Raw genomic sequence first — 51,269 nt, forward strand, 5'->3', positions numbered from 1 at the left:
CGGTGAGCATCGGCGGGCTCGCGAGCCCGGTCCTCGGCGCACTGGCGGACGCCACCTCGCTGCGGACCGCGCTCGCGCCGCTGATCGCGCTGCCCGCGCTCGGCCTGCTCCTGCTGTCCACTGTGGACGAGCCGGTCAGAGGCTGAAGCGCACCGAGATGCGGCCGGAGTGCCGCCGCGGCCAAGCCTGCAGCATTTCGTAGTGCTGCAGCGGCCACCGGCACACCACGACGTTCAGCGGGCGCCCCAGCTGGTGCATCAGCCGGTGCAGGAAGTCCTCCGCGTGCGGGGTGTCGAACGGGCCCAGCCCGGCCCGGAAGTGCACCACGCCCCGGTTGGACATCGCGATCAGCACGTTCACGTCGCCGAAGTAGTCGCGGAACCCGGACATCAGGTTCTGCCGCGATGCGGCGCGGCGGTCGGCGGGCGCGTGCGGCCGCGTCCACGCCACCCACAGCACCTCCGCCTCCGGGATCCACTCCTCGGCGGCCGCCGGGACGCCGCGCGGCCTCGGCACCGTCGCGGTCACGCGGCTGCGCATCATCTCCTGCAGGTACGGCTCGTCGATCAGGCTCCACCGCACCAGGTAGTGCCCGACGGTCGCCGGGCTCAGCAGGATCCGGAACTCGCGGTTGACCAGCTCCACCACGGCCGGGCGGCTCCACAGCCGGTGCCGCAGACCGTACTGGTCGGGCGTCCCGCTGATGATCGTCTTGATGGTCCACGCCTGCTGCGCCGGCGAGAGCGCGAGCTGCTCCCCGGGGCGGCGGCCGCGGGTCTTGGGGCGGAACGCGTCCTCGCCCTGGCGCCGGTAGGCGAGCACCCAGGCGCCGACGGTCTTGCGGGACACGCCGAACAGGCGCGCCACCTCCGACCGGGACACACCCGCTTCGACAGCGGCGACCGCCCGTCGGCGGAGGGCTTCCAGTGCATCGGGGGACAGGCTGCGGGCGTCACGTGTCGTCATGATCCGGCCCCGGCGAGCTGCGCGGCAAATGCGGTGCGCGCATCGTCTTCCTTTCGGCGATTGGCGGGCACAACGGACATTACGACCCCTCATGTATCCGCCTCGTGCCCGCATTGTTAAGTGCCGATCACAAGAGCTGCCGGAGATTTTTCCGGGAAAGTGATCGCGTCCGGCGGGTGAGGCATAAATGTGTCACGCCCGCCCCGGGGAGGCCCGCCGCCGGCGCACCGGGCCTGGCACATATTTGCCTCACGCCGGCCGGAGTCGCTGTCGCTGGGCGGGGTTCGGGTCGCCTCGTCCGGCCGGTCCCCGGCGCCGGGCGCGTGCCGCGGCCTGCGGAAATGCGCTTCCCGGAAATGTTTCCCGGACGTGAACGCGTATTTCCGGAAATGCTTCCCGGTCCGATCGGCGAGGCTGGTCAGGCCGCCGATCCGCGTGCCAGGATGACGCTCTCCCCAGGTTTCCACATCCGCCCGCACGGAACCTGAGAAGCGTCCAAGAAAGCGAGCACGATGAGCGACACGGCCACGCGGATCGCCCGGCGGACGTGGTGGCTGCCGTGGCTGATCGGCGCCGCCGTCGTGCCCGTCGGCGCGGCCACCGCGCTGCAGGCGCTGAGCACCGGCCAGCCGCTCAGCCGCACGTCCTTCGAGCTGCCGCGCAGCGCGCACCGGGTCGTCTACGAGGTCACCGGTTCCGGTTCCGCGCCGGAGATCCGGTACGTCATCGACGGCGTCAACCGCACCGAGACGCTGCGCGACGTGCCCCTGCCGTGGCGTCTGGAGCTCGACCTCGAAGTCGGTCCCGCGCTCGGCGTGGTCCAGGTGATGGCGGCCAGTCCGGGCGGCTGCGCCGTCTCCGTGGACGGCGTGGTCGTGCACAGCGCGAACGCCCTGGACGACTGGACCTCCGTCTCCTGCTCCTCGGTGATCCGGCCATGAGGGCCCGCGCCGCGATCGTGGCCGCTGCGCTGGCGTTCGGCCTGCTGGCCGCACCCGCCGCGCGGGCCGAGACGCGGGTGCTGGACAGCTGCGTCGCCACCGTCACCGAAGGCGACGAGCTCGCGCTGAGCCCGCTCGCCGTGCTCGACCCGGTGGTGTCCGTGCTGGCGCCGCTGGACCCGCTGAACGTCCTGGTGCCCGCGTTCGAGACCGCGTGGCGCGCGACCCCGCCGATCGAGCTGCCCGCGGCAGGCCCGGCCGGGATCGCCGGGGACGTCATCGCCGACGCCGTGCTCGCGCGGCTCACCGGCATCTCGGTGGTCGGCCCGGTGCTCGACGTGCTCGTCGGCCCGGTGCACGGCCTGCTGGCCGGAACCTGCCGCATCACCGTTGTCCGGGCCGAGGCGCCGCCCGCGGACCCGGTGGCCGCGCCGCCACCACCGCCGCCCACGCTCGCCCCGCCGGAGCCCTCGCTGCCCGCGGGCGGACCGGCCGGGGGAGGGGCGCCGCCCGAGCCGTCGCCGTACCAGGGCGACGGCCCGGCCGGCGCGCTCCCCGCGCCCGGATCGCACTACGAGGTGCAGAGCACCGTCCCGCAGGCGCAGTTCGACTCGGTGGCGCTGGGACGATCCCGCGTGGCGGCGACCGCCGAGGCGCTGCCCGCGGACGACCCGCGGCCGTGGGAGAGCCCGGCGATCCTCGCCGCGCTGCTCATCGCACTCGTCGGAATCCAGCTCGGCCGGACCTGGATTTTGCGCCGAACGGACGAATAGACTCCTCCCGGTGCGGGAGGCGAAGGGGATCCAGCGGGCGTTCCGCCCGCCCGCTGGATCCCAGGGGCCCTGTCCGCATTACAGGGCGACCTCCATGCTAATCCGGGGTACCCAAGAATTGCCTGAGAAAACCCCGCTGCCTGAGAAGACGCCGCGCCGTCCGGTGCCCGTCCACATCGGACAGCGCAGGTCACGCGCCGAGCGCTTCGCGCACCTCACGCACGACGGTGTCCACGTCGGCCTCGGAGAGCGCGGGGTGCACCGGCAGCGACAGGACCTCGTCGGTGACCTTCAACGCGACCGGGAAGTCCTGCCGGGACACCGCCGGGATCTGCGGGTGCTCGCGGAAGCGGTCGTCGTCGAACACCAGCTTCGGGTGGTGCACCTCGGTTTCGACGCCGCGCTGGGCCAGTTCGGCGACCAGCTCGTCGCGGGCGAGCATCGCGTGCGGGCCGATCAGCACGCTGTACCGGTGCCACGCGTGCTCGCGGCCGGGCAGCTCGGCGGGCACCGTGAGCCCGGGCGTGCCGGCCAGGCCGACGGACAGCTGTCGCGCGTTGCGCCGCCGCGCCGCGAGCAGCTCGTCCAGCCGGTCCAGCTGCGGGATGCCGACGGCGGCGTGCAGTTCGGACATGCGGTGGTCGCGCAGCAGGCGCAGGCGATCGGCCAGCCCGGCGTCGTCGGTGGTGACCACGCCGCCCTCGCCGGTGGTCACGATCTTGTTGGCGGACAACGAAAAGCAGCCGACATCGAACCCCCCGGCCGCCCGCCCGGCGAAGGTCGCGCCGACCGCCTGGGCCGCGTCCTCGACCAGGTGCAGCCCGTGTTCCTCCGCCAGCGGGGCGAGCTTGCCCATGTCCGCGGTCTGGCCGTAGAGGTGGACCGGGAGGATCACGCGGGTCTCCGGCGTGATCTCGGCCGCGACCGCGTCCGGGTCGACCGCGAAGTCGTCGCGAGTGATGTCGGCGAAGCGGACGGTCGCGCCGGTCGCCAGGACCGCGCGGAGCGTCGCGGCGGAGGTGAGCGGCGAGGTGATCACCTCGTCGCCGGGGCCGAGCCCGAGCGCATCGAGCGCGCTGCGGAGCGCGGCGGTGCCGCTGCTCACGGCGACCGCGTGCGCGGTGCCCGCGGCGCGGGCGAAGGCGTCCTCGAAGCGGGCGACCACCGGGCCCCGCGTGAGCGTTCCCGACCGCAGCACCTCCACCACGAGGGATTCGGCATCGCGGGCGTCGACCGCGGTGACGGGGATCATCGGCTCGGCGTTTCCTTTACTGTGTTCGGCTCAGGCGTCCGTAAGACTGTACGAATGGAACCCGCGTGGTAAACCGCATCCACCCGACTGGTGCAGGTCCGGCCCGACCGGAAGGCGCGCTCCGGTGACCCTGCTGGCTCCCGGCGCCCGGATCGTCGACGCCGAAACCGGCGCCGTCCTGGACGGTCCGGCGCTGATCACCGAGGTCGAACGGCGGGCCGACGAACTCGCGGCCCTGCCGGACGGCGTGTTGTTCGCCCGCACCGGCGTCGACCTGAGCGGGGTGCTCACCTACGTCGCGGCGGTGCAGGCCGGGCGCGCGGTGGCGCTGGTCGACCCGGCGCTCGACGTCCCGGTGCTGGCCGGCCTGATCGAGCGGTTCCGCCCGTCGGCCGTGCTGGACGCGCCCGCCGCCGAGCCGCCAGCCGGGTACCGGGCCGGGGAGGGGAAGTGGCTGCGCCTCGACCGGGACGGGATCCGCCCGCACGGTGATCTCGCGGTGTTGCTGCCGACCAGCGGTTCGACCGGCAACCCGAAGCTGGTGCGGTTGTCCCGCAAGGCGATCCTGACCAACGCGCACGCGATCGCCGACGTGCTGGGCATCGACGAGCGCGAGGTGGCGCCCACCACGCTGCCGCTGCACTACGCGTACGGCCTGTCCGTGCTCAACTCGCACCTGGTCAGCGGCGCGACGGTGGTGGTCGAGCGGGAGGGCATCCTCGGCCGCGGGTTCTGGGACACGGTCGCCGCGCACGAGTGCACGTCGGTCGCCGGGGTGCCCTACCACTACGAGATGTTGCGGCGGTTGCGGTTCGACCCGGCCGCGAACCCGGGCGTGCACACGCTCACCCAGGCCGGCGGCCGGATGCGGCCCGAGCTGATCGCCGAGTTCGACACGTTGATGCGGTCGGCGGGCGGGCGGTTGTTCGTGATGTACGGCCAGACCGAGGCGGCGCCGCGCATGGCGATCATGCCGTCGGAGCGGCTGGCGGAGAAGATCGGCTCGGTGGGGCCCGCGCTGCCCGGCGGGCAGTTCGCGATCCGCCGCCCGGACGGCGGCGACACCACGCACCCCAAGATCACCGGCGAGATCGTCTACCGCGGGCCGAACGTGATGATGGGCTACGCGTCGACCGCGGAGGAGCTCGCGCTGGGCGACGAGTGCGGTGGCGTGCTCCCCACCGGCGACCTCGGGTACCTCGACGAGGAGGGATTCCTGTTCGTCACGGGGCGGCTCAAGCGGATCGGCAAGGTCTTCGGCAACCGGATCAGCCTGGACGACCTGGAGGCCGCGACGCGCGCGACGGGCCTGGGGATCGACATCGTGGCCGCCGTCCCGGCGGATGACAAGGTGGTGCTGTTCGCGGAGGGCGCCGCGGCCGACACCTGCAAGGCGGCGTCACACGCGCTCTCCGACCGGCTGCACCTGCACGCCTCGGGCTTCGACGTCCGCCCGATCGACACGATCCCCCTGCTGGCCAGCGGCAAGATCGACTACCAGGCGCTGGAGGAGCAGATCTGACCCGCGCGGGGCGGGCAGCCGGCCGCCGCCCCGCACCGGCGCGCTCACTTGCCCCGCCTCCCGGCGGTCACCCCGCCGCCGCGGCGGCTCACCCGCCTCGGCCCACGCGCCGACGCGGCTTCGGCCGGCCAGGCCCGACCCGCAGGGCGGGCCGCGCCCTGCACCGGCGCGCCCACTTGCCCCGCCTCTCGGCCCCGCCGCCGCGGCGGCTTACCCGCCACGGGGCCCCGCCACAGCGGCCACCCACTCCCGCCACCGCGGCGGCCAGCCATCCCTGCCACCGCAGCGACTCACTCCCGCCACCGCGTCCACCCACCGCGGCGACCCACCACCGCCACCGCGGCGGCCACCCACTCCCGCCACCGCAGCGAATCACTCCCGCCACCGCGGCCCCCACCCCACCCACCAACCCCCGAAATGTCTCGGCGACGAAACAATCCGGGCGCGGGAGCGATACCTACGGCAAGGGTGGAGCGGCGTCACGGAGGGTGAGAGGTGCCTGGTGCCCTGGTCGCCGCGTGGCTGGCGCTGGCGGGGGTGGTGACCGCGGCGTGGCCGCGCGTCGCGACGTTGCGCGCGAACCGGGGCTGGGTCCTGTTCCTCGCGCTCGTGTTCGCCCTGGTCCTGCAGCTCGTCGTGGCCACGGTGCCGGACGACGCGTTCGTCACGTTCCGCTACGCCCGCAACATGGCCGAGGGCTACGGCGCCGTCTACACGATCGGCGAGCGCACCCAGGGCCTGCCGAACTTCCTGTGGCTGGTGCTGGTCACGCTGCCCGGAGCGTTGTTCGGCGCGGACGTCGTCACCGGCGCGGTCGTGCTGGGCATCGCGTGCGCGCTCGGCTGCGTCGTCGTGGCGTACCTGCTGGCGAAGCGCTTCACGACCGCCGCCGGGGTCCTCGCCGCGCTGCTCACCGCGGGGGCGAGCCTGTTCGCCTCGCACGGGCTGGCCGGCACCGAGACGCCGCTGTTCGTGCTGCTCGTGCTGGCCGGGTGCCTGGCCCTGGTCACCGGCCACCCGCTGGTCGCCGGAGTGCTCGCCGCGCTGGCCGTGATGACCCGCTCCGACGGCGTCGTGTTCGCGCTGCTCGGCGAGATCTGGCTGCTGACGGCCGCGGTGCGGCGCCGGTCGAGCTGGTGGGGCCCCGCCGGCTACCTGCTGGGCGCGCTGGTGTTCCTCGTGCCGTGGTGGGCCTGGGAGGCGACCTACTACGGGCACGCCCGGAGCGGCTGGCCCGCGTCGTCCCACCTGCCGTACGGCTTCCTGCTGAGCGCACTGGCCGCGGTGGGCGCGGCCGTGGCGTCGGGCAGGACGAGCAACCGCCCGTCGCCACGGCCCCGGCGGCGGCTGGCCGAGCGGCGTGTCGCGCCGGCGGTCGCGCTCGTACTGTGCGCGGTCAGCGTGCCGGCCGCGTTCGCCGCCCAGCAGGTCGTGCACGTCGACCGCCAGCGGATGGCGCAGACCACCGAGATCGGTCACTGGCTGCGCGGCCGCCTGCCGTCCGGGTCGAACATCGACACGTTCGGCAACGCCGCGCTGGCCTACCGCGCCGGCTCCCGCATGATGATCACCGGCGTCACCGGGTCCGCCCCCGACGACGAGTACGCGCCGGTCGCGCTGTTCGGCCTGCCGGTGCTCGCCGCGCCGCTGGCCTGGTACTCACCGGCGCAGGACTGCGGGATCGCGGAGAAGTACGCGCAGCGCTACGAGGTCGCCACCTTCCAGCGCACCGGGCTGGGCTGGCTGACGCTGTACCTGCGCGCGGACAGCGAGTCCCGCCTGCTGTCCCAGCTCTCCGGCGATGAGCGGCTGACGTACGTGCCCTGCCCTTAGAACCAGCGCTCGAGCACCTGCGCGACGCCGTCCTCGCTGTTCGGGCTCGTCACCTCGTCCGCGATCGCCAGCACCTCGGGGTGCGCGTTGGCCATCGCCACGCCGTGCCCGGCCCACTTGAGCATCTCCAGGTCGTTGGGCATGTCGCCGAACGCGATGATCCGCTCGACCGGCACGCCGAACCGCTCGGCCACCTCGGCCAGCCCGGTCGCCTTCGTGATGCCGTGCGCCGCGATCTCGATCAGCCCGCCGCTGGCGGAGAACGTGATGTCCACCGACTCGTCGAGCACCGCGCGCGCCGCCCGCGCCATCTCGTCCGACGTCATGTCCGGGTGGCTGACCAGCAGTTTCACCGCAGGCCGCCCGACGATCTCGGCCCGGGACACCGGCACGCCCTCGCCGTCGCCCCACGGGTTGTGGTAGCCGTGCTCGACCACCAGGTGCTCGACGTCGGGGTCGAGCGCGCGGCGGCCGACCCGTTCGGCGGCGAACCCGGCGCCCGGCAGCGCCTTCGTCAGTTCGTGCACGGCGTCGTTGAGCATCATCGGCTCCAGCGCGCCGTGCACCCCGACCACCTCGTCCTTGCCGATGTCGTACAGCACGGCGCCGTTCGCGCACACTGCGTAACCGGTCAGGCCGCCGGCCTGCGCCACCGACGGGATCCAGCGCGGCGGGCGGCCGGTGGCGAGCACGATCGGGATCCCCGCTTCCGTGGCGCGGCGCAGCACGGCGGCGGTGCGGGGGGACATCCGTTCCATCGGGTCGAGCAGGGTGCCGTCCACATCCGACGCGATCAGCAGGGGTTTCTCCACACCCCCATTGTCCCCCGGGGTCCGGGCCGACGGATTGTCGGTGCTGACCGATAGCGTGGGCCGGTGCGCGTTGGCATCGTGATTCTTCCCGAGGACCGGTGGTGGGCGGCCGAGCCGAAGTGGCGGGCCGCCGAGGAGTACGGCTTCGACCACGCCTGGACCTACGACCACCTTGGCTGGAGAACGCTGGTCGACGGCCCGTGGTTCGCCGCGGTCCCCACCCTGACCGCCGCGGCCATGGTGACCTCCACGATCCGGCTCGGCACGTTCGTCGCCTCGCCCAACTTCCGCCACCCAGTGCCGTTCACCCGCGAGCTGATCACCCTCGACGACGTGGCCGACGGCCGTCTCATCCTGGGCATCGGCGCGGGCGGCCTGGGCTATGACGCGGGCGTGCTGGGCGGCGAGGAGCTCACCCCGCGCCAGCGGTCCGACCGGTTCGCCGAGTTCGTCGAGGCGCTGGACGGCCTGCTCATCACTGATGGGTTCGACTACGAGGGCACCTATTACACGGCCCGCGGCGCCCGCAATCTGCCCGGTTGCGTGCAGCGGCCGCGAATTCCGTTCCTGATCGCCGCCAACGGGCCACGCGCGATGAAAGTTGCCGCAACTTATGGTGGCGGCTGGGTGACCACCGGTCCCCGCGTCGAAACGCTCGACGAGTGGTGGCAGGGCGTCGCCGAGCTGTCCCGGCGCTTCGACCAGGTGCTGGCCGAGAACGACCGGGCGGGCGAGGACGTCCACCGGTACCTCAGCCTCGACTCGTCCCCGGTGTTTTCCCTGGTCAGCGCCCAGGCGTTCACCGACGCGGCCGGTCGCGCCGCCGAGCTCGGCTTCACCGACGTGGTCGTGCACTGGCCGCGTTCGTCCGGCCCGTACGCCGGCCGCGAGGCCGTGCTCGAAGAAGTGGTGGCCGACGTGCTCCCGGGCCTGCGCGAAGCGCAATAGTGAATGTGGGTGCGATTGCCCTCAGTAGCGTCGGTACCCTCGCTTCCCGTGAGCGAGCACACGAGCAACACTGACGTCACCGACGCCGAATTCGCCGGGTACGACCTGGTCGTCGTCGGCTCCGGCTTCTTCGGGCTGACGGTCGCCGAGCGTGCGGCCAGCCAGCTCGGCAAGCGCGTGCTCGTGCTGGAACGGCGTTCCCACCTGGGGGGCAACGCCTACTCCGAGGCCGAGCCGGAGACCGGCATCGAGGTGCACCGCTACGGCGCGCACCTGTTCCACACGTCGAACAAGCGGGTCTGGGACTACGTCAACCAGTTCACCGAGTTCACGAACTACCAGCACCGCGTGTTCGGCAAGTACAAGGGGCAGGTCTACCCGCTGCCGATGAACCTGGCGCTGATCAACCAGTTCTTCGGCAAGTCGCACACGCCGGACGAGGCCCGCGCGCTGATCGCCGAGCAGGCCAGCGAGATCAACACGGCGGACGCGCAGAACTTCGAAGAGAAGGCCATCTCGCTCATCGGCCGCCCGCTGTACGAGGCGTTCTTCCGCGGCTACACCGCCAAGCAGTGGCAGACCGACCCGAAGGAGCTGCCCGCGGGCAACATCACCCGCCTGCCGGTGCGCTACACCTTCGACAACCGGTACTTCAACGACACCTACGAGGGCCTGCCGGTCGACGGCTACACCGCCTGGCTGGAGCGGATGGCCGACCACGAGCTCATCGAGGTCCGCCTGAACACCGACTACTTCGACGTCCGCGACCGCATCCCGGCAGGCACGCCGACCGTCTACACCGGCCCGCTGGACCTCTACTTCGGCTACTCCGAGGGCCGCCTCGGCTGGCGCACGCTCGACTTCGAGCAGGAGGTCGTCCCCACGGGTGATTACCAGGGCACGTCCGTCATGAACTACAACGACGAGGACGTCCCCTTCACGCGGATCCACGAGTTCCGCCACTTCCACCCGGAGCGCGACTACCCGAAGGACAAGACGGTCATCGTCCGCGAGTACTCGCGCTTCGCGAACGACGACGACGAGCCGTACTACCCGATCAACACCCCGGACGACCGGGCGAAGCTGGAGCGGTACCGGGAGCTGGCGAAGGCCGAGGCGCGCGAGCGCAACGTGCTCTTCGGCGGTCGCCTCGGCACCTACAAGTACCTGGACATGCACATGGCCATCGGTTCGGCGCTGTCGGTCTTCGACAACAAGATCGCCCCGCACCTGACCGAGGGCGCCCCCCTGGACGGGAGCATCGATGCTTGAGAAGAAGCCGGAGCGCGCCGCTGAGATCGAGGTGCTCTCCAAGGTCCAGGGCGCCCTGAAGCGCCCGGCCACCGTGAAGGCCGCCCGCGGCCTGTCCCACTTCGGTGAGCACGCGATCGGGTGGTTCGCCGCCGGTCTCGTCGGCGCCGCGGTGGACCGCAAGCGCCGCAAGGACTGGCTGGTCGCGGCCGCCGGCGTGGTGGGCGCGCACGGCGCGTCGATCGCCGTGAAACGCGTGGTCCGGCGGCCCCGCCCGCAGGACCCGAGCGTCGAGGTCCTGGTGGGCACGCCGAGCCGGCTGAGCTTCCCGTCCTCGCACGCCACGTCCACTACGGCGGCGGCGGTGCTCTACTCGGGATTGACCGGGCGTAACCTGGTTCCCGCGCTCGTCCCGCCGATGTTGGCGTCCCGGCTCGTGTTGGGGGTGCACTACCCGACCGATGTGCTCGCCGGCGCCGCGCTCGGCGGTGTGGTCGGAGGTCTGCTGCGCAGGAAAATCCGCAAAAAGGGGTAGGGAACCACCCGTGACCAAATCAGTGAACAACGCCGCGGAAGCCGAGATCGTGGACGAAACCAGCGAAACGGCCGAGGCGAAGACCGCGCAGTCGGCGGAGACGGCCGAGCCGGCCGAGACGACGACCGAACCGGCTCCGGCGGCCAAGCGCGGCCCGGTGGGCATGGTCCTCGGCGTCGCCAAGACCGCACGGCCGAAGCAGTGGGCGAAGAACGTCCTGGTCTTCGTCGCGCCGTTCACCGCGGCCCAGATCACCAACGGTTCGGTGCTGCTCGACGCGGTCATCGCGTTCGTGGCGTTCAGCCTGGTCGCGTCGTCGGTGTACCTGATCAACGACGCGGTCGACGTGGAGGCCGACAAGGCGCACCCGACCAAGCGGAACCGGCCGATCGCGGCCGGGATCGTGCCGGTGCCGGTCGCGTACGCGGCCGCGGTGCTGTTCTTCGGCGTCGGCCTGGGGCTGTCGTTCCTCGCGAGCCCGGAACTGGCCATCGTGCTGGGGGTCTACGAGGCGGTCCAGCTGGGCTACTGCTTCGGCCTCAAGCACCAGCCGGTGATCGACCTGGCGATCGTCGGGTCCGGCTTCCTGATGCGCTCGATCGCCGGTGGTGTCGCCGCCGGCATCGCGCTGTCGCAGTGGTTCCTGCTGGTCACGGCGTTCGGTTCGCTGTTCATGGTCGCGGGCAAGCGCTACGCCGAGATCATGCTCTTCGAGCGCACCGGGGCGAAGATCCGCTCGTCGCTGAAGAAGTACTCGGCCAGCTACCTGCGCTTCGTGTGGGCGACCGCGGCGGCGATCCTGATCATGTCGTACTCGCTGTGGGCGTTCGAGCTGCGTGAGGGCGCCGACCAGTCCGTGTGGCCGGTCATCTCGATGGTGCCGTTCGTGATCGCCGTGCTGCGCTACGCGGTCGACGTCGACGGCGGCACCGCGGGCGCGCCCGACGAGATCGTGCTCAAGGACCGGATCCTGCAGGTCCTCGGCGTGCTGTGGGTCGCCACCCTCGGGATCACCTTCTACCTGTGACGACCACCTTGGCCCGGCCCGGCGGCGGCACGTCGACCGAACCCGCACCGCGCCCCGCGCTGACCCGCCTCGGACCCGGCCGCACGCTGGCCGAGCTCGTGCTGGGCACGGTCGCGGCGGTCGTGTTCAGCCTGGTCCTGCAGTTCGGCTCGAACAAGCTGGGCGTCGACCCGGGCACTTACGTGCCGGACGCGCTGGTCAACCTGGCCGTCGCGGTGATCGTCGTCGTGTTGTTCGGGTCGCTGGTCTACAGCGGCGCGGCCCGCTGGCCGCTGTGGGTGCGCCTCGGCGGCAGCTGGGCTGCGCTGACCGCGCTGTCCACCCTGCTGCTGGCGATCCCGCTGCAGGGCACCCGGTTCTTCCTCGGCGGCTCCAGCGTGGACAACACGTTCCGCCTGCAGTACCTGGAGCGCTTGACCGAGACGGCCGGGCTGGCTGATGTGAACTACCACGGGCTGGCCGCCTACTACCCGGGCGGCTGGTTCTGGCTGGGCGGCCGGTTCGCGAACCTACTGGGCCTGGAGGGCTGGGCCGCCTACAAGCCGTACTCGATCACCTGGGCCGCGGTGTCCGGGGTGGTCGCGTTCGTGCTGTGGAGCCTGGTCGTGCGGCGCCGGATGGCGCTGCTGGCCTCGGTCGCCACGATCCTGGCCGGGTTCGTCGCCCTCGGGCCGGAGGAGCCGTACGCCTGGCCGACCACCGCGTGGCTGCCGCCGGTCATGCTGCTGGCCTGGCACGCGCTGCGCTCGCGTGAGCGGGTGCCGGCCTGGACGCTGCTGCTGATCGGCGTCTACCTGGGCTTCTCCGCGGTCACCTACACGCTGCACGTCGCGTACGGCGTGGCGGCCGTGGTGGTGCTGTCGCTGGTCGTGCTCGCGCTGGACGTCCGCGCGGGGCAGCAGCCGTGGCCCGTGGTGCGGCGGTTGCTGCTGCGCCTGGTGGTCATCGGCGTGGTCACGGCGGTGCTGGCCCTGATCACGTGGGGCCCGTTCATCCTGGCGGGCGGGCTGGGCAAGCCGAACGTCGCCGCGCACTTCCTGCCCGAGATCAGCGCCTACTTCCCGATGCCGTTCACCTCCGCGAGCGCGTTCGGCGTGCTGTGCCTGGCCGGTCTGGTGTGGCTGGTGCTGCGCGCCCGCCGCGACCCGGTCGCGCTGGTGATGCTGGTGCTGACCGCGCTGGTCTACGCCTGGTTCGCGGTGTCGAACCTCGCGCTGCTGGTCCGCACCACGCTGCTGTCGTTCCGGTTCATCGTGACCGTCGACGTGGTGCTCGCGGTGGCCGGCGTGTTCGCGCTCGTCGAGCTGGTGCGGGTGCTGCCGCGGCTGATCGGCCGGGTCCGCCCGGTGCGGACGGTCGCGTTTGCGCTGGCCGTGCTCGGCGCGGTGTCGGTGTCCCAGACGATCGTGGGCACGACCATGAAGGACTCGGTGGACACCGCCGAGTCCGACTACTACCCGGACGGCTGGACCGCGAGCTTCGGGCACGACCCGGAGCAGGACGGGTACTGGACGCCGCAGCTGATCAGCACGATCGCCGAGCTGACCGGTCGGCCGCCGACCGGCAACATCGTGTTCTCGGCGCACGACCGGCTGCTGTCGTTCGAGCCGTACTGGGGTTTCCAGCAGACCACGCCGCACTACGCGAACCCGCTGGCCGGCTACACGCAGCGCAACGACGAGATCCGGTCCTGGGCGACCGCCCGGGACTCGGCCGACCTCCTCGCGCGGCTGCGGTCGAACCCGCACGAGGCGCCCAACGTCTTCGTGCTGCGCCGCGGCGACGACGGGAAACTGCTGGCGCCGGTCGTGTCCGACACGTTCCCGCGTGCCGTGCCGATCCGCGTCGACGAGGTCGAATTCGCGCCGGAACTGTTCTCGGCGCCCGAGTTCGAGCGGCGCGACGTCGGGCCGTTCACGGTGATCGTGGACTCTTCGGCACCACCGATTAGCTGAATGTGTGAGTTTCTCGTAAACTGCTCCGCACACACCCGTTGATCGGAAACGCAGAGGGGGCTCCGGCGTGACCTACCCCCTGTACCGCACCGGCACGATCGCCGTCGTGGACGGCGTCGCGCACCCGGTTTCGTATGCGGCGGGCGACAACTACGTGCACTTCCCGCAGGTGCGGGACGCGAGACCGGCGCCGTTCCCGCGCCAGGAACTCGCCGGCCCGGTTCCGGTGGAGATGTGTGAACGCGTTTTCTCGGTGCAGGTCTACGCCACCTACCGGGACCACCGCGTGATGGTCGACGCGGCGTACGAGAACGGCACCGCACGCGTTCTGGATGCCGAATGGGACCACGAGTGGGCCACCATCAACGGTTTCGTCCAGGAGAACTCCTACGAGTACTACAAGACCGTCGACATGCGGGATCTGCGTGACTACGCGGAACGGCAGAACGACTTGTTGTTCACGCGGTGGCGGGCGGCGCGGTTCGCGCGGCCGGTCGAGGGCATCACGCCGCACGGCGGCTGGCCCAACGGCCAGGCCGCGGTCGTCAGCGGCCGCCCGCGGTCCGGTGTGCTGGAGACCGAAGGCGGCCGGGTCGCCGAGGTGAGCACGCGCGCGGAGTACCTCGGTTCGTCGTGTGAGGTAGCGGGGATCACTTTGGACGGTTCGGTCGGAGTGCACTACCTGGGCAGCGATTTCGAGCGCGCCGAGGCCGACGGGTTCCGCCCTGGTCCGGACGGCCGCTGGTCCAAGACGGTGCACATCTTCGACCTGGCGCGCTACCACGAGGTCCACCGGGACCTGCTGTTCGACCAGTGGCGTGAGTCGAGGGATAGCCTGGCCCGATGAGGCAACCACGGAACCAGGCCCGGGCGTGTGCGTGAAGTGACACAGGTTCTGGACGTTTCAGACGAGGTCGACCGCACCGCTCGCCGGCCGCGCCGGGCGCTGCCCGGGAATCCGGAGTTCTGGCTCACCGGGGCGCTGGCCGCGCTGGTCGGCGTGGTGTTCGTGGCCAGTGGCATGGCGTGGAACCAGGGCAAGCTGATCGCGCCGCTCGACGACGTCTACATCCACCTGCAGTACGGGCGGCAGCTGGGACTGGGACACTTCTTCCAGTTCAACACGGGCGACGACATCAGCGCCGGGGCGAGCAGCCTGTTGTACGCGCTGGTGCTGGGTGCGGCGTACCTGGTGGGGTTCCACGGCACGTTCTTCCTGGCCTTCGCGATGGGGTTCGGCATCCTGTGCTTCGCGCTGGCGACCGGGCTGGTCACGGTGCTGGGCACGAAGCTGGTGTCGCGTTCGGTCGGCGTGTGGTCGGGTGTCCTGGTCGCGTTGAGCGGGCCGCTGGCGTGGGGTTCGGCCAGTGGCATGGAGGTCGGCCTGGTCATGCTGCTGGTGGTCGCGACGCTGCTGGCGTTCGTGACCGAGCAGCCGTGGGCGCGGTTCCGCTGGACGCCGATCCTGGGCGGCCTGCTGGCGCTGGTGCGGACCGAGGGCCTGATCCTGGCGGTGACGCTCGCGTTCGCGGCGTTGTGGACGGTGTGGGCGCACCGGCACATGACGCGTCCACGGCGGACGGTGCTGCGGGCACTGTGGACACTGCTGCCGATCGCGGTCGGCGTGGCGCAACTGCTGTTCTACAAGATCGCGACGGGGACGGCGTCGGCGAACGGTATCCAGTCGAAGTCGTTCCTGCACGACCGGCCGGTGTTCTGGCTGAGCGAGTTCGCGGACCGCACGATGGCGAACGCGCGGGCGTTCGTGAGCATCTTCCTGGGTTTCGACGGGCAGGACTACGCGTTCCCGGGTGCGTTGCTGGTGTTCGCGGCGGGGATGGTCTACGTGTTCCTGACGCGGCCGACGTGGCGGCCGATGCTGTACGCGCTGGCGGCCGGGTTGCTGCTGATCCTGGTGTCGGTGTCCACTTTGAACACCGCGCTGGTGCACGAGCTGCGGTACGTGCAGCCGTTCATGCCGGTGTTCGTGCTGTTCGTGGTGATCGGCGTGTACGGGCTGAGCCGGATCGCGGCGCGGGAGCGGGCGCGGCGGATCTCGCTGCACGGCGCGCTGGTGGTGGTGCTGGTGTTGTCGCTGGCGACGCTGCCGAGCTGGTCGGTGCGGTTCGGCCGGGCGACGGCGGCCATTCGCGACACGGACGTGTCGGTGGCGCAGTGGGTGCGGGGGAACCTGCCGCCGGGTTCGGTGGTGGCGGTGAAGGACGTCGGCGCGGTCGCGTACTTCGGCGGGCACCGGGTGCTGGACCTGATCGGCCTGGGCACGAACGGTTTCGCGGCGCCGGCGAACAACGGCACGGGTTCGTTGTACGAGGCGTTGAAGCACCTGCCCGCGGCGGAGCGGCCGGAGTACTTCGCGGTGTACGACCCGTGGCCGGGGCCGTCGATGGAGCCGTTGAAGGACGTCGGGGTGTTGCGGACGCCGTCGGAGATGAGCTTCGAGGTGCAGGCGCAGCCGGATCTGGGTGGGCGGTTGATCGTCCCGTTCCGGTGGCTGAACGTGTACGAGGCGGACTGGTCGCTGGCGGGCAGCGGCGACTCGCAGGCGGTGCCCGGTGAGCTGCGGGACTACGTGAACGTGGGTGACCTGCGCAGCGAGGGGGAGCACGGGTACGAGCCGGTGCTGGCCCAGGTGGGCACGCAGCCGTGGACGTCGCTGGGCCGGGTGGGCGACGTGATCGACAGCGCAAGGCCCATCGTCGGCGGGGAGAGGTTCACGGCGCACAACCTGGTGCCCGGCCGCCCCCTGACGCTGACGTCCCGCACGGCGATGCACGGCACGGTGTTCGACATGCGGGTGCTGGTCAACGGCGTGGAGGCGGGCGTCTGGACGCGTGATTCCCAGCAGGGCACGTGGTCGACGTACAGCTTCACGGTGCCGGCCGAGCTCGTGACGGCGCCATCGGTGGAGGTCGAGATCCAGCAGCCGCGCCCGCTGCTGAACCCCTACCCGGACTACACCTCGTACGGCTACTGGCTGAGCCAGTAGACCGGGGTTCGCGCCTCTGCTGTGCGCGAACTTTGTTGCCGAACAAGATCGGCGGCTGGTGTGCTGGACGCATGAGTGACGAGAAGCCCGCACTGGTCCTGCACCTGGCCACCGGCGGTGAGCCGCTGCTGTTCGCGCTGCCGCCGGAGGACGTCGAAGAGCTCGAAAAGGAGCTGCACCTGCTGCTCGAGCACGGCTCGGTGCAGACGGTGACGACCAAGGAGGGGGCAAAGGTGAGCGTGAACTTCAGCCAAGTGGCCGTCGCGTACATCGACGACCTGCAGCGGAAGAACAAGGTCTTCGGCCTGCGCTGACCCGCCCACCGGCCCGGTGCGGCAGGGGAGTCCGCCACGGCCGCGCGAGCCGCCCAACGGCGGCGCCACGTGGGTGCCGGTCATGTGTGCGCGAGCGACCCAGCGGTGGCGGCGCGAGTGGCCCAGTGGTGGCGGCGCGAGCGGCCCAGTGGTGGCGGCACGGTTGGCCCAGTGGTGGCGGCACGAGTGGCGCAGGGGCGATGGCACGTGGAGACCGGTCGCGCCCGCATGAGTGGCCCAGCGGTGGCGACCCGGACGGCTCAGCGGCAGTGCCACGTGAGAACGGTTCGTGCCCGCGCGAGCGGCCCAGTGGTGGCGGCACGGTTGGCCCAGCGGTGGCGGCACGAGTGGCCCAGTGGTGGCGGCACGAGTGGCCCAGTGGTGGCGGCACGAGTGGCGCAGGGGCGATGGCACGTGGAGACCGGTCGCGCCCGCATGAGTGGCCCAGCGGTGGCGACCCGGACGGCTCAGCGGCAGTGCCACGTGAGAACGGTTCGTGCCCACGCGAGCGGCCCAGTGGTGGCGGCACGGTTGGCCCAGGGGCGATGGCACGTGGGAGCCCGTCGCGGTCACACGAGTGGCCCATTGGCGGTGCCCCAGGAGGCCTTTCGCGCCCGCATGAGTGGCCCAGCCGTCGTTTACGAGGGGGCCGGCCGGGCACCCACGAGCGGCCCAGCGAAGGCGCGACGAACGGGCCAGCCTCGTCCCCCGCGAGGAGCTCAACCGCGCGCTCATGAAAAGCCCAGGCACGTGCCGCGAGAGGTCCAGCCGCGCGCTCGCGACAAGCCCAACTGCGCGCCAGCGACAAGCCCAACCGCGCGCCGGCGACAACCCCCCAAACCCCCACCAGCCAACCCCGCCGCCGCCACCACCCCCACCCACCTCACAAACACCCCCCAAAACAAAACCGGCCCTGCCGCAGAAGCAGCAGGGCCGGCCAAAAGCCGAAAAACCTCAGAGCCGGTACAACCGCTTCCAGTTCTCGCGGCTCGTGAGCTGTGGCAGGGCGCGCTTGTACTGCGCCTGCACCGCGTGCCCCTCCTTGCGGAGCCGGTTCAGGGTCTTCATCGCGCGCTTGCCCAGTTCGAACATGCGTTCCCGGTCGTACTTGCGCACCCGCACGCCCTCCTGGGACGCGTCGGTCACCACGGCCGTGTCGAAGAGCGCCACGTGCCACCAGTGAGCCTCATCATTGGGCACGGCGCCAAGCGCGAACCGGGACCGGCCGCGCAGCCGGTCGAAGACCCGCTTCACCAGGATCAGCCGCTGCAGCGCGGGACGCGGCGCGGCGTTGATGATCCCGATGTCGTTGGACGCGATCCCGGGCACCTCGGTGGCGTCGTGACGCTTCGTCTCCGGGTACTGGGCCCGGATGGCTCGAATTTCCTGCATCGCGGCGACACCGCCGTCCTCCAGGATCGACGGGCCCTCCAGGAAGTCCTCGACCGCCTTGATCAGCGTGTGCGTCAACCCGTACTGCATGCCCAGCAGGTACCGCACGACCTGGGCCATCAGCGTCCGGCACACCACGTTCAGGTTGAAGTCACTGTGCAGCGCCGCGGTGATGATCGAGTTGCGCAGGTTGAAGTACCGGTGCCACTCGTCCCAGTCCTTCCAGTGGAAGTCCGCGTGCCAGACACCCGCGCCGGGCAGCGTGACCGTCGGGAAGCCGTGCGCCCGCGCCCGGTAGCTGTACTCGGCGTCGTCCCACTGGAAGAAGAACGGCATCGGGTACCCGATGGCCTTGACCACCTCGTAGGGGATCAGGCACGACCACCAGCCGTTGTAGCCGGCGTCGAGCCGCTTCTCCTGGCGGTTCGGCTCGCCGGTCTCCTCGTCGACACCCAGCAGGTCGGCCGTGTGCAGGCTGTGCTCGACCGGCACCCCCGGCTCCAGCTTCTCCAGCCGCGCGTACTCGGCACCCACGTGCAGCTGGTGCGGGTGCAGCAGGTTCAGCATCTGCCCGCCGACGATGACCGGGTTCGCGGCCATGTTCGAGAACGCCGTCATCCGCACGACCAGGTCCGGCTCGAGCAGCACGTCGTCGTCCATGAACAGCACGTTCGCGTGCTCGGTCTCGGTGTGCCCGGCCACCTCGTACAGGCCGCGGGTGAAACCGCCGGCGCCACCGAGGTTCGGCTGGGTGATGTACTTCAGCTTGTCGCCGAGGTCGGCCGCCACCTGCGCGAACCCCTCGCGCGAGTCGACCCGGTCGGTGCCCTGGTCGGCGACGTAGATGGCGTCCAGGGTGTCCAGCGACTGGAGGTCACCGGCCAGCGCCTGCAGGTTCTTCAGGCAGTCGTCGGCGCGGTTCATCGTGCAGATGGTCACCGCGGTCGGCCGGATCTTCTCCGGCGGCTCGACGGTCCACCGCACCCGCTCCACGGTCAGTCGCTGCCCGGCCTGGGTCTCCAGGTCCAGCCACAGCGCGCCGCCGTCGTAGAACTTGTCGATCTTGACGTCGACCGCCACGACCGCCCCGTCGGCGCCCTCGACCTCGCGCGCCTCGATCGTGCGCGGCTCGCCCTCGACGTCGGACGCGCGCACCGCGAGCTGGCCCGCCCCGCTCACGACCGCCTCGACCCGGACCTGGCGCACCTTCGTCCAGCGCTGCCAGTAGCTGGCCGGGAACCGGCCGAAGTAGGTGTTGCCGGACACGCGCGCCGACGGCTCCAGCGTCACGCCGTCGCGCCCGCGGTTCACGACACCCTCGAGCACCTCGGAGTAGAGGTCCTTGGAAACGATGGGCGACGGCCCGGCGTACAGCCCGCGCTGCGCGGTCAGGCGGCCCTGCGGAACGTGTTCGGCGAACGTGGTCTGGTCCTGCATCGCCTGGGCTCCGTTGGTCTTCGCCTTCGCGGGGGCAGGCTGTCCCGCGGCAGTCTTGCCGGCCATCAGTTCTCAGTCCTCCAGGGGAATCCGACTAGCGCCAGCCAAGTTACACGGGTCACCTGTGAAGGAATCACGAGCCGGACTCCGGCGAAACATCGGTCACACCTTGTTCGCGGAAGACAACCCACTTGAGCATCACGAAGTTGATGGCGGTCGCGGTGCCCTGCGAGATCACCCAAGCGACGGTCGGCTTGAACGCGAACTCGCCGAGCACGTGCAACATCAGCGCGTTCATGCCGACGGCCACGAAGAAAGTGACGCCGTACAGCAGGACGAAGCCGCCGATCTGACCCTTGCCGTCTTTGCGGCCGCCGGAGAACGTGAACTTCCGGTTAAGAAAAAAGGCGGTCGTGGTGCCGACGATGAAACTGATCGCGCGCGCGACCGTGTCCCACGGAGCGTAATCAAGTCCGATCGCTCGTAACACCGTGTAGGTACCGAGATCGAGCAACGCGCAAAATCCGCCGATCAGCGCGAATCGCACCAACTGGCCGAGCAGGCCCGGGCTCGCCTTCGCCGTCACTGCCTGCTCCTGCGGTTCCGTAGACACCACTGCACTACCTCGCCAGCGTGCGATTTCCAGGACCGGAAAAGTGTAGAAGCGCCTCGGTCAAAGCCGCCCCCCGGGGATGGTTACCCTGGTCCGGGTGAACACGACACCGCATACCGAGCGGCGGACACTCACCGGGTGGGGTCGCACCGCCCCGACCGTCGCAGACGTGCTGACCACGCCGGACGTGGAGACGATCGCCCGCGCGGTGGCGCAGGCCGGCGAGCGCGGCGTCATCGCCCGCGGGCTCGGCCGCTCCTACGGGGACCCGGCGCAGAACGCCGGTGGTCTCGTCATCGACATGACCGCCCTGAACACGATCCACTCGATCAACCCGGACACCGGAGAGGTCGACCTGGACGCCGGGGTGAGCCTCGACCAGCTGATGAAGGCCGCGCTGCCGTACGGTCTGTGGGTCCCGGTGCTGCCCGGAACGCGCCAGGTGACCATCGGTGGCGCGATCGCCAACGACATCCACGGCAAGAACCACCACAGCGCGGGCAGCTTCGGCAACCACGTGCTGTCGATGGACCTGGTGACCGCGGACGGCCAGATCCGCACGCTGACCCCGGAGGGCCCCGAGTCGGAGCTGTTCTGGGCGACGGTCGCGGGCATCGGCCTCACCGGCATCATCGTGCGCGCGAAGATCCGCATGAAGAAGACCGAGAGCGCCTACTTCATCGTGGACGCGGACCGCACGTCGAGCCTGGACGAGACCCTGGAGCTGTTCAGCAACGGGTCCGACCTGAACTACGACTACTCGATGTCGGTGCCGGACCTCATCAACTCCGACAGCCGCCTCGGCCGGGCCACGTTCTCCCGCGGCTCGCTGGCCAAGCTGGACCAGCTGCCGCCGAAGCTGCAGGCCGATCCGCTGAAGTTCGACGCGCCGCAGCTGATGACGCTGCCCGACGTGTTCCCCAACGGTCTCGGCAACAAGCTGACGTTCGGGATGCTGAACAACATCTGGCAGCGCACGGTGCCGAAGAAGGGCGCGCGCGGCAAGATCCAGAACCTGACGCAGTTCTACCACCCGCTGGACATGCTCAGCGAGTGGAACCGCGCCTACGGTTCCAAGGGTTTCCTGCAGTACCAGTTCTCCGTGCCGTTCGGCCGGGAGGACGCGCTGAAGGACCTGTGCCGCAAGATCGCGACGTCCGGCCACTACTCGTTCCTGAACGTGTTCAAGCGGATGGGCGAGGGCAACCGCGCGCCGCTGTCCTGGCCGTCGCCGGGCTGGATGCTGTCGGTGGACTTCCCCATCAAGGACGGCCTCGGCCGCTTCTGCACCGAACTCGACGAAGACGTCCTGGCGGCCGGTGGGCGGCTGTACACCGCGAAGGACTCGCGCACCACGCCGGAGACCTTCGCGAAGATGTACCCCCGGCTGGAGGAGTGGCGCAAGATCCGCCAGTCGGTCGACCCCGAGGGCGTGTTCGCGTCCGACATGAGCCGGAGGCTTGAACTGTGATCGACGCTGTTGGCAACCCCCAGTCCCTGCTGCTGCTCGGCGGCACGTCGGACATCGCGCTGGCCATCGCGCAGAAGTACCTCGCGGACGCGCCCGAACTGCGCGTCGTGCTGGCGGCGCGGGCGTCCGAGCGGCGCAAGCTGGCCGCGGAGAAGCTGCGCGCGGCAGGCGCCACGGTGTCCGAAGTGGACTTCGACGCGAAGGACACGGCGTCCCACCCGGCGGTGCTGGACCAGGCGTTCGCGCAGGGTGACATCGACGTGGCCGTGGTGGCGTTCGGCCTGCTCGGCGACAACGAGGAGGCGTGGCAGAACCACGCCACCGCGGTCGAGCTGGCCACGGTGAACTACACCGCGGCGGTGTCGGTCGGCGTGGCGCTGGCGGACAAGCTCAAGAAGCAGGGCCACGGCTCGGTGATCGCGCTGTCCTCTGTGGCCGGTGAGCGCGTGCGGCGGTCGAACTTCGTGTACGGCTCGACCAAGGCGGGTTTCGACGGGTTCTACCTGGGCCTGGGCGAGGCGCTGGCGCCGTCCGGCGTCAAGGTGACGGTCGTGCGGCCGGGCCAGGTCAAGACGAAGATGACCGAGGGCCTGGGCAAGGCGCCGCTGGAGCAGACCGCCGAGCAGGTCGCCGAAATCGCCGTCGACGCGGCGCGCAAGGGCAAGGACCTGGTGTGGGCGCCCGGCGCGTTCCGCGCGGTCATGTCGGTGCTGCGCCACGTGCCGCGACCGATTTTCCGCAAGCTGCCGATCTGATCGGTTCCACGCGAAAGGCCCCGGGCGCTGTCCGGGGCCTTTCACGTCTGGCAGGGCGGAAGCCGCTTCAGGCCGGCGGCTCCAGCAACACGAGCGGGATCCGGCGGTCGGTCTTCCGCTCCCACTCGAGGTACGTCGGCCAGACCGCGACGCCGTACTCCCACCACTCGCACCGCTCCTCGCCGGCGAGCTCGCGGGCGACGTAGGTCCTCTTGACCGGGCCGTCCTGCAGCTCCACCACCGGGTGCGCACGGATGTTGCTGACCCAGCCCGGATTCGCGCGGCCGCCGCCGTTGGACGCCACCGCGAGGTATTTCCCGTCCTTCTCGATCCGCATGATCGGCGACTTGCGGATCTTGCCGGTCTTGGCGCCGACGGTCGTGATCACGACGATCGGGCCGCCGCCGGGCTCGTTCAGGTTGGCTTCGCCGTTGGACGTCTCGAACCTCTCCACGGCTTCGCGGACCCAGTCAGTGGGGCTCGGTGCGTACTCTCCCTTGGCGGGATCACTCATGTCCAGCACAAGGCGGTCGGCGGCCGTGCTATTCCTGCCACCGACGATCAGTAGCGGAAGAAGCGCTCCCGCTGCCCCTGGCGCACCAGCTTGAGCCACTGCACGAACGCGCCCGGGTCGCGCTTCACGCCCACGAAGTACAGGCCGAACCGCAGGATCTCCAGCGCGCCGATCTTGCGCATCCCCGGCTGGGACAGCAGGTAGCCGCGGTTGCGGTAGGTGTAGTAGCGCTTGACCTCGTTCTCCGGGTCCTGCGCGTGGAACCGCCCGCCGAGCATCGGCTTGAACTCGTCCGAACCGTCCGGGTGCAGGTAGGACACCCGCAGCGACGTGCCGAACGGCAGTCCGGAACGGACCAGCCGCCGGTGCACCTCGACCTCGTCGCCGCGCACGAACAGCCGCAGGTCCGGCACCCCGACCACGTCCAGGGTGGACGACCGGAACAACGCGCCGTTGAACAGCGACGCGATGCCGGGCAGGAAGTCGGTGCCCAGCTCCGCCGAGGACCGCTTCCACGTCAGGCCCCGGCGCAGCGGGAACGCCAGCTTCTCCGGCGCGTTGATGTTGGTGACCATCGGCGAGATCTCGGCCAGGCCGCGCTTCTCGGCCTCCTCCAGCAGCACCGCCAGCACCGTCTCGTCGGCGGGGCGGCCGTCGTCATCGGCCAGCCACACCCAGTCCGCGCCCAGCGCGAGCGCGTGCAGGATCCCGAGCGCGAACCCGCCGGCGCCGCCCAGGTTGTGGTGCGACGGCAGGTACGTGTACTGCCCGGGGAACGACTCCACGACGTCCCGCGCCGGCTGGTCCGGGCCGTTGTCCACGACCACCAGGTGGTCCACCGGCCGGGTCTGCGCGGCGATGATCTTCAGCGAGTCCGCGAGCAGCTCACGGCGGTGCCGCGTGACGACCACCGCCGCCACACCGCCCGGTCGCATCGGAGCCTGCTCCGGACCGCTCATGTCACTCCCCGCCCTGTACCGCCGGCGCGGCGTCGATCCGCTGCGCGGCTTCCGCGCTGATGTTCTCGAACGGGTCCCGGCCCTTGTACGCGGTGAGCACCTCGCGCAGGCCGCCCCGCATCTTCATCCGGCCCTCGTCCATCCAGATGGCCGTCGTGCACAGCTCCAAGAGTAGGTCGTCGGCGTGCGAGGCGAAGACCAACATGCCGGAGCGGTTCACCAGATCCACGAGCCGGTCCCGCGCCTTGTTGAGGAACGCCGCGTCGACCGCGCCGATGCCCTCGTCCAGGATCAGGATCTCCGGGTCGATGGTGGTGACCACGCCCAGCGCGAGCCGCACCCGCATACCGGTCGAGTAGGTGCGCAGCGGCATCTGCAGGTAGTCGCCGAGCTCGGTGAACTCCGCGATGTCGTCGACCCGCTTCTCCATCTGCTTGCGCGTCATGCCGAGGAACAGGCCGCGGATCATGATGTTCTCGTAGCCGGAGATCTCCGGGTCCATGCCGACGCCCAGGTCGAACACCGGCGCGACCTTGCCCTGCACGCGGGCCAGGCCGCGGGTGGGCTCGTAGATGCCGGACAGCAGCCGCAGCAGGGTCGACTTGCCCGCCCCGTTGTGGCCGACCAGCCCGACCCGGTCACCCTCGCGCAGCGACAGGGTGATGTCCTGCAGCGCCTCGATGATCGGCACCTTCGACTCGGTGCCGATCTTGCCGCCGACCTTGCCGAGGACCTTCTTCTTCAGCGACCGCGTCTTGGCGTCGAAGATCGGGAAGTCGACGTACGCGTTCTGCACATCAATGCTGACCATTGGTCGTTCTCACACCCAGTAGGAGACGCGGGACCGGTAGTTGCGCATGGCGACGAGCGCGAGCAGCCAGCCCACGACCGTGATGCCACCCACGGCGACCCAGCTCCACGGGCTGACGGCCTGCCCGATCAGCGGCGCGCGCAGGATCTGGACGAAGTGGTAGATGGGATTCAGGTGGATGATCGGCTCCGCCCAGCTGACGCTGCCACCGCGCTGGCCCGACTTGAGCTGGTCGATCGGCCAGACGATCGGGGTCAGGTAGAACAGCAGCTGGATCAGCGAGTTGATCACCTGCGGGATGTCCCGGTAGCGCGTGGAGATGATGCCAAGCAGCAGCGTCACCCAGACCCCGTTGAACGCCAGCAGGAAGAACGCCGGGATCGCGGTGAGCGTGTACCAGCCGATGCCGGGGTGGCAGATGTTGTCCGGCATGCACATGCCGCTCTGCGACAGCGCGTAGTCGTGGTTCAGGCTGCCGAAGAAGATGCCGACCACGACCACGATGACGATCAGGTTGTGCGCGAACATCAGCGTCTGCCGCCACACCGTGCGCAGCGCGTACACGGTCAACGGCGCGCGGATCTGCTTGATCAGACCCTCGTTCGCGATGAACGTCTCCATGCCCTCGGTCAGGCAGCCGCTGATGAAGGCCCAGACGATGAACCCCGCGCTGATGTAGGGCAGGAACGTCTGGATGTGCATGTTGAACAGCTGCGAGTACAGCAGCCCCAGACCGAGCGCGATCACGCCCTGGCTGATGGTGATCCAGAACGGGCCGATCACCGACCGGCGGTACCGCTGCTTGATGTCCTGCCAGCCGAGGTGGCTCCACAGTTCGCGCTGGCGGAGGCCTTCCTTGATGTCGCCGAACGCGCGCCCGAAGGTGCGGCTGTCCGACAAGGGCGGAAGCTCAGCCGCGCGGGCGAGATCTTCGCTGGTCTGGTCGACCGTGCTGGTGGCTTGCACGGGACCTAGCGTAGCGAGCGGGACACGCGCACTCCGGGCAGGGCGGAGACGCCCGATTTGGCTGATCATCGGGCGAAATCACGCTGTGCCACCGTCCGTGACGGCAGCGTGTGCGTCCGGCGCGTACTCTCGCCCGGGGTGCGCACCCGAAAACGGGCAACCTGGCGAAAGGCCGGCTGAATGACCACCACCACCGAGGAACCCCAGCGCCGCGCTCCCATCCGCGGCTGGGTGTGGACCGCCGTGGCCGCCTTGCCGGTCGCGTTGACCGCCGCGTGGATCGGGCTCGGCCACGACGTCCGGTACGTGCTGGGCGGCCTGGACGTCAGCCCGTTCGGCGCGACCGGCACGTTCGTGCACCGGCCGCTGGCCTACCGCTGGCTGGCCGAGGGGCTGAGCGTCTTCGACGTGGGCTCGGTCGGGGTCGGCGAGGGGCTGGTCCGGCTGGTCGCCCTGGCCCTCACGGCGGGCGCGGCGTGGTGGTTGCGCGCGGGGCTGCGTCAGCGGCTGCCGTCCGGGGAGGCGTCGGCGGTGGCCGCGGCCGTCGGCCTGGCCCTGGCGCTGGCCCCGAACTGGGACTTCCTGCAGCCCGAGTGGGTGGCGGCCGTGCTGGGGACCGCCGCGATCGGGGCCGCGCTGCGGACGTCGAGCCTGCTCGCCGGGCTGTTGCTGGGACTGGCGGCGCTGGTCGGGTACGCCACCCTGCCGATCGCGTTGGTCGCGCTCGGCGTGATCGCCGTGCTGGACCGGCGGCGCGCGACGCTCGCCGGGATCACCGCCGCGGTGTCCGGGCTCGCGCTGTTCGGGCTGAGCCTGCTCGCGCCGCGGGAGTGGCGGTGGCTGCGGGAGGCGTGGCTGCTCAACGACGGCGCCGCCCGGGACTTCGGCTCGATCGTGCGGTTCGCGGCCAACGAGGCCATGCTCGTGCCGCTGGTCGCGGTGCTGCCGGCGGCCCTGGTGGTGCTGGTGCGCGTGTCCCGGCGGCGCTGGGCCTGGCCGGTGCTGACGGTGCTCGCGCTGGCGCTCGTGCTGGCCGCCGCGGTGGTGCGGGGGCAGTGGTACCAGTACCACCTGGCCGCCTGGGTCCCGCTGGCCGCGGGACTGTGGGCGCTCGCCGTCGCGCGCTGGACGCTCGTGCACGGGCGCCCGCCGTGGGCGCTGGTCGGGGCGACGGTCGTGGTGCTGTTCGCCGCGCGGGTGTGTCTGGGCGCGTCCTACGCGTGGCGCTCCGGCCACGGCGCGCTCGCCTACGGCCTGCTCGCCGGCCTGGCCGTCGTGGCCGCGCTGGCCTGCGCGTTCGAACCCGGCCGCGGCGGACGGCAGGTGCTGTCGGTGCCGGTGCTGGTCGGGGTGCTCGCGTTGACGGTGCCCATCCTGCCGACGACGCCGTACTCGTTCGACGGCGTACACGCCGACTACACCAACGCCGGCCGTGTCGAGATCGAGCACAAGTTCACCGAGGAGATGCTGGCCGTCCGCGACCGGATCGGGGCGGACACCCCGGTCGCCTACCTGGCGTTCGGCGACATCGCCTACTTCATGGGCAACCCGACGCCGTGCCGCTACCCGTCGCCGGCCTACCTGCGGCGGGGCATGGACCTGCCGTCGGTGCGGGACACGGCGAGCTACGCGGAGAACCTCGCCTGCCTGTCCGACCCGTCCGTCCGGTACGTCGTCGTCCAGCCGCTCTGGGTCGACGCCGCCGGCCTGGTCGAGGGGCGGTTCGACTGCTCACGGGCGATCAGGAACGACGACGTGGTGGTCTGCCCGCGCGCCGACCGGTGATCCGCGCGCGGGCGCTCCGCTACAGGTACTGACCGGTCCCGCTGATCCCCGGCGCCTGGCCCTCCTGGCCGCCGCGCCCGGCAGGCAGCCCGCGGCGCATCTGCTCCAGCTGCACCCGCGCCGCCATCTGCTGCGCGAACAGCGCCGTCTGGATGCCGTGGAACAGGCCCTCCAGCCAGCCGACCAGCTGGGCCTGCGCGATCCGCAGCTCGGCGTCGGACGGCGTGGTGCCGTCGGTGAACGGCTTCACCAACCGCTCCAGCTCGCTCTGCAGCTCCGGTGCGAGCGCCTGCTCCAGCTCCTTGATCGAGGTCTGGTGGATCTCACGCAGCCGGTCGCGGCTCGCGTCGTCCAGCGGCGCGGCCCGCACCTCCTCCAGCAGCTGCTTGATCATGGTGCCGATTCGCATGACCTTCGCCGGCTCTTCGACGAGGTCACCGACCGACTCCTGGTGCTCGTCGTCCTCCCGCGGGATCCGGGCCGTGCCCACCGGCGAACCGTCCGGGCCCACCACGACCACGCGGTGGGGCTGCTCGTCGGGCGAGGGCGACTCGGAAAACTTCGGCTCCGTCATTGCTCCATCCTGGCTGGTTCGTCGACGCGCTGTGTTCGAGCCTAGCGGTCGCGCCGGCCCGCGGTCGGCGACAGCCCAACCCCGGACGCACTGCGAAACTACTCGTCCGTACGGTGTTGTCCATGGCGTTCGACGTCGCTCGAATTCGTGGGTTGTTCCCCGCGCTGGGTGACGGCTGGATCCACTTCGACGGCCCTGCCGGAATGCTGGTACCCGAACAGGTGGCCTCGGCCGTGTCGACGGCGATGCGTGCCCCGGTCTCCGGCCCGGGCGGCGCGTTCCCGGCATCCCAGCGCGCGGAGAGCATCGTGACCGCGGCCAGGCGGGCGGTGGCCGATCTCGTCGGTGCCGATCCGGCCGGTGTCGTGCTCGGTTCGAGCGCGGCTGTGCTGTTGCGCCGGCTCGTCGACGCCCTGTCCGAGCGCTGGACCTTGGGCGACGAGGTGGTGGTCTCGCGCCTCGACGAGCAGACCAACATCGCGCCGTGGACGCACGGCGCGAAACGTGTCGGCGCGGTCGTGCGCTGGGCCGAGATCGACATCGAGAACTGCGAGCTGCCGGCCTGGCAGTACGAGAACCTGGTCAACGCCCGCACGAAGGCGGTCGCCGTCACCGCCGCGTCGGGCGCGGTTGGCACCCGGCCCGACGTGCCCACGATCGCCGAGTTCGCCAAGCGCGTCGGCGCGCTGGTGGTCGTCGACGCCACCGCCGCGGCGCCGTTCCTGCCGCTGGACATGAACGCGCTCGGCGCGGACGTGCTCGTGGTGTCCGCGCAGGCCTGGGGCGGCCCGGCCGTCGGCGCCCTCGTCTTCCGCGACCCCGACCTGCTGGAACGGCTCCCGTCCGCCTCGCTCGACCCCGGCGCCCGCGGCCCCGCCCGGCTGGAGCTGGGCCCGCACGCGTACCCGTTGCTCGCCGGGCTCGTCGCGTCGATCGACTACCTCGCCGGCCTGGACGACGCGGCCACCGGCTCCCGCCGGGAGCGGCTGGTGACCTCGCTCGGCTCGGCGAAGTCGTACCACGCCGGGCTGCTCGCCCAGCTCAGCACCGAACTGCGCGCGCTGCGGCACGTCATGGTCATCGGCGACGCGATGCGCCGCATCCCCGCGCTGGCGTTCACCGTCATGGGCAAGAAGGCGCCGGAGGTCGCGGAGTACCTGGCCTCGCAGGGCCTGTGCGCGTTCGCCGACCTCGGCACCAGCGGCGTGTTCGCCGCGCTCGGCGTCGGAGAGGTGGGCGGCGCGGTGCGGATAGCGCTCGCCCACTACTCCAACGTCTTCGAGGTCAACCAGCTGGTGCGGGTGCTGGAAGAACTGCGTTAGCCGCGGACCGAGAGCAGCACCTTGCCGAACACGCCGCCCTCCTCGAGGGCCTGGTGCGCCTTGCCCGCCTCGGACATCGGCACGACCTGACCGATCACCGGACGGACCGCGCCCTCGGCGACCAGCGGCCACAGCCGTTCCCGCACGTCCGCGACGATGCGGCTCTTGTCGTCCACCGGCCGCGCCCGCAGCGTGGTCCCGGCGACGCTCGCGCGCTTGGCCATCAGCTTGCCGATGTTCAGCTCGCCCTTCACGCCGCCCTGCATCCCGATGATCACCAGGCGGCCGTTCGTCTTCAGCGCGCTGACGTTGCGGTCCAGGTACTTCGCGCCCATGTTGTCGAGGATGACGTCGGCGCCGCCGGTCTCGTCGCGGAGGACCTCGACGAAGTCCTGCTCCTTGTAGTTGATCGCGATGTCAGCGCCGAGCTGGCGGCAGCGGTCCAGCCGGTCGGCCGAGCCGGCGGTGACCGCGACCGTCGCGCCGAGGGCCTTGCCCACCTGGATCGCGTGCGTGCCGATGCCGCCTGCGCCGCCGTGCACGAGCAGCACCTCGCCCTCGGCCAGGTTCGCGTGCATCACCACGTTCGACCACACGGTGCAGGCGACCTCGGGCAGGCCGGCGCTGGTGATGAGGTCGACCTCGCCGGGCACCGGCAGCAGCTGACCGGCCGGCACGACGACGCGTTCGGCGTAACCGCCACCGGCGAGCAGCGCGCACACCTCGTCGCCGACCTGCCAGCCCTCGACGCCCTCGCCGAGCTCCGCGACCGTGCCCGAGCACTCGAGCCCGAGGATGTCGCTCGCCCCGGGCGGCGGCGGGTAGTTGCCTTGGCGCTGCAGCAGATCGGCCCGGTTCACCGCGCTCGCCGCGACGTCGAGCAGGACCTCGCCGGGGCCCGGCCGCGGATCGGGAACCTCGACCCACTCCAGGTTGTCCGGGCCGCCGGGTTCACGGAGCTTGATCGCATGCATGTGCCCGACCCTATTGCCGGGGTACACCGAATGCACGATTGACCTCCACGCGGATCGGGACAAAAGTGACTCCTCATGTCACTTCGGCCGAAGAGATCCTTCGCCGCCCTGGTGCTGACCGCCGCATTGGCGACGGCCGCCACCCCGGCCGCGATCGCAGCCCCGTCCCCGTTACCCGACCAGCTCGTCAAGAAGACCGACGTGGGTGCCATCAACCGGCACCTGATCGCGTTGCAGCGCATCGCCGACCGCAACGACGGCAACCGCGCCGCAGGCACCGATGGGCACGCCGCCTCCGCCGAGTACATCGCGGGCAAGCTCGAAGCCGCCGGTTATTCGGTGACACGGCAGGAGTTCCCGTTCATCTTCACCGAGACGATCGAGGAGAAGCTGACGGTCAACGGCGCCGACGTGCCGATCACCGTCATGACGTACACGGTGTCCACGCCGGAGGGCGGGATCACCGCCCCGCTGGCCGTGGTGCCGGTCGACGCCACGCCCGGTTGCGAGGTCACCGACTACACCGGCGTGGCCGGCCGGATCGTCCTCGTGTCGCGCGGCGCGTGCCCGTTCGCGCAGAAGCAGGCGGCCGCCGCGGACGCGGGCGCGATCGCGGCGATCATCTACAACAACGAGGCCGGCCCGCTGAACGGAACCCTGGGCGACCCGGCGGCGGCGCGGATCCCGACCGGTGGCATCTCGCAGGCCGACGGGCAGGCGCTGTCCGGGCAGAACGGCGCGACGGTGACGCTGGACCTGCGGGAGTTCCAGGAGCCGCGCACGTCCTACAACGTCATCGCCGAAACGAAGACCGGCCGCAAGGACAACGTCGTGATGGCCGGGGCGCACCTGGACAGCGTTCCGGAGGGCCCCGGCATCAACGACAACGGCACCGGTTCGGCGGCGCTGCTGGAGATCGCGTTGCAGCTCGGCGGAAAGCCGAAGGTCGAGAACGCGGTGCGGTTCGCGTGGTGGAGCGCCGAGGAGTTCGGCCTGGTCGGCTCGACGCACTACGTCGATTCGCTGAGCTTCGAGCAGCAGCTGGACATCGCGCTGTACCTGAACTTCGACATGATCGGCTCACCGAACGCGGCGTACTTCGCTTACGACGGCGACGATTCCGACGGTGTCGGCGCCGGCCCCGGCCCGTACGGCTCGGCGCAGATCGAGGCCGAGCTGACCGGGTACCTGAACGCGCGCGGGGTGCCGACGGAGGGCACGGACTTCGACGGCCGCTCGGACTACGGCGAGTTCATCGCGGTGGGGATTCCGGCGGGTGGCCTGTTCACGGGCGCGGAGGACGTGAAAACCCCCGAGCAGGCCGCGAAGTGGGGCGGCCAGGCGGGCGTCGCGTACGACCCGTGCTACCACCAGGCGTGCGACAACCTCGGCAACGTCGACCGGGTGGCGCTGGACCGCAACGCGGATGCGATCGCCTGGACGCTGGGCACGTTCGCGCTGAGCACGGAGTCGGTCAACGGGGTCGCGCCCGGCAAGGCGGCGGTGAAGCCGCACCGCGCTCCCGCCGGTGAGGCGAGGGCGCTGGCCGCGGCGTGACGCGTGCGCTCCGCCCGGCCGTGCGCCGGGCGGAGCCCGTGGCGCGTCAGCCCAGGTTGTTGGTTCCGAAGGTGTCGCACCGGGCGGGGTCGCCGGTCTGGAAGCCGGTGGTGAACCACCGTTCCCGCTGGGCGGACGTGCCGTGCGAGAACTGGGACTCGTCCACCTGGCCGCCGCCGAGGTTGGACTGGATGTAGTCGTCGCCGATGCGGGACGCGGTGTCCAGGGCGCGGTCGATGTCGTCCTGGGTGACCTCGGTGATCAGCGGCCGTCCGGTCGACGACGGCGTGGTCGTCGCGTGGTTGGCCCACACGCCGGCGTAGCAGTCGGCCTGCAGTTCGAGCCGCACGGAACCGGAGGTCGGCCCGGTCTCGTTGCCGACGCGCCGGGACGTGCCGAGCAGGTTCTGCACGTGGTGGCCGTACTCGTGGGCGAGCACGTAGGCCTCGGCGAACGTGCCGCCCTGCGCGCCGAAGCGGGTCTGCAGCTCCTGGTAGAAGGACAGGTCGATGTAGACCTCGGAGTCGGCGGGGCAGTAGAACGGGCCGACGTCGGAGGTGGCGCTGCCGCAGCCGGTGCGCACGCCGCCGCTGAAGAAGTTCGTCTGCGCGGTGCGGTAGGTGCGGCCGGAGCGGGCGAACTGGTCGCTCCAGTAGTCCTGGATGGAGTTGACGATGGCGACGATCGCGCAGTCGTGGTTGGAGTTGGCGTCCGCGCCGGTGCGGCACTCCTGCGCCAGCGACCCGTTGCTGACCTGCTGACCGGCGCCGAGTTCGCCGAGGCTGCCCGCGCCGCTCGGGCTGACCCCGCCGATCTGGGAGAGCACGAAGTAGATGATCACGCCGACGATGCCGAGCCCGCCGCCGCCGAGCGCCACCCGGCTCCCGATGCCGCCACCGCCGCCGCGGAGGTCGTCGACCTCGGACGTGTCCAGCCCGGCGCCTTCGTCAAACCTCACCGCGTACTCCCTCACAAAAGCCTGGGTGCGGACTCCGCGAGTCCGCACCCAGGATTACCGAGGTTGTCAATTGTAATCAGCGGCTGACCACGTCGCGGGCCGGCGAGGAACTCTGCTGTGCGGACACGGAGACCGCACTGAAGCAGGTTCGAGTTCGCCGTTGTGCGCAAGCGATGGTCGAGGCGCATCGAGATGGAAACCCGTTGCTGCTCACAGTCACAGCCGGACTGGGTTCACCGCATCCCGGCTGTGGGTCCACAGCTGCATCCGGTAGTCAACCGCGAGGAACTTCTCGTCATTGAACCACCTGACCCTCTCCCGGCGGACGGCCCGACGGGCCACACCCGGGTAGTGCGTCCCCGGTCCGGTGACCGATCCACCGTTGTCTCCAAGCATGCGCCTGTGCGCGCGAATCCTCAACCGGTGCGCCGTCCCTCGTTGGTTGGTAATCGCAGTTCGGCGCTACTGTTCCGGACATGGGTGAAGCCCGGTGGCTGAGCGAGCCGGAGATGTCGGCGTGGCGCGCGTACATCGTCGCCACGCTGCGGCTCCGCCAGCGGCTGCACCGGGAGCTGGCCGCCGCGCACGACGTGTCCCTGACGGACTACGAGGTGCTGGTGTGCCTGGAGATGGCGCCGGAGCGGCGGATGCGGATGTCCGAGCTGGCGACCACGATGGGGTCCACGAAGAGCCGGCTGTCGCACCAGATAGCACGCATGGAGGCCGCGGGGCTCGCGCGCCGCGCCCCGGACCCGGACGACAAGCGGGGAGTGGTGGCGGAACTGACCCCCGGCGGCGAGGCGCTGCTGAAGGAGGCGGCGCCCACGCACGTGGAGGGCGTGCGGGCCCACCTGATCGATTTGATGACCCCGGAGGAGCAGTCGGTGCTCGCGAGGGTCTTCTCCCGGGTCGACGAACACCTCGAAGGCCTGGGCGGCTGAGCCGCTACCCTGAGCCTCAGGGAAGCGTGGCAGAGCGGCCGAATGCACTCGCCTTGAAAGCGAGCGTCGGGCAACCGACCGGGGGTTCAAATCCCTCCGCTTCCGCGCCTGTGACCAGGGGGTTTGCCGGGTTGGGTGGCTTCGGCTGCTTGTCCGGCACCCGGCTTGGTCTCATTTCTGGTCTCATTTGCCCGCGCTGTCCCCTTCGCTGGGATGTACCTGAACGCAGCGCGCGGCATCATGTCTGGGTGCTCGGTTCGTCCTGCTCTTGCTCGGGCTGAGACGCCGCCTCAGCAGCTTCTTGCTCAGAGGTAGTTGTGGGCCCTGCTCTGAGAAAGGCAACATATAGTGCGGCCTGCACTAGCAGGGCGACAAGCGGTGGCGACAGCATGTCAATGAAGCCGTGTGCAATCTCATTACGAAGATTGAGGCCTGGCGTGCTGCTCAATAAGGTATGGAGGTACCTGTACCAAGATTCATCAAGGCCTTTATCTTTGAGGATTTGCAACAGTGTGGCAAGCCCGACGTATTTTCCTGGGCTTCTTGTTCTTTGCAACGAGTAGATTGGCTCGTTCAATGAGCGGGCAAGGTTGCGGATAATGGCTTCAATCTTTGGCGCGACCACATACATGCAGCCTTCGCGGTCGTCGTTCCAATATCTGAACAGTGCGTCCGCTAGCGTTCTCGCGATTTCGGGTTTTTCTGGTTGGACTTCAAGCATCACTTGCTGCACTTGTTCGCGACTTGGACTGAACTTTTCGCCAATTTTAGTGAGAGTCAAATCGTAGAGAGGTGCGATGAACTGAATGTTTAGACTCTCGTGCCTTGTAAGGTTGTGATTTTCGCGTTCTTCTTCCGTGTGCGGTTCCCAGCGAGGGAGTCCGTCGCCGCCTATGATTACTGCCGAGAAAGCATAAGATAGCGGTGCCTCTTCTGCCAATTGCCCAACTGCTGCGCGATTCTGAGCCAGTTCACCACTAGGTGGGACGCAGCCGTATCCGCGCGCGTAGGCGGCTAGTGATGCTTCGAGATTCTCTCTGATGAACCAAGCCAACCAGGCTTCTATCTGCTCGTCCGTGAAGGTGTATTCCTGACTTATTTTCTGCATTGGAAGATCTTCGCGACTGATTTGCTGCAGTAGAACGGTTGCTGAATGTAGGAGTTCAGTAACACCCGAGCTCTGTTGGTGATCGCGCGCGTATGCAATCGCTTTTGTGAGATGCGACATTTTCAGGAAGCCTTCGTCGGTTTCCTTCGCGGCCTCGATCCATGTGTTGATCAAATCTCGATCGACTGCAGCGACTTCATCATCATTATTAGCGCGACCACGCCGCATTTTATGTACCTCGACGGCGGTGTGAGGATCGTGGCTGTAGCGCGACACCGCCGAGTGTAGAACTTCATCTATTTCTGCGGGTGGGCTCTTATCCTCTAGTAGGCGCCCGATCAGACGGAGCGCGACCCCTGGCTGATGTTCTGACTTCCCGATTGACGCGCGAGCGTCGTAAATGAACTTCGCGTGGATCTCGTTGATTATGCTGTCGATTCGCATTTGGCGAGCGATGTCCAAGGCGCGGATCAGGGCATGTGCGCGGTGTAGGTCGCTCCAATTGTCGCTACTAAGTAGAAGGTATGCTTTGCATGCGACGAGTGCGAATTCGTGCTTTGGCTGACGACTCGTGGAGTATAGTAAGTCTGACAAGCGGGCCTTAATCGCGTTGCTTTGTGTACGCTTTACTACTTTTTCCCATAATACTAAGACGTCTTCGGGCAGTTCTTCTAGAGGCGTTGGATAGGTTTGCCCCTCGGCTCGCATCATAGGCTCGTAAGTTGATGACCCCGAATTTGGTCTTCGACTTGTGTCTACGTAATCGAAAGCAATCTTCAAAGCATCCATCTCGGCCGAATCTTCTGCGGCTTTCAACTTAGAGCTAACTTCATGCCAGGCGGAGGAGTGTGCGGCAGCTTTGTCGGCTAATTTGGACAAACTTGCAATACTGTCGTCCGACAAGTTAAGTGCGACAGGGTTTCCTTGGAAATCTGGCATTGTGTTAATGTAGCACTCGGAACGCGGCGGAGTCCTCACGTTTTGCAGGATGCCCTCCGGGACAGTTGTTAGTCAGACTTCGCGCTGCCACAGGTGCCCCCCCACCTGCTCTGCGATCGATCGCCGAACCGGCTCGGTGACGTGCTGGTACCGATTCGCCATCGTCGCGCTGGACCAGCCCATCACGTCCATCGTGGCTCGGTGGTTGATCCCGAGTTCCAGCAGCACCGTTGCCGCCGTGTGTCGTGCGTCGTGAAGGCGGGCATCGCGCACACCAGCCGCGGCGAGCAGCCGCTTCCAGTGAAATCCGTCCGTACGGGCGTTAATCTGCCTGCCTAGCTCGTCGGTGAAGACCCAGCCGTCGCCCTGCCACAGTTCACCTGCCTTGGCCCGCTCGGCTTCCTGCTCCTGCCGGTGTGCCTGTAGCTCGGCGACGAGTGGAGCCGGGAGGCATTCTTCAGAATAGATAGCTCCCCACGGGCAGGTGAGCGGCTGTTCCGTTTAGTTTTGCTTGCTGCTCTGTAAAGCAGTCAGCATTGCACCCGGCGGGGCTGGGGGAAGAACCCCCTGTACTGCCCATGATCGTCATCCGCGCCATCAAAGGGCGCGTGGCGTAGGTCTGGTCTCAATCCTGGTCTCATTCGCCGCCATCCGCGCCGATCCGCTGACGTCCGCACTGAGAGGAACATGCAGGTCAGCGGGGGAGCGGACCCCGGCGGAGACCGCTCGGCACACCTTGAAAGCGAGCGTCGGGCAACCGACCGGGGGTTCAAATCCCCCCGCTTCCGCGTCTGTGAGCAGGCACTATGCCGGGTGTCGCCGCCCCGGCGTAGGCCTGCGCGCGCCTTCACACCTGGTAGCTGAGGTCCGTCGCGGTGAGGGAGCTGGGGCGCAGTCGGAGCCAGACCGTTCCCCGCTCGGCCGGGTCGTCGTGGAGGTACCGCCGGAACCGCTCGTCCCAGCGGGTTTCGTCGGCTCCCAGGTAGCGGCTGAGCTTGCGACGCCCCCTCGGGACGTCGAACGGCAGCACTTCGGCCTTCCCGCGCGCGATCACTTGCCGGACCTCGCCGGTCGCGATGTCGCACACACCGATGGCGACAGCGACAGCGGGATCGGCTTTGACGCGGCCGAGCAGTTTCGTCCACGGGCCGGTCAGGATCCACAGCGCTTCGTCTTCCCAGAGGTACCAGGTAGGTCGCACCGTCGGCCCGCTGGTGGCGACGTGAGCGGTGAGCGGCCGCGCGAGAAAGGCGTCGATGTCGAAGTCGGGCTCGGTCATCCGCGCGTCCTCACTTCGCCGGTCGCCAGAGCAGCGCCACTCCGTGCCCGGGCAGCAGCCAGGACCGCACGTCCAGATCGCTCAGCTCCTCCGGCTTCAGCCACCGCGCCGACGCCGTGTTGGAGCGGAACGTGAACGGCACCACCCGGAATTCGAACGCGTCCCCGCCCTCGATGTCCAGCTCCTTGGCGGACATGGAGATCCGTTCGACGTAGCACGGGTACGGCGCCTGCCAGTAGCAGTAGCCGTCGTCGATGCGTTGCAGCGCGGTCGCCCGCATCGACAGGCGCTCGATCGCGGCCACCGTGTGGTCGTCGCCGGCGATGTCGGACAGGTCGCACTCGAAGATGCGCAGGTCGGCGAGGTGGTCGAGGGTGTTCTGGCGGGGGAGCGGGCCCATGTTGGTGCGGAAGAACGTCAGGTAGTCGGCCCACTGCTGGTACTTCACCTCGCGCAGTTCCAGCTTGCTCGACGACGCCACGTGGTGCCTGCCCTCGCCGTCGAGGTACTCGATCCGCAGCCGAACGGACGGCAGCATGTCGTCCACCGAACTCTCGAACAGCGAGCTGTCCGGCACGAACCACAGCTCGAACAGCGGCAGCTGGCACCCGGCGCTGATGGAGTCCCGCAGCAGCGCGTTGCACGTCGCGAAGATGATGAACCGGTCGACGTGCACGTTCTTCTTGAAGCTGTAGGTCACCGCGGTCGTCAGGTGGTAGATCTCGTGGTCCACCGCGCTCAGCTCAAACGTCACGCCGGTGTGGGTGCTGATTGTCAGGTCCCCGCCGAGCGGGCGCAGACCCTCGCCGCCCAGCACGCCCGTGACCACGTCCCGGTTGGCTTCGTTGTCGCCGTAGATCGAGTGCAGGAAGGTCTCCATGACCTGCTGGGGGAGCAGCGCCTCGACGATCCGCGGGCCGGAGATCCGCGCCATCTCGGTCACCAGCCAGGGGTGCACGAACAGCTCGTACCCGCCGATCGCCGCGCCCGCCACGACGACCAGGGGGAACACCGCCTCCAGGACGTCGTGCAGGGCGGTCGGCCACCCGGGCGCCGCCCGCCAGGACACGACCGTGAGCAGCGCGGCGACACCGGCGAGGACCAGGACGAACGCGAGACGAAGGACCGCCGGGCGTGGTTTCGGGCGCGTATCGACACCAGGCCGCTGTTTCTCCCCAGCTGTCACAGCGTCTCCGCCCGGTTCGAGAGAACCCATGATCGGCGGAGAGGCCGCGACGGCGAAAGCGGCCGATAGGCTTAATTCACTCCCGGTGCCAGCGTGGCTCGTCCTCCAGCGCGTACGTCGTGAGCGTGGCCCGCTCGCCGGGCGGGGTGCCGGTCTGCGCCACCAGGTCGCTGTACAGGCCGAGCAGGTGCGTGGCCATCGCCGCGCGGGCGCCGCCCTCGTCGCGGCGCTTGAGGAACCACGTGACCTGGTTGTGGTCGTTCGCGGAGCGGACGTGCACCTCGGAGCTGCCGTAACTGTTGCGACGGTAACCGCGCAGCTGGGGCACCAGCGACCGGTACAGCTGGTCCAGCAGTTCGTTGTGGCTGGCCCGCACCACCGCCGAGTGGAAGTCCTCGTCGGTCTGCAGCAGTTCGTCCTTGTCGTCGATGGACGCGGACTGGTGCAGCTTCGCCAGCTTCGCGATGTCGTCCAGCTCGCCCTGCGTCGCGCGGGTCGCCGCCAGGCTCGCCGCGGTCGCCTCCAGCGCGATCCGGACCTCCATCAGGTCCGCGTCGCTCACCCGCCGGTCGAACACCAGCGGCTCGTCGTGCTCGGACACGTCGGTCGACCGGACGTACCAGCCGCGGCCCCGCATCACCTCGACCACGCCCTGGAGCTGGAGCCGCTGCAGCGCGGTGCGCAGCGAACTGCGGGCCACCGCCATCCGCTGAGCCAGTTCCGGTTCCGTCGGCAGCCGGTCGCCCGCCTTGAACTTGCCGCTGCGGATCAGCGACCTGATCTTGTCCTCGATCAGTTCCGGCAGCGGCTTGCGCGTGTTCGGTGAGAGAGCCCAGCTCTCGTCATCCATCGTCAACCTCTCGCGAGCTCTTGGGTCCCCGAGCTTCCGAAGACCATAACGCCAAGCTGATGCCAGACGCAAGTTGTCTGTCAGGTGTAGTCACTTGACAGACAACCGACAGCGCCGCGATCATACAACTGCCATCGAAGGTGAGCGGGCGGGCCACCAGCCGGGCCGCCACCTGGCCAGTGAGGAGGTGTTCGCTGTGAACTCGGAATCTCTGTTCGCTGTGATTTTCTTGGTAGCTCTCGGGGTGACCATCATCGGGTGGCGGACGGTCATCGTGATGACCCTGACGGCGGGTTTCGTTCTGGCGGTGCTGGGGTTCGCGCAGCTCGTCTCGTTCCTCGGAACGGGCGCGTAAGCGCGGACGACAGGGGGCGGCTCCGTCTGTTGTCTGACAGCCGCCCCCGGTGTGGGGGCCAGACCGCCTGGTTGTACTCTCGCGCGGTCCTTGGCTGTTCCCCTCCTAGCGGAAGAAGCCGGCGCTCGGATGTACTCCAGACCTGCCTGGCCGGATGCCACCACCGTGCACGCGGCGCTGGCGCCCGCCCACGCGGTGATGGAGGAGCGTCGCGCGCTGTACCGGCTGGGGCTCGATCTCCTGGCTCCCGGCCACGACTCGGTTCCGGTCGCGCAGCTCGACAACCCCCTGTTCCGCTTCCGGATCGGGGAGGCACTCGCCGGCCGTCTGCCCTACGTGGACGCCGACGACGAACTCGGTCCGATCACGACCGAACTGCCGGCCGGCCCGGTCTCGATCCGGGTGGCCACCGCCGCCGAGGCCAATGACCGCCTCGCCGAGGCGATGCGGGTGATCCAGACGCAGAGCCTGCCCGGTCGCCGCCCGCCGCGGCTGCTGACCGGCGACGACGAAGCGCTGGCCACCGTGGCCGCCGGTCTGCGCAAGGTCCGCCAGATCAGCCCGGCGCTGGCCGACGACCTGCTCGCGCACGTCGGCCTGCTGGTGGTCCTCGATCCGGCGACCTCCGGCGGCCTGATTTCCGCGTCGTCACGGCTCTTCCCCGGACTGGTCCTGATCGACCGGCCGTCGTCGCCCTACGAGGTCGCCGAGGCGATCATCCACGAGGGCGCCCACGTCAAGCTGTTCGACTTCGCCATCACGCGGAGCTTCCTCGGCGCCGATCCCGCGCAGGGCCGGGTCTTCCGGCCGTCCTGGTCGTCGGCCGCGTGGCCGGTGGAGCAGGTCATCGCCGCGTTCCACGCCTACACCTGCCTCGCCCAGTTCGCCCAGGACGTGGAGCGGCACGGGGAAACGCCGCGGCTCGGCCCGGATTCCCTGCTGCCCCGCGCTCGTGAGCGCGCCACCGAAATCGGCCGCTGGCTGCTCGGTGAAGAGGACGCGCTGGAATTCGACGCCAGGTGGCTCCTGCACACCTTGATGTGTGATGAGACTGGACCCGAACAACTGTCTCCGGTCACCCGTCCGGTGCCGCCCGGCCACTATGCGCTGGACCCGCTGCTGCGGCTCGCCCGGATGGAGGCCACCGGCCGGGTGCTCGCCGGCCGTCCCGGCGACCCACCGGAATTGCACTGGCTCGACGGGGAAGCGGCTGATCTGGTCGTCGAGCTTAGCCAGGCCCCGGCGGGGAAGTCCCTGTCGGAAATCGGTGCCGAACGTGCGACAGTCCTCGGCGCGCTCGTGGAAGCGACCTTGGTTCGTGCCACCCCGCGCGGAGGAGTACTGTCCTCTTCGGACGGAACATTCGCGTCGGAAGGAATCTGATGTCAGTCCAGTGGGACCCTCGCCGGAGACACGAAAACCGGCCCGGCGAAACGATGGCTCCCCGGCCGGAAAACGGGGTTGTTTCCCCGAATCCGGGCCTCGGCCGTCAGCCTTACGGTCAGCCGATCACGCGAGTGGATTTCTTCCGCCGCATGCCCACCGGCGGCACCGCCTACCTCAAGCCCGCCGACTCCAACGACGACTGAACCGGCCGGGCTCGTCAACCAGGCGAGCCCACAGCCTCGTGACGAACGGCCTCAGATCGTCCCGTTCGCCATCGCTTCGCAGCTGCGCAACACGACTGCCGCGGCGCGACGCTCCCCGGCGCTCAGCTCCGGGTTCTCCGCCTGGTCCCGCCACCGGCGCACCGCGGGCAACACCTGATCCGGTCCGAGCCGCGCGGCTCGGGAAGTTCCGCCGGCGCCGAGCAATCTCAGGGCTTCCGCTTTCAGCTCCGCCGAAAAAGACGTCCGTCCGGTTTGCAGCGCGGCCACCAGCCGCAGCTCCCGGAAATCGTGGGCGCCCGCCAGCAACCGCTCCAGTTCGGCCGCCAGCCCGGCCGCGGCGGGGCGCGGTTCCATGCGCAGCACCACTTCCAGCCCGATCAACGCAGACCGCGCCTTGAGCACGTCCCGCCGCGCCACGAAGTACCCGTCGATCGCCTCACGCAGGTCGGCCAGGCCGCTGCGCGGCACGAGCTGACCCGCCAGCGCAGGCAAGGTGTCGGCGCCGCGGCGGATCAACGTCAGCGCCAGCCGCACGCCGAAGATCCCGAACCGCGCGAGCAGCGTGGCGCGGTCGGACGCGGCCACCGGCGCCGGGAACTCCGCCGCCGAGAACCGGTCCGCCGACAGCAGCCGCGGCTCCAGCTCCTCCCGCGGCACGGCGGCGAGCGCGCGCAGCACCGCGAACTCCGGCTCGGTCAGGGTGCGCGCCGCCGCGGCGAGCAGCCCGGCCACCGGCACGACGTCCTGGCACAGCCCGGCGACCTCCGGCGCGACCCGGTATCGGCGCGCGACCTGCCGTGCCGAAATGACGGCGTCCACCCGTCCGCCACCGAGTTCGTCCGCCCGCGACAACACGATCAGCTCATTGACGGCCGCCGCCCGCGCGACCGGGTGGTCCTGCAGCGTGTGCAGGAACGACAGATCGGCTCCGGACGGGCGCCGCACGAGGTAGAGGACCGCGTCGGCGTCCATGCAGATCCCCTCGATCGTGGAGGGCGCCGCGCCGCCGTCGATCGCCGGGGTGTCCATCAGCATCAGCTCGTCCTGCGACCGACCCGGCGAGGTGCGGAACCAGGTCATCTCGCCCTGCGGCTGCTCCCCGGCCAGCGCGGCGAGCAGCGTCGACCGGCCCGATCCACGCGGGCCCACGACCGCCAGCCGCAGCGGGTCGTCGAACCGGGTGAGCTGGCGCTGCAGCCAGCTCGTCGCCCGCGGGCTGTCCTGGTAGACGTCGAGGGCCTCCTGCAGGACGGCGTGCGTCCTCCCGGCCAGGCTCACGCGGTGATCCCCCGCTGGGTGGGCAGCTGCGCCGGGGTGGCCAGGGCCTGGGCGCGGCGGCGCAGCACGTTCAGCTCCTCCATCATCCGCCGGATCTCGTTCGCCCGGACCGTGCGGCGGGTCGTGTCGTCGTCGATGGCCTGCTTGAACGTCTTCGCGGTCGCGCTGATCTCGCCACGCAGCTCGTCGGCGACGCCGTTCAGCCGGTCACGCAGCGCGCGGTGGATCTGCCGCGCGGTGTCCTTGCTGTGCTTGCCGTAGCGCAGGAAGAAGTCGTCGACGTACCGGTGCGCGGCGGTCTTCGCGGCGTGCTGGCGCCGCTTGAGCCGGTTCCCGCGCTCCTCGAAGACGCTCTTCGCGCCGAAGGCGGCACCCGCGCCGAGCGAGATCGGGTTGATCAGCGGCAGGCCCGCGATCGTGGTCGCGAGGCCGAACATCAGCAGACCGCTGTAGGACCCGCGCATCCCGACGAACAGCTTCTGCCCCACGCTGAACCGTTCGACCCGCGGCATCCGCAGGTCCCCGACGGCGTCACCGGGCACCTCGCGCGGCAGCGAGTCGGGCAGCGCGTCCTCGCGGTGCGGCGCGACCTGCCGCGCGATCTTGCGGGCGATCCACTCGAACCGGTCGAGCAGCCACTCCGAGTTCGTCTCGGCGACCGTCGTCAGGTTCTCCCGCAGCCACTCCTCGAACTCGGGCCACGTCTTCGCCGGGTCGGCGGTTTCGAAGTACTCGTCGACCTCGACCAGGATCTTGCGCGTCCGGTCACGCAGGTCGAACTCGACGTCCGAGATCAGGTCGGACACCTCGTCGGACAACAGCGTCTGCCAGCGGTTCGCGTCCCGCTGCAGCTTCTCCAGGCGCCGCCCGGCGGCGTGCCACCGCGCGACCGCGTCGCCGTTGTCCGGCTGCTGCGTCGCGGCGAACTCCTCGGTCAGCTCGTTCTGCAGCGCCTCGACGGTGGTCGTGCTCAGGGCGGCGACCGAGCGCCGGGCCAGCAGGTCCGCCTGCCCTGGCAGGTCCTGGTGCAGGCACTTGACCAGCTCGCCGAACCCGGACTCGGCGTTCAGCGCCTGGTCGCCGGTGCGGGCCGCGGCCAGCCGCAGCGCGGCCGACACCGGGATCAGCGACGCCATCAGCCCGCGCTGGTCGAGCCGGTTGCGGTTGCGCTGCGCGACTGTCCGCCACCCGGGCACCAGGTCGATCTTGGTGAGCACCACGAGCACCGTCGGGCACAGCCGGACGACCTGCTCGAGCAGCTGGATCTCCGACGCCGACAGCTCGCTCGTCGCGTCGGTGGCCATCAGCACCGCGTCCGCGGAGTCGACGGTCTCCATCGCCGCCCGCGGCGGGGTGTCGACCAGCGCCAGCCCGCCGGCCAGCAGCGCGCGGGGCAGGCCCACCTCGGCCCGGACGACCGGTGGACCGCTCACGGCGACCGCTTCCCGATTGGCCTGGCCGGTCACCGACTCCACCGGCACCGGCTGTCGCGGTGGGCCTTCGATGGCCCGCGGACCGGCCGTGACGACGGCCGCCGTGGGCGTCTCGGCGTGCGTCACGACGGCCGGGACCGTGGTCGTGGCGTCCTCGCCGACCGCGCACACCGGGGCGTTGACCAGCGCGTTCACCAGCTGGCTCTTGCCCTGGCCGGTCTCCCCGATCACGACGACCCGCAGCTTCTCGTCGAGCAGCTGGGCTCTGCGTCTGCGGATGCGATCGGCCAGGTCCGGGCGCCGTTGGGTGGCGCAGACGTGGGCGGTGTCGTCCAGTACGTCGAGCCAGGGTGGTGCGAGCACGCGGAGGAGTGTGCCGTGTCGTGACCAAAACGTGAAGCGGCGGGGTCCGTTCTGAGACGAACCCCGCCGCTTCATCGGTGAGTGGTAGCCGCGCCGTTGCGGCTACCGGTCAGTGCCCCAGGGGCAGGTCGCCGTGCAGGTTGTCGAGGTCGGCGGCCTCGGGCAGCGGCGCGTGGTTGAGCGGGCCGAGCGTGTCGACCAGCGGGCTGTCGGTCACGGACACGACCTCCTTGACCGGGTCCGTGGTCAGTGCGTGCTCGACGTGGTTGGTGACCTCCGGCAGCGGGTTCGCGACCGGCAGGTGCGGCAGGCCCTGCGGCAGCTCGGCGCCGAAGTGGACCGGCAGGTCGCCGGGCGCCTCGGCCGGGATCTCGGCCGGGACGGCGGCGGGCAGCACGGCCGGCACGCCGGGGGCGGCGGGCAGGTCGGCGGCGAGGTCCGCGGCCTGGTGGCCACCGTCGGAGATCGCGGTGCCCGCCTGGGCGCCGGCGTTGGTGACCAGGTCACCGGCCTGCGCGCCACCCAGCGTCAGGTACTCGCCGAGGGTGGCCGAGTTCTGCGCGACACCGCCGCCGACCAGGTCACCGCCGATCGAGATGTAGTCGGCGATCGTGCCGGCGGCCGGCTCGGCGCGGCCGAGGACGTCCGAGTCGAGCGAACCGGCCAGGTCGCCGGCCTCGTCGAAGCTCGGGACGTCGGCGGGGGTGCCGTCGACGCCGAGGGTGTAGGTGCCCAGGGCCGAGTCGGTGCGGGCGCCCGCGAGGACGGCGTCCTCACCGGCGGTCAGGCCGCCCTGCAGCTCACCCTCGTTGTTCTCGACGGCGAAGCCGCCGGTGAAGCCCTCGGTGCTGCCGGCGGCGCTGCCGATGAAGGCGCCCGCGGGGGTGCCCGCGGTGCCGGCGACACCGGCGCCCTCCTTGGCGGCGGCGGCCGCGGCGGCGCCCTCGGCCAGCTCACCCTCGTAGGACACGGTGGTGGCGTAGCCGTCCTCGGAGCCCGCGCTGGCGGTGTCGACGCGGCCGACGGCCGGGATGTCCAGGTCGGGAGCGGTGAACGGCTTGTCGCCCAGCGACGGGGCGGCCACCGGCAGCGAGCCCAGCGTGTCGAAGTCGACGGGCAGCTCGCCGGTCTCCGGCAGCTCGGTCAGGCCGACGGCCTCGCCGAGGGCGGCGACGTCCTCGGTGCCCACCGGCAGGGAACCGGCGTCGAGGGGCAGCGCGCTGGTGTCGAGCGGCAGGCCGCTCCCGTCGACCGGCAGGGCGGTCAGCTCGCTCGGCACGTCGGCGCGCTCGGCGCCCACGGTCGGCAGCGAGGGCAGCTCGCCCAGGGCGGGCAGCTGGACCGGGAGCCCGGGCAGCGAGCCCTGCAGGCCCTCGACCTCGGGCAGCCCGACCGGCAGCTCGCCGAGCTCGGGGGCCGCACCGGTGAGCGCCTCGGTCGGCAGGTCGTTTCGCGCGTCCAGCGGGAGGCCGTCGACGGCGGGCGGCTGCAGCGGCAGGTCGCTCAGTTCGGGCAGCTCGACGGGGATGTCACCCAGCTCGGGCAGCTCGACCGGCAGCGCGTCGGTGGGCAGGCTGTCCGTGGGCAGCGCGTCCAGCGGCAGCTGGTCCACCGGCAGCGCGTTGACCGGCAGGTCCTGGCGGACCGGCACGTCGAGCGGCAGGCCGTCGACGGCGGGGACGTCCAGCGGCAGGTCGCCCAGCGCGGGCAGCTCGACCGGCAGGTCGCCCAGCAGCTCGCCACCGAGCGGCAGGGCCGACGCGTCCAGCGGCAGCGCCGAGGTGTCGAGCGGCAGGGCCGAGGTGTCGACGGGCAGGTCGGCGCGGGCCGGGACGTCCAGGGGCAGCTCGGGAGCCTCGACCGGCAGCGCGTCGGCCGCGTCCGCGACGGCCTGCAGCTGGGCGATGGCGCCCTGCAGGTCGGTCACGTCGGCGTCGAGCGGCAGCGCGGACAGGGCGTCGGCCAGCGGCGCGGGCGCGTAGTCGGCGACCAGCGGGGCGACTTCCTGGATGTCCTGCGGCGTGACGTCGCTCAAGCCGGCGGCGGCGAGCGCGCTGGTCGGGTCGGCGGCGAACGCCGACCGGGCAGCCTCGTCGTTCAGCAGGGTGAGCACGAACTCGTGCAGGTTCTGGGCGGGGAGAGACAAGGAATATCTCCGCGGATCTCGGGGGGTGAAAACGGACAAGGCGTCCAGGGTGCACCGCAGGACGCCTTGGCAGAACCTAGTGACCGTTCCGTTACCGAGGCATCGGGGATCGGTCCGCAACCTTCGGCGAGGCCATGGGGGCCATCGGTTAGGGGATTAGGGGATGTGACCCCAACGGGCGACTTTGGTACGAAGGGGCGACCCCGTGAGTGAGGATTCAACCCCTATGCGTCACGTTCTCGGCATCGACATCGGCAGCACCGGCATCGCCGCTGCCGTGTGCCGTGACGTGGGCGAACGCTGGTCGGAGCCGGTGGTCGTGCCTGGCGTCGAGTCGGTCGTGCACGTCGCTCCGGACGCGACGGTGTCGGTCGGCGCGGAGGCGGTGCGGCGGTCGGTCGTGGAACCCGACCGGGTGGCGCGTGGTTTCCTGCGCCGGGTCGGCGACGACGTTCCGTTTCTCCTCGGTGACGAGCTGTACACGGCCGAGGCGCTCACGGCCGCCGTCGCGGGGTGGGTCGTGGACCAGGTCGCCGCCGACGAGGGCGAGCCTGCCGAGCGCATCGCGATCACCCACCCGCCGTCCTGGGGCACCTACCGGCGCAAGCTGCTGCTGGACGCGCTGGCCGCGGCCGGCTTGCCGCCCGCGATGCTGTTGCCGACGCCGGTCGCCGCCGCGGAGGGGCACCTCGCGCGTGAGCGGATCGATCCGCAGACGCTCGTCGGCGTGTGCCGGATCGGCGGTGAGCACGCCGACCTCGCCGTGCTGCGCCGCGGAGCCACGACGTTCGAGCTGGTCACGCACGCCGAACCGGCCGAGCCGACGGCCGGGAGGACGCTCGACGACCTGCTGTTCGAGCACGTCCGTGAGCGCTGCGGCGACGTCGCGCCGTCGGCGTTGCGGCTGGTGTGCGCGGAGGCGAAGGAGCGGCTGTCGGCGTTGCCCGAGACCGAGATCGGGCCGGTCCGGGTGACGCGTGCGGAGTTCGACCGGCTGGCGCGGCCGGGCCTGCTCGCGACGCTCGAACCGCTGCGCCGGTACGAACGGCTGAGCGCCGTGCTGCTGGTCGGCGGCACGGCGGCGGTCCCGCTGCTGGCCGAAGTGGTCGCTGGGCTGACCGGTGGCCGGGTGGTCGCCGAGCCCGAGCCGGCGTCCGCGGTCGCGCGCGGGGCGGCGCTGGTCGCGCGGCTCGTGGAAGGCGCGGCGGTCGAGTCGACCGCGCTCGTGCCCAAGGTGACCGGCTTCCCCGACCTGGAACCCGAAGACGTGTACGACGACGAACCCGTTCCGCCGCGGCCGCCCGTCGTACTGACCCCGCTCGAACCGCCCCGTCGCCGGTTCGCGCCCTCCCGCCGCGGCGGCTCCCGAAGCGAGGACGACGAGTGATCCTGCTGGACGAACCCACCGAGCGGGTCTGCGCGGCGATCAAATCCGGTCAGCTCGCGCCGGTCCGCCTCGCGATCGTGGCCCCTGGCGGCTACGGCAAGACCGCCGTGCTCGACCACCTCGCCGGCGCGCCCGGCGTGCGGCTGGTCGACGACGCCCACCTGCTCACCGACGCCGAACTGTCCGAAGTGGCCCGGCAGCTCGACGACGAGTCGGCCGGCCTGGTCATCGCGGCCCGTCCGCACCCGCGGCCCTCCGCGCTCAACCAGGTGCTCGGCCGTCTGACGGGACAGCTGGTGCTGCGGCCGTTCGACCGGCTGCGCACGGAGACGTTCCTGGCCAGGGCCGGGCGGCCGCTGGCGGTCGACACGGTGCTGGCGCAGACCGGTGGCGTGCCGGGGTTCGTGCGCCTGCTCGCTGGCGGTGACGGTGAGCTGGTCGCGGCGTTCCGGCACGAGCTGGACCAGGCCGGTGAGGATTCGCTGTGCTACCTGCTCGCGGTCGAGGCCGGGGCCGACCCGGACCTGCTCGCCGCGTTGAACCTGCCCGCCTCGACGGTCGAAGCGGTGCGCGCGACCGGATACCTGGGGCCGGATGGCCGGTTGCTGCCGGTCGCCGCGCGGGCCCTGCGGGAGCTGGTGCCCGCGGACCGGCGGATCGCGTTGCGGCTGCGGCTGATCCGGCGGCAGCTCGACCGCAGCGGGCCGGTGCTGAGCCTGGTCCGGCCGTTGATCGGGACGGGCGTGACCGGGGCGGACGTCGCGACGGCGTTCGAGGTGGCCGCGGCCGAGGCGGCCGGCGATCCGGCGCTGGCCGCCCGGTTGTACGAGGCGGCGGTGCGGGCCGGGCGGCCGACGGCGGCGGTGGGCACGCGCTGGGCCGAGGCGGTCGCGCGGACCGGGGACTTCGACACAGCGCTGCAGCTGGCCGACCAGGTGATCGCCGCGGACGACGCGGTGGACCGGGCCGAGGGGGCGCAGGTCGCGGGCGCGGCGCTGGCGCATCGCGGTCAGCTGGCGCGCAGCGCGGAGTTGTTCCAGTGGTCCGACACGGCTGCGGCGCGCTGCTTCGCGGTGATCGGCCTGACCGGGTCCGGCCGGCTGGCGGAGGCGGAGAAGCTGCTCGGCAAGTCCGCTGTGGACGGTCCGCCGACGCTGCTCGCGGGCGCGGTGTCGTCGGCGGCTCGTGGTGTGCTGGAGTCGGTGACGGACCAGCCGACGGTGGCACTGTCCACTCTGATCCGTTCGGCGGAGATGCTGGAGCCGGTGTCGGACCGGGTGCTGCTGCCGGACAGCCCGGCGGCGCTGGGCGCGCTGGTGGCGTTGCACTCGGGTGAGGCGGCGATCGCCGAGCCGTTGCTGGAGCGGGCGGTGTCGTCGGGTGTGCTGGTGCCGCGGCACCGGTTGCTGCTGGCGTGGATCGCGATGCTGCGTGGTGACGAGGAGGGCGCGACCGCGCAGTTGCGGTCGGCGGGGGAGCAGTTGTCGCCGCGGGACTGGTTGTTCGCGGTCGGGTTGCGGGTCGGGCTGGCGCGCCGGTCGAGTGATCTGGCCGGGTTGCGGCGGATCTGGATCCAGGCGCGCGAGGCGGTGGTCCGGCACCCGGTCGACCTGTTCACGTTCCTGCCGTTCGGGGAGTTCGAGGTGGCTGCGGCGCGGCTGGGGGAGCGGGACCGGCTGGCGCCGCACCTGCGGCAGGCGCGGGAGTTGCTGGCCGGGCTGGGGAATCCGCCGTTGTGGGCGAGCGCGTTGCACTGGAGCGGCCTGCACGCGGCGGTGATCGCGGAGCAGCCGGAGGAGGCGGCCGCGCACGCCGCGGCGCTGTCGGAGGCGGCGTCGGCGGGCCCGTACTTCGCGACGATCGCCCGCGCGGCGCAGTGCTGGCTGGAGGTGCTGGGCGGCGAGGTCGACGCCGTGGCGGTCGAGACGGCTGCGCGTGACCTGCACGGGGTGGGCCTGTGCTGGGACGGCGCGCGGCTGGCCGGGCAGGCGGCGATCCGGACGTCCGACCGGAAGGCGATGGTGACCCTGCTGGACTGTGCCCGTGTGCTCCAGGGCCGGCCGGGCCGGGAGGCGGTGGAGCACACGGGCGGGGTGCGGCTGAGCGAGCGGGAGCGGCAGGTCGCGGAGCTCGTGGTCGCCGGGCTGACGTACAAGCAGATCGGTGACCGGCTGTTCATCTCGGCGAAGACGGTGGAGCACCACATGGCGCGGATGCGCCAGCGTCTGGGTGCGGGCAGTCGCGGTGAGCTGCTGGCCGAGCTGCGGGAGATCGTGCAGGTGGCGTCCTAGCGGACGACCTGCACGGTGTCTCCGGAAGCCAGGGTGCCGAAGAACTTCTGCGACGCACTCGGCGACAGGTGGATGCAGCCGTGCGAGTACTTGGACAGGCTGCCCTGGTGGAAGGCGATGCCGGGCTGGAAGAAGACCGAGTACGGCATGGGGGCGTCGAACTCGCGGCTGTGGTAGTCCTTGACCTTCGCGGAGACGCGGAAGGTGCCGACGGGGGTCGGGTCGCTGGCCGAGCCGGGCATGATCTGGACCGGGCCGTAGACGACTTCGCCGCCGCTGAGGAGCCACGCCTTCTTCGCGGAGAGGTCCACGCACGCGTCGACGGTGGCCGAGCAGGGCACCCCCGCGGGGGCGGCCTTCGCCTTGGTCGTCGTGCTGGTGGTCTTCTTCGAGGTGGAGGTCTTCGAGCTGCTCGACGGCGCGGGCGCGGAGCTGCTGGTGCTCGGCGCGGGCGCAGCCGAGGTGGTGGTCACGGGCGGCGCGCTGGTGGTGGGGGCAGTGCTGGTCACGGCGGTGGTCGCGGCGACCTGCTGCACGGCGGCCTGCTCAGAAGCGCCCCCACAGGCGCCGAGCACCAACGCGGCTGCCACGGCCGCCGCGGCCAGCACCATCTTCTTGACGGTCACTCGATTCCCCCAGCTTTTCGATTCGGCGTCTACAAGCGGATAGACGTGGTCCGCGGGGTGGTGGTTGAGCGCCGCAGGTCACGATCTTGTTGCACCAGGTTTGAGGGGGCAAAGTCCACTCGGATGAGTGGTGGGGCGTTGCCTCAGGTGGTTTGGTCCCTGTCCCTGTCCCTGTCCCTGTCCCTGTCCCTGTCCCTGTCCCTGTCCCTGTCCCTGTCCCTGTCCCTGTCCCTGTCCCTGTCCCTGTCCCTGT

General features: G+C 70.5%; 44 protein-coding genes and 2 tRNA genes (1 of these 46 only partly in view). 25 read left to right on the forward strand and 21 right to left on the reverse strand.

Annotated elements, in window-relative coordinates:
• Positions 1–146 carry the 3' end of an MFS transporter gene (locus ABZ215_RS01945; RefSeq protein WP_020416440.1) on the forward strand. Its footprint begins 973 nt before the window's first position, so only the last 146 of its 1,119 coding nucleotides appear in the window; its start codon lies beyond the left edge, outside the window; it ends in the stop codon at positions 144–146.
• Here ABZ215_RS01945 and ABZ215_RS01950 read toward each other — a convergent pair.
• Positions 136–966, reverse strand: coding sequence for a helix-turn-helix domain-containing protein (locus tag ABZ215_RS01950; RefSeq protein ID WP_027935617.1), 831 nt, complete (start codon positions 964–966; stop codon positions 136–138). The genes ABZ215_RS01945 and ABZ215_RS01950 overlap by 11 nt on opposite strands.
• A 512-nt stretch (positions 967–1,478) precedes the next feature.
• Between ABZ215_RS01950 and ABZ215_RS01955 the strand changes: the two genes are divergently transcribed.
• Complete coding sequence (locus ABZ215_RS01955; protein WP_237337521.1) at positions 1,479–1,907, forward strand: MmpS family transport accessory protein; 429 nt, start codon at positions 1,479–1,481, stop codon at positions 1,905–1,907.
• Entirely contained in the window at positions 1,904–2,680 is a 777-nt protein-coding gene (locus ABZ215_RS01960; protein WP_354947074.1) for a hypothetical protein, read from the forward strand. Before ABZ215_RS01955 ends, ABZ215_RS01960 begins: the two co-directional genes overlap by 4 nt.
• Before the next feature lie 190 nt (positions 2,681–2,870).
• Here the strand turns inward: ABZ215_RS01960 and ABZ215_RS01965 are convergent, their stop codons facing one another.
• Positions 2,871–3,932, reverse strand: coding sequence for a DegT/DnrJ/EryC1/StrS family aminotransferase (locus ABZ215_RS01965; protein WP_354947076.1), 1,062 nt, complete (start codon positions 3,930–3,932; stop codon positions 2,871–2,873).
• Between the two features lie 124 nt (positions 3,933–4,056).
• On the opposite strand from ABZ215_RS01965, the gene ABZ215_RS01970 reads away from it, so the two are divergent.
• Positions 4,057–5,454, forward strand: coding sequence for an AMP-binding protein (locus ABZ215_RS01970; protein WP_354947078.1), 1,398 nt, complete (start codon positions 4,057–4,059; stop codon positions 5,452–5,454).
• Between the two features lie 495 nt (positions 5,455–5,949).
• Complete coding sequence (locus ABZ215_RS01975; RefSeq protein ID WP_354947080.1) at positions 5,950–7,287, forward strand: hypothetical protein; 1,338 nt, start codon at positions 5,950–5,952, stop codon at positions 7,285–7,287.
• Here the strand turns inward: ABZ215_RS01975 and ABZ215_RS01980 are convergent.
• The gene (locus ABZ215_RS01980) at positions 7,284–8,099 is read right to left on the reverse strand and encodes an HAD family hydrolase (protein WP_020416447.1); all 816 of its coding nucleotides are present in this window, start codon (positions 8,097–8,099) and stop codon (positions 7,284–7,286) included. The genes ABZ215_RS01975 and ABZ215_RS01980 overlap by 4 nt on opposite strands.
• 63 nt (positions 8,100–8,162) lie before the next feature.
• Between ABZ215_RS01980 and ABZ215_RS01985 the strand changes: the two genes are divergently transcribed.
• The 8 genes from ABZ215_RS01985 (at position 8,163) to ABZ215_RS02020 (ending at position 17,136) form a co-directional block, all read left to right on the forward strand.
• The gene (locus ABZ215_RS01985) at positions 8,163–9,047 is read left to right on the forward strand and encodes an LLM class flavin-dependent oxidoreductase (RefSeq protein WP_020416448.1); all 885 of its coding nucleotides are present in this window, start codon (positions 8,163–8,165) and stop codon (positions 9,045–9,047) included.
• A 48-nt stretch (positions 9,048–9,095) separates the two neighbouring features.
• Entirely contained in the window at positions 9,096–10,319 is a 1,224-nt protein-coding gene (glf, locus tag ABZ215_RS01990) for a UDP-galactopyranose mutase (RefSeq protein ID WP_020416449.1), read from the forward strand.
• The gene (locus ABZ215_RS01995) at positions 10,312–10,833 is read left to right on the forward strand and encodes a phosphatase PAP2 family protein (RefSeq protein WP_017986196.1); all 522 of its coding nucleotides are present in this window, start codon (positions 10,312–10,314) and stop codon (positions 10,831–10,833) included. Before glf ends, ABZ215_RS01995 begins: the two co-directional genes overlap by 8 nt.
• A 157-nt stretch (positions 10,834–10,990) precedes the next feature.
• A complete protein-coding gene (locus tag ABZ215_RS02000; RefSeq protein WP_051079577.1) occupies positions 10,991–11,860 on the forward strand; it encodes a decaprenyl-phosphate phosphoribosyltransferase in 870 nt (289 codons plus the stop codon).
• Positions 11,857–13,815 (forward strand): arabinofuranosyltransferase, encoded by a 1,959-nt coding sequence (locus tag ABZ215_RS02005; RefSeq protein WP_354947082.1) that lies wholly within the window; start codon positions 11,857–11,859, stop codon positions 13,813–13,815. Before ABZ215_RS02000 ends, ABZ215_RS02005 begins: the two co-directional genes overlap by 4 nt.
• A 67-nt stretch (positions 13,816–13,882) precedes the next feature.
• On the forward strand, positions 13,883–14,662 hold the full coding sequence (locus ABZ215_RS02010) for a hypothetical protein (protein ID WP_020416452.1): 780 nt from the start codon (positions 13,883–13,885) through the stop codon (positions 14,660–14,662).
• 36 nt (positions 14,663–14,698) lie between these two features.
• Entirely contained in the window at positions 14,699–16,822 is a 2,124-nt protein-coding gene (locus ABZ215_RS02015) for a hypothetical protein (protein WP_354947084.1), read from the forward strand.
• A 71-nt stretch (positions 16,823–16,893) separates the two neighbouring features.
• A complete protein-coding gene (locus ABZ215_RS02020) occupies positions 16,894–17,136 on the forward strand; it encodes a hypothetical protein (protein WP_354947086.1) in 243 nt (80 codons plus the stop codon).
• 954 nt (positions 17,137–18,090) lie between these two features.
• Here ABZ215_RS02020 and ABZ215_RS02025 read toward each other — a convergent pair.
• Together ABZ215_RS02025 and ABZ215_RS02030 are read right to left on the reverse strand one after the other, a co-directional pair.
• The gene (locus tag ABZ215_RS02025; protein ID WP_354947088.1) at positions 18,091–20,031 is read right to left on the reverse strand and encodes a glycosyltransferase; all 1,941 of its coding nucleotides are present in this window, start codon (positions 20,029–20,031) and stop codon (positions 18,091–18,093) included.
• A 67-nt stretch (positions 20,032–20,098) separates the two neighbouring features.
• A complete protein-coding gene (locus ABZ215_RS02030; protein ID WP_237338267.1) occupies positions 20,099–20,581 on the reverse strand; it encodes a GtrA family protein in 483 nt (160 codons plus the stop codon).
• 76 nt (positions 20,582–20,657) lie between these two features.
• Between ABZ215_RS02030 and ABZ215_RS02035 the strand changes: the two genes are divergently transcribed.
• Together ABZ215_RS02035 and ABZ215_RS02040 are read left to right on the forward strand one after the other, a co-directional pair.
• Positions 20,658–22,049 carry an FAD-binding oxidoreductase gene (locus ABZ215_RS02035; protein WP_051079482.1) on the forward strand — a complete coding sequence of 464 codons (1,392 nt, stop codon included), beginning with the start codon at positions 20,658–20,660 and terminating at the stop codon, positions 22,047–22,049.
• Entirely contained in the window at positions 22,046–22,804 is a 759-nt protein-coding gene (locus tag ABZ215_RS02040; RefSeq protein WP_237338266.1) for a decaprenylphospho-beta-D-erythro-pentofuranosid-2-ulose 2-reductase, read from the forward strand. The genes ABZ215_RS02035 and ABZ215_RS02040 overlap by 4 nt, the downstream gene beginning before the upstream one ends.
• A gap of 67 nt (positions 22,805–22,871) precedes the next feature.
• On the opposite strand, the gene ABZ215_RS02045 is transcribed toward ABZ215_RS02040, so the two are convergent.
• The 4 genes from ABZ215_RS02045 to ABZ215_RS02060 are packed head-to-tail and all read right to left on the reverse strand — an operon-like array spanning position 22,872 to position 26,054.
• A complete protein-coding gene (locus ABZ215_RS02045; RefSeq protein ID WP_354947090.1) occupies positions 22,872–23,318 on the reverse strand; it encodes a nitroreductase family deazaflavin-dependent oxidoreductase in 447 nt (148 codons plus the stop codon).
• A gap of 47 nt (positions 23,319–23,365) precedes the next feature.
• Positions 23,366–24,253, reverse strand: a complete 888-nt coding sequence (locus ABZ215_RS02050) for a glycosyltransferase family 2 protein (RefSeq protein ID WP_345070265.1) — start codon at positions 24,251–24,253, stop codon at positions 23,366–23,368.
• A 25-nt stretch (positions 24,254–24,278) separates the two neighbouring features.
• Positions 24,279–25,088, reverse strand: coding sequence for an ABC transporter ATP-binding protein (locus ABZ215_RS02055; protein WP_017986208.1), 810 nt, complete (start codon positions 25,086–25,088; stop codon positions 24,279–24,281).
• 9 nt (positions 25,089–25,097) lie between these two features.
• On the reverse strand, positions 25,098–26,054 hold the full coding sequence (locus ABZ215_RS02060) for an ABC transporter permease (protein ID WP_020416462.1): 957 nt from the start codon (positions 26,052–26,054) through the stop codon (positions 25,098–25,100).
• A 180-nt stretch (positions 26,055–26,234) separates the two neighbouring features.
• Between ABZ215_RS02060 and ABZ215_RS02065 the strand changes: the two genes are divergently transcribed.
• Complete coding sequence (locus ABZ215_RS02065) at positions 26,235–27,839, forward strand: hypothetical protein (RefSeq protein WP_354947092.1); 1,605 nt, start codon at positions 26,235–26,237, stop codon at positions 27,837–27,839.
• Positions 27,840–27,858: 19 nt separating this feature from the next.
• Here ABZ215_RS02065 and ABZ215_RS02070 read toward each other — a convergent pair whose 3' ends face one another.
• Positions 27,859–28,413: a bacterial proteasome activator family protein gene (locus ABZ215_RS02070; RefSeq protein WP_020416463.1), complete on the reverse strand. Its 555-nt coding sequence runs from the start codon at positions 28,411–28,413 to the stop codon at positions 27,859–27,861.
• Between the two features lie 122 nt (positions 28,414–28,535).
• On the opposite strand from ABZ215_RS02070, the gene ABZ215_RS02075 reads away from it, so the two are divergent.
• Positions 28,536–29,735, forward strand: a complete 1,200-nt coding sequence (locus ABZ215_RS02075; RefSeq protein WP_027935623.1) for a cysteine desulfurase-like protein — start codon at positions 28,536–28,538, stop codon at positions 29,733–29,735.
• Here the strand turns inward: ABZ215_RS02075 and ABZ215_RS02080 are convergent.
• Positions 29,732–30,709 (reverse strand): NAD(P)H-quinone oxidoreductase, encoded by a 978-nt coding sequence (locus tag ABZ215_RS02080; RefSeq protein WP_020416465.1) that lies wholly within the window; start codon positions 30,707–30,709, stop codon positions 29,732–29,734. The two genes, ABZ215_RS02075 and ABZ215_RS02080, sit on opposite strands and share 4 nt — an antisense overlap.
• A gap of 75 nt (positions 30,710–30,784) precedes the next feature.
• Here ABZ215_RS02080 and ABZ215_RS02085 point away from each other — a divergent pair, with 75 nt between their 5' ends.
• Complete coding sequence (locus tag ABZ215_RS02085; RefSeq protein WP_020416466.1) at positions 30,785–32,266, forward strand: M28 family metallopeptidase; 1,482 nt, start codon at positions 30,785–30,787, stop codon at positions 32,264–32,266.
• Between the two features lie 46 nt (positions 32,267–32,312).
• Here ABZ215_RS02085 and ABZ215_RS02090 read toward each other — a convergent pair whose 3' ends face one another.
• Positions 32,313–33,224, reverse strand: a complete 912-nt coding sequence (locus tag ABZ215_RS02090; protein ID WP_020416467.1) for a neutral zinc metallopeptidase — start codon at positions 33,222–33,224, stop codon at positions 32,313–32,315.
• Positions 33,225–33,700: 476 nt separating this feature from the next.
• On the opposite strand from ABZ215_RS02090, the gene ABZ215_RS02095 reads away from it, so the two are divergent.
• Positions 33,701–34,165: a MarR family transcriptional regulator gene (locus tag ABZ215_RS02095; RefSeq protein ID WP_354947094.1), complete on the forward strand. Its 465-nt coding sequence runs from the start codon at positions 33,701–33,703 to the stop codon at positions 34,163–34,165.
• Positions 34,166–34,185: 20 nt separating this feature from the next.
• Positions 34,186–34,270, forward strand: a tRNA-Ser gene (locus ABZ215_RS02100).
• Positions 34,271–34,403: 133 nt separating this feature from the next.
• On the opposite strand, the gene ABZ215_RS02105 is transcribed toward ABZ215_RS02100, so the two are convergent.
• A complete protein-coding gene (locus ABZ215_RS02105; protein ID WP_354947096.1) occupies positions 34,404–36,212 on the reverse strand; it encodes a DUF4209 domain-containing protein in 1,809 nt (602 codons plus the stop codon).
• Positions 36,213–36,284: 72 nt separating this feature from the next.
• Complete coding sequence (locus tag ABZ215_RS02110; protein WP_354947190.1) at positions 36,285–36,680, reverse strand: tyrosine-type recombinase/integrase; 396 nt, start codon at positions 36,678–36,680, stop codon at positions 36,285–36,287.
• A 233-nt stretch (positions 36,681–36,913) separates the two neighbouring features.
• On the opposite strand from ABZ215_RS02110, the gene ABZ215_RS02115 reads away from it, so the two are divergent.
• A tRNA-Ser gene (locus ABZ215_RS02115) sits at positions 36,914–37,000 on the forward strand.
• 59 nt (positions 37,001–37,059) lie between these two features.
• On the opposite strand, the gene ABZ215_RS02120 is transcribed toward ABZ215_RS02115, so the two are convergent.
• The 3 genes from ABZ215_RS02120 to ABZ215_RS02130 all read right to left on the reverse strand — a co-directional run bounded on the left by ABZ215_RS02120 (position 37,060) and on the right by ABZ215_RS02130 (position 39,527).
• Positions 37,060–37,491, reverse strand: coding sequence for a pyridoxamine 5'-phosphate oxidase family protein (locus tag ABZ215_RS02120; RefSeq protein WP_354947098.1), 432 nt, complete (start codon positions 37,489–37,491; stop codon positions 37,060–37,062).
• 10 nt (positions 37,492–37,501) lie between these two features.
• The gene (locus tag ABZ215_RS02125; RefSeq protein ID WP_237338261.1) at positions 37,502–38,677 is read right to left on the reverse strand and encodes a hypothetical protein; all 1,176 of its coding nucleotides are present in this window, start codon (positions 38,675–38,677) and stop codon (positions 37,502–37,504) included.
• Positions 38,678–38,753: 76 nt separating this feature from the next.
• Entirely contained in the window at positions 38,754–39,527 is a 774-nt protein-coding gene (locus tag ABZ215_RS02130; RefSeq protein ID WP_017986219.1) for a FadR/GntR family transcriptional regulator, read from the reverse strand.
• A gap of 94 nt (positions 39,528–39,621) precedes the next feature.
• Here ABZ215_RS02130 and ABZ215_RS02135 point away from each other — a divergent pair, with 94 nt between their 5' ends.
• Positions 39,622–39,882, forward strand: coding sequence for a hypothetical protein (locus ABZ215_RS02135; protein ID WP_157358395.1), 261 nt, complete (start codon positions 39,622–39,624; stop codon positions 39,880–39,882).
• 129 nt (positions 39,883–40,011) lie between these two features.
• Positions 40,012–41,265: an HEXXH motif-containing putative peptide modification protein gene (locus tag ABZ215_RS02140; RefSeq protein WP_354947100.1), complete on the forward strand. Its 1,254-nt coding sequence runs from the start codon at positions 40,012–40,014 to the stop codon at positions 41,263–41,265.
• Positions 41,266–41,522: 257 nt separating this feature from the next.
• Here ABZ215_RS02140 and ABZ215_RS02145 read toward each other — a convergent pair whose 3' ends face one another.
• From ABZ215_RS02145 to ABZ215_RS02155, 3 genes are all read right to left on the reverse strand, one after another.
• Complete coding sequence (locus ABZ215_RS02145) at positions 41,523–42,770, reverse strand: hypothetical protein (protein WP_354947102.1); 1,248 nt, start codon at positions 42,768–42,770, stop codon at positions 41,523–41,525.
• On the reverse strand, positions 42,767–44,566 hold the full coding sequence (locus ABZ215_RS02150) for a dynamin family protein (RefSeq protein WP_354947104.1): 1,800 nt from the start codon (positions 44,564–44,566) through the stop codon (positions 42,767–42,769). The genes ABZ215_RS02145 and ABZ215_RS02150 overlap by 4 nt, the downstream gene beginning before the upstream one ends.
• 109 nt (positions 44,567–44,675) lie before the next feature.
• A complete protein-coding gene (locus ABZ215_RS02155) occupies positions 44,676–46,712 on the reverse strand; it encodes an IniB N-terminal domain-containing protein (RefSeq protein WP_354947106.1) in 2,037 nt (678 codons plus the stop codon).
• Positions 46,713–46,938: 226 nt separating this feature from the next.
• Here ABZ215_RS02155 and ABZ215_RS02160 point away from each other — a divergent pair, with 226 nt between their 5' ends.
• Together ABZ215_RS02160 and ABZ215_RS02165 are read left to right on the forward strand one after the other, a co-directional pair.
• The gene (locus tag ABZ215_RS02160) at positions 46,939–48,099 is read left to right on the forward strand and encodes an Hsp70 family protein (protein WP_354947108.1); all 1,161 of its coding nucleotides are present in this window, start codon (positions 46,939–46,941) and stop codon (positions 48,097–48,099) included.
• The gene (locus ABZ215_RS02165; RefSeq protein WP_354947109.1) at positions 48,096–50,390 is read left to right on the forward strand and encodes a helix-turn-helix transcriptional regulator; all 2,295 of its coding nucleotides are present in this window, start codon (positions 48,096–48,098) and stop codon (positions 50,388–50,390) included. Before ABZ215_RS02160 ends, ABZ215_RS02165 begins: the two co-directional genes overlap by 4 nt.
• Here ABZ215_RS02165 and ABZ215_RS02170 read toward each other — a convergent pair.
• Positions 50,387–51,016 carry a L,D-transpeptidase gene (locus tag ABZ215_RS02170; protein ID WP_354947111.1) on the reverse strand — a complete coding sequence of 210 codons (630 nt, stop codon included), beginning with the start codon at positions 51,014–51,016 and terminating at the stop codon, positions 50,387–50,389. The genes ABZ215_RS02165 and ABZ215_RS02170 overlap by 4 nt on opposite strands.
• Between the last annotated feature and the right edge of the window lie 253 nt (positions 51,017–51,269).

The sequence above is a fragment of the Amycolatopsis sp. NPDC006131 genome (genome assembly GCF_040614175.1).
In the GTDB taxonomy this organism is placed as follows: Bacteria; Actinomycetota; Actinomycetes; order Mycobacteriales; family Pseudonocardiaceae; genus Amycolatopsis_E; species Amycolatopsis_E tucumanensis.

Excerpts from the sequence above, each read along its gene's own strand:
- ABZ215_RS02120 (WP_354947098.1), bottom strand. The coding sequence starts at position 37,491 with ATGACCGAGCCCGACTTCGACATCGACGCCTTTCTCGCGCGGCCGCTC.
- ABZ215_RS02025 (WP_354947088.1), bottom strand. The coding sequence starts at position 20,031 with ATGGCCGGCAAGACTGCCGCGGGACAGCCTGCCCCCGCGAAGGCGAAG.
- ABZ215_RS02160 (WP_354947108.1), top strand. The coding sequence starts at position 46,939 with ATGCGTCACGTTCTCGGCATCGACATCGGCAGCACCGGCATCGCCGCT.
- ABZ215_RS01955 (WP_237337521.1), top strand. The coding sequence starts at position 1,479 with ATGAGCGACACGGCCACGCGGATCGCCCGGCGGACGTGGTGGCTGCCG.
- ABZ215_RS02130 (WP_017986219.1), bottom strand. The coding sequence starts at position 39,527 with ATGGATGACGAGAGCTGGGCTCTCTCACCGAACACGCGCAAGCCGCTG.
- ABZ215_RS02080 (WP_020416465.1), bottom strand. The coding sequence starts at position 30,709 with ATGCATGCGATCAAGCTCCGTGAACCCGGCGGCCCGGACAACCTGGAG.
- ABZ215_RS01995 (WP_017986196.1), top strand. The coding sequence starts at position 10,312 with ATGCTTGAGAAGAAGCCGGAGCGCGCCGCTGAGATCGAGGTGCTCTCC.
- ABZ215_RS02085 (WP_020416466.1), top strand. The coding sequence starts at position 30,785 with ATGTCACTTCGGCCGAAGAGATCCTTCGCCGCCCTGGTGCTGACCGCC.
- ABZ215_RS02050 (WP_345070265.1), bottom strand. The coding sequence starts at position 24,253 with ATGCGACCGGGCGGTGTGGCGGCGGTGGTCGTCACGCGGCACCGCCGT.
- ABZ215_RS02105 (WP_354947096.1), bottom strand. The coding sequence starts at position 36,212 with ATGCCAGATTTCCAAGGAAACCCTGTCGCACTTAACTTGTCGGACGAC.
- ABZ215_RS02140 (WP_354947100.1), top strand. The coding sequence starts at position 40,012 with ATGTACTCCAGACCTGCCTGGCCGGATGCCACCACCGTGCACGCGGCG.
- ABZ215_RS02045 (WP_354947090.1), bottom strand. The coding sequence starts at position 23,318 with ATGAGTGATCCCGCCAAGGGAGAGTACGCACCGAGCCCCACTGACTGG.
- ABZ215_RS02020 (WP_354947086.1), top strand. The coding sequence starts at position 16,894 with ATGAGTGACGAGAAGCCCGCACTGGTCCTGCACCTGGCCACCGGCGGT.
- ABZ215_RS02075 (WP_027935623.1), top strand. The coding sequence starts at position 28,536 with ATGGCGTTCGACGTCGCTCGAATTCGTGGGTTGTTCCCCGCGCTGGGT.
- ABZ215_RS01950 (WP_027935617.1), bottom strand. The coding sequence starts at position 966 with ATGACGACACGTGACGCCCGCAGCCTGTCCCCCGATGCACTGGAAGCC.
- ABZ215_RS01965 (WP_354947076.1), bottom strand. The coding sequence starts at position 3,932 with ATGATCCCCGTCACCGCGGTCGACGCCCGCGATGCCGAATCCCTCGTG.
- ABZ215_RS02055 (WP_017986208.1), bottom strand. The coding sequence starts at position 25,088 with ATGGTCAGCATTGATGTGCAGAACGCGTACGTCGACTTCCCGATCTTC.
- ABZ215_RS02065 (WP_354947092.1), top strand. The coding sequence starts at position 26,235 with ATGACCACCACCACCGAGGAACCCCAGCGCCGCGCTCCCATCCGCGGC.
- ABZ215_RS01960 (WP_354947074.1), top strand. The coding sequence starts at position 1,904 with ATGAGGGCCCGCGCCGCGATCGTGGCCGCTGCGCTGGCGTTCGGCCTG.
- ABZ215_RS02095 (WP_354947094.1), top strand. The coding sequence starts at position 33,701 with ATGGGTGAAGCCCGGTGGCTGAGCGAGCCGGAGATGTCGGCGTGGCGC.
- ABZ215_RS02070 (WP_020416463.1), bottom strand. The coding sequence starts at position 28,413 with ATGACGGAGCCGAAGTTTTCCGAGTCGCCCTCGCCCGACGAGCAGCCC.
- ABZ215_RS02035 (WP_051079482.1), top strand. The coding sequence starts at position 20,658 with ATGGTTACCCTGGTCCGGGTGAACACGACACCGCATACCGAGCGGCGG.